Source organism: bacterium, from assembly GCA_026708015.1.
GTDB lineage: Bacteria > Actinomycetota > Acidimicrobiia > Acidimicrobiales > Bin134 > Poriferisocius.
The window spans coordinates 1-41,039 of sequence record JAPOVT010000062.1 but is presented as its reverse complement, the minus strand read 5'-3'; the positions used below and the strand labels follow the sequence as shown (position 1 = coordinate 41,039).

General features: G+C 63.1%; 47 protein-coding genes. 16 read left to right on the top strand and 31 right to left on the bottom strand.

Annotated features, from left to right (window positions below):
• Positions 1 to 694: 694 nt before the first annotated feature.
• Positions 695 to 1,018, bottom strand: coding sequence for a hypothetical protein (locus OXG30_16255; protein MCY4136444.1), 324 nt, complete (start codon positions 1,016 to 1,018; stop codon positions 695 to 697).
• A gap of 125 nt (positions 1,019 to 1,143) precedes the next feature.
• Here OXG30_16255 and OXG30_16250 point away from each other — a divergent pair, with 125 nt between their 5' ends.
• Entirely contained in the window at positions 1,144 to 1,545 is a 402-nt protein-coding gene (locus tag OXG30_16250; GenBank protein MCY4136443.1) for a hypothetical protein, read from the top strand.
• 54 nt (positions 1,546 to 1,599) lie between these two features.
• Here the strand turns inward: OXG30_16250 and OXG30_16245 are convergent, their stop codons facing one another.
• On the bottom strand, positions 1,600 to 2,004 hold the full coding sequence (locus OXG30_16245; protein MCY4136442.1) for a cupin domain-containing protein: 405 nt from the start codon (positions 2,002 to 2,004) through the stop codon (positions 1,600 to 1,602).
• The gene (locus OXG30_16240; protein MCY4136441.1) at positions 2,001 to 2,912 is read right to left on the bottom strand and encodes an enoyl-CoA hydratase; all 912 of its coding nucleotides are present in this window, start codon (positions 2,910 to 2,912) and stop codon (positions 2,001 to 2,003) included. The genes OXG30_16245 and OXG30_16240 overlap by 4 nt, the downstream gene beginning before the upstream one ends.
• Before the next feature lie 71 nt (positions 2,913 to 2,983).
• Here OXG30_16240 and OXG30_16235 point away from each other — a divergent pair, with 71 nt between their 5' ends.
• On the top strand, positions 2,984 to 4,063 hold the full coding sequence (locus tag OXG30_16235) for an alpha/beta hydrolase (protein ID MCY4136440.1): 1,080 nt from the start codon (positions 2,984 to 2,986) through the stop codon (positions 4,061 to 4,063).
• A gap of 23 nt (positions 4,064 to 4,086) precedes the next feature.
• On the opposite strand, the gene OXG30_16230 is transcribed toward OXG30_16235, so the two are convergent.
• Positions 4,087 to 6,216 (bottom strand): heavy metal translocating P-type ATPase, encoded by a 2,130-nt coding sequence (locus tag OXG30_16230; GenBank protein MCY4136439.1) that lies wholly within the window; start codon positions 6,214 to 6,216, stop codon positions 4,087 to 4,089.
• Positions 6,217 to 6,298: 82 nt separating this feature from the next.
• On the opposite strand from OXG30_16230, the gene OXG30_16225 reads away from it, so the two are divergent.
• Positions 6,299 to 6,892 carry a hypothetical protein gene (locus tag OXG30_16225; protein ID MCY4136438.1) on the top strand — a complete coding sequence of 198 codons (594 nt, stop codon included), beginning with the start codon at positions 6,299 to 6,301 and terminating at the stop codon, positions 6,890 to 6,892.
• A 22-nt stretch (positions 6,893 to 6,914) separates the two neighbouring features.
• Here the strand turns inward: OXG30_16225 and mce are convergent, their stop codons facing one another.
• The 3 genes from mce to OXG30_16210 are packed head-to-tail and all read right to left on the bottom strand — an operon-like array spanning position 6,915 to position 9,054.
• Positions 6,915 to 7,316, bottom strand: a complete 402-nt coding sequence (gene mce, locus OXG30_16220; GenBank protein MCY4136437.1) for a methylmalonyl-CoA epimerase — start codon at positions 7,314 to 7,316, stop codon at positions 6,915 to 6,917.
• Between the two features lie 54 nt (positions 7,317 to 7,370).
• Positions 7,371 to 7,778 carry a hypothetical protein gene (locus OXG30_16215; GenBank protein ID MCY4136436.1) on the bottom strand — a complete coding sequence of 136 codons (408 nt, stop codon included), beginning with the start codon at positions 7,776 to 7,778 and terminating at the stop codon, positions 7,371 to 7,373.
• Positions 7,779 to 7,821: 43 nt separating this feature from the next.
• Positions 7,822 to 9,054, bottom strand: coding sequence for an MFS transporter (locus OXG30_16210; GenBank protein ID MCY4136435.1), 1,233 nt, complete (start codon positions 9,052 to 9,054; stop codon positions 7,822 to 7,824).
• Between the two features lie 37 nt (positions 9,055 to 9,091).
• Between OXG30_16210 and OXG30_16205 the strand changes: the two genes are divergently transcribed.
• Positions 9,092 to 9,853, top strand: coding sequence for an enoyl-CoA hydratase-related protein (locus tag OXG30_16205; protein ID MCY4136434.1), 762 nt, complete (start codon positions 9,092 to 9,094; stop codon positions 9,851 to 9,853).
• On the opposite strand, the gene OXG30_16200 is transcribed toward OXG30_16205, so the two are convergent.
• From OXG30_16200 to OXG30_16130, 15 genes are all read right to left on the bottom strand, one after another.
• On the bottom strand, positions 9,850 to 10,416 hold the full coding sequence (locus tag OXG30_16200; protein MCY4136433.1) for a GNAT family protein: 567 nt from the start codon (positions 10,414 to 10,416) through the stop codon (positions 9,850 to 9,852). The two genes, OXG30_16205 and OXG30_16200, sit on opposite strands and share 4 nt — an antisense overlap.
• 170 nt (positions 10,417 to 10,586) lie before the next feature.
• Complete coding sequence (locus tag OXG30_16195; GenBank protein MCY4136432.1) at positions 10,587 to 11,498, bottom strand: alpha/beta hydrolase; 912 nt, start codon at positions 11,496 to 11,498, stop codon at positions 10,587 to 10,589.
• A gap of 52 nt (positions 11,499 to 11,550) precedes the next feature.
• On the bottom strand, positions 11,551 to 13,179 hold the full coding sequence (locus tag OXG30_16190; GenBank protein MCY4136431.1) for a sulfatase-like hydrolase/transferase: 1,629 nt from the start codon (positions 13,177 to 13,179) through the stop codon (positions 11,551 to 11,553).
• Positions 13,180 to 13,308: 129 nt separating this feature from the next.
• Positions 13,309 to 14,223: a Ppx/GppA phosphatase family protein gene (locus OXG30_16185; protein MCY4136430.1), complete on the bottom strand. Its 915-nt coding sequence runs from the start codon at positions 14,221 to 14,223 to the stop codon at positions 13,309 to 13,311.
• Complete coding sequence (locus OXG30_16180; GenBank protein MCY4136429.1) at positions 14,220 to 14,723, bottom strand: DUF501 domain-containing protein; 504 nt, start codon at positions 14,721 to 14,723, stop codon at positions 14,220 to 14,222. The genes OXG30_16185 and OXG30_16180 overlap by 4 nt, the downstream gene beginning before the upstream one ends.
• Positions 14,675 to 15,328 carry an SRPBCC family protein gene (locus tag OXG30_16175; GenBank protein MCY4136428.1) on the bottom strand — a complete coding sequence of 218 codons (654 nt, stop codon included), beginning with the start codon at positions 15,326 to 15,328 and terminating at the stop codon, positions 14,675 to 14,677. Before OXG30_16175 ends, OXG30_16180 begins: the two co-directional genes overlap by 49 nt.
• The gene (locus OXG30_16170) at positions 15,319 to 15,876 is read right to left on the bottom strand and encodes a nucleotidyltransferase family protein (GenBank protein ID MCY4136427.1); all 558 of its coding nucleotides are present in this window, start codon (positions 15,874 to 15,876) and stop codon (positions 15,319 to 15,321) included. The genes OXG30_16175 and OXG30_16170 overlap by 10 nt, the downstream gene beginning before the upstream one ends.
• Positions 15,877 to 15,910: 34 nt before the next feature.
• On the bottom strand, positions 15,911 to 17,227 hold the full coding sequence (locus OXG30_16165; protein ID MCY4136426.1) for a DUF3179 domain-containing (seleno)protein: 1,317 nt from the start codon (positions 17,225 to 17,227) through the stop codon (positions 15,911 to 15,913).
• Positions 17,224 to 18,024, bottom strand: coding sequence for an XdhC/CoxI family protein (locus OXG30_16160; protein ID MCY4136425.1), 801 nt, complete (start codon positions 18,022 to 18,024; stop codon positions 17,224 to 17,226). Before OXG30_16160 ends, OXG30_16165 begins: the two co-directional genes overlap by 4 nt.
• A gap of 2 nt (positions 18,025 to 18,026) precedes the next feature.
• Entirely contained in the window at positions 18,027 to 18,341 is a 315-nt protein-coding gene (locus tag OXG30_16155; protein ID MCY4136424.1) for an XdhC family protein, read from the bottom strand.
• Positions 18,338 to 19,495: a VWA domain-containing protein gene (locus tag OXG30_16150; protein ID MCY4136423.1), complete on the bottom strand. Its 1,158-nt coding sequence runs from the start codon at positions 19,493 to 19,495 to the stop codon at positions 18,338 to 18,340. Before OXG30_16150 ends, OXG30_16155 begins: the two co-directional genes overlap by 4 nt.
• Positions 19,496 to 19,546: 51 nt before the next feature.
• Positions 19,547 to 20,461, bottom strand: a complete 915-nt coding sequence (locus OXG30_16145; protein MCY4136422.1) for a MoxR family ATPase — start codon at positions 20,459 to 20,461, stop codon at positions 19,547 to 19,549.
• Between the two features lie 47 nt (positions 20,462 to 20,508).
• Positions 20,509 to 21,333 carry a xanthine dehydrogenase family protein subunit M gene (locus tag OXG30_16140; GenBank protein MCY4136421.1) on the bottom strand — a complete coding sequence of 275 codons (825 nt, stop codon included), beginning with the start codon at positions 21,331 to 21,333 and terminating at the stop codon, positions 20,509 to 20,511.
• Complete coding sequence (locus OXG30_16135; protein ID MCY4136420.1) at positions 21,330 to 21,791, bottom strand: (2Fe-2S)-binding protein; 462 nt, start codon at positions 21,789 to 21,791, stop codon at positions 21,330 to 21,332. Before OXG30_16135 ends, OXG30_16140 begins: the two co-directional genes overlap by 4 nt.
• 96 nt (positions 21,792 to 21,887) lie before the next feature.
• On the bottom strand, positions 21,888 to 22,319 hold the full coding sequence (locus OXG30_16130) for a zinc ribbon domain-containing protein (protein MCY4136419.1): 432 nt from the start codon (positions 22,317 to 22,319) through the stop codon (positions 21,888 to 21,890).
• Positions 22,320 to 22,414: 95 nt separating this feature from the next.
• Here OXG30_16130 and OXG30_16125 point away from each other — a divergent pair, with 95 nt between their 5' ends.
• The gene (locus OXG30_16125; GenBank protein ID MCY4136418.1) at positions 22,415 to 23,680 is read left to right on the top strand and encodes an MFS transporter; all 1,266 of its coding nucleotides are present in this window, start codon (positions 22,415 to 22,417) and stop codon (positions 23,678 to 23,680) included.
• Here the strand turns inward: OXG30_16125 and OXG30_16120 are convergent.
• Positions 23,658 to 24,827, bottom strand: a complete 1,170-nt coding sequence (locus tag OXG30_16120) for an acetyl-CoA acetyltransferase (protein MCY4136417.1) — start codon at positions 24,825 to 24,827, stop codon at positions 23,658 to 23,660. The two genes, OXG30_16125 and OXG30_16120, sit on opposite strands and share 23 nt — an antisense overlap.
• A 39-nt stretch (positions 24,828 to 24,866) precedes the next feature.
• Between OXG30_16120 and OXG30_16115 the strand changes: the two genes are divergently transcribed.
• Positions 24,867 to 25,661, top strand: a complete 795-nt coding sequence (locus tag OXG30_16115) for a hypothetical protein (GenBank protein MCY4136416.1) — start codon at positions 24,867 to 24,869, stop codon at positions 25,659 to 25,661.
• Between the two features lie 27 nt (positions 25,662 to 25,688).
• Here the strand turns inward: OXG30_16115 and OXG30_16110 are convergent, their stop codons facing one another.
• From OXG30_16110 to rpmB, 4 genes are all read right to left on the bottom strand, one after another.
• Entirely contained in the window at positions 25,689 to 27,131 is a 1,443-nt protein-coding gene (locus tag OXG30_16110; protein MCY4136415.1) for a hypothetical protein, read from the bottom strand.
• 254 nt (positions 27,132 to 27,385) lie between these two features.
• Positions 27,386 to 28,015, bottom strand: a complete 630-nt coding sequence (locus OXG30_16105) for an HDIG domain-containing protein (GenBank protein ID MCY4136414.1) — start codon at positions 28,013 to 28,015, stop codon at positions 27,386 to 27,388.
• Between the two features lie 146 nt (positions 28,016 to 28,161).
• Positions 28,162 to 28,332 (bottom strand): 50S ribosomal protein L33, encoded by a 171-nt coding sequence (gene rpmG, locus OXG30_16100; GenBank protein ID MCY4136413.1) that lies wholly within the window; start codon positions 28,330 to 28,332, stop codon positions 28,162 to 28,164.
• Positions 28,333 to 28,387: 55 nt separating this feature from the next.
• The gene (rpmB, locus tag OXG30_16095; protein MCY4136412.1) at positions 28,388 to 28,624 is read right to left on the bottom strand and encodes a 50S ribosomal protein L28; all 237 of its coding nucleotides are present in this window, start codon (positions 28,622 to 28,624) and stop codon (positions 28,388 to 28,390) included.
• A 107-nt stretch (positions 28,625 to 28,731) separates the two neighbouring features.
• Here rpmB and OXG30_16090 point away from each other — a divergent pair, with 107 nt between their 5' ends.
• The 6 genes from OXG30_16090 (at position 28,732) to OXG30_16065 (ending at position 33,787) form a co-directional block, all read left to right on the top strand.
• On the top strand, positions 28,732 to 29,754 hold the full coding sequence (locus tag OXG30_16090; GenBank protein ID MCY4136411.1) for an LLM class F420-dependent oxidoreductase: 1,023 nt from the start codon (positions 28,732 to 28,734) through the stop codon (positions 29,752 to 29,754).
• A gap of 116 nt (positions 29,755 to 29,870) precedes the next feature.
• Positions 29,871 to 30,419: a hypothetical protein gene (locus tag OXG30_16085; GenBank protein ID MCY4136410.1), complete on the top strand. Its 549-nt coding sequence runs from the start codon at positions 29,871 to 29,873 to the stop codon at positions 30,417 to 30,419.
• Positions 30,403 to 30,897 (top strand): hypothetical protein, encoded by a 495-nt coding sequence (locus tag OXG30_16080; protein MCY4136409.1) that lies wholly within the window; start codon positions 30,403 to 30,405, stop codon positions 30,895 to 30,897. The genes OXG30_16085 and OXG30_16080 overlap by 17 nt, the downstream gene beginning before the upstream one ends.
• The gene (locus tag OXG30_16075; protein ID MCY4136408.1) at positions 30,894 to 31,973 is read left to right on the top strand and encodes an HTTM domain-containing protein; all 1,080 of its coding nucleotides are present in this window, start codon (positions 30,894 to 30,896) and stop codon (positions 31,971 to 31,973) included. Before OXG30_16080 ends, OXG30_16075 begins: the two co-directional genes overlap by 4 nt.
• Positions 31,970 to 33,154 carry a hypothetical protein gene (locus OXG30_16070; protein ID MCY4136407.1) on the top strand — a complete coding sequence of 395 codons (1,185 nt, stop codon included), beginning with the start codon at positions 31,970 to 31,972 and terminating at the stop codon, positions 33,152 to 33,154. The genes OXG30_16075 and OXG30_16070 overlap by 4 nt, the downstream gene beginning before the upstream one ends.
• Before the next feature lie 81 nt (positions 33,155 to 33,235).
• On the top strand, positions 33,236 to 33,787 hold the full coding sequence (locus tag OXG30_16065) for a hypothetical protein (GenBank protein ID MCY4136406.1): 552 nt from the start codon (positions 33,236 to 33,238) through the stop codon (positions 33,785 to 33,787).
• A 21-nt stretch (positions 33,788 to 33,808) separates the two neighbouring features.
• Here the strand turns inward: OXG30_16065 and OXG30_16060 are convergent, their stop codons facing one another.
• Positions 33,809 to 34,396, bottom strand: a complete 588-nt coding sequence (locus OXG30_16060) for a hypothetical protein (GenBank protein MCY4136405.1) — start codon at positions 34,394 to 34,396, stop codon at positions 33,809 to 33,811.
• Between the two features lie 21 nt (positions 34,397 to 34,417).
• Complete coding sequence (locus tag OXG30_16055) at positions 34,418 to 34,885, bottom strand: TIR domain-containing protein (GenBank protein MCY4136404.1); 468 nt, start codon at positions 34,883 to 34,885, stop codon at positions 34,418 to 34,420.
• 72 nt (positions 34,886 to 34,957) lie between these two features.
• Here OXG30_16055 and OXG30_16050 point away from each other — a divergent pair, with 72 nt between their 5' ends.
• From OXG30_16050 to OXG30_16040, 3 genes are read left to right on the top strand one after another with little or no spacing between them, the layout of a single operon-like run.
• A complete protein-coding gene (locus tag OXG30_16050) occupies positions 34,958 to 36,175 on the top strand; it encodes a toll/interleukin-1 receptor domain-containing protein (protein ID MCY4136403.1) in 1,218 nt (405 codons plus the stop codon).
• Positions 36,175 to 37,023, top strand: a complete 849-nt coding sequence (locus tag OXG30_16045; protein MCY4136402.1) for a hypothetical protein — start codon at positions 36,175 to 36,177, stop codon at positions 37,021 to 37,023. Before OXG30_16050 ends, OXG30_16045 begins: the two co-directional genes overlap by 1 nt.
• Before the next feature lie 53 nt (positions 37,024 to 37,076).
• On the top strand, positions 37,077 to 38,135 hold the full coding sequence (locus OXG30_16040; protein MCY4136401.1) for a putative DNA base hypermodification protein: 1,059 nt from the start codon (positions 37,077 to 37,079) through the stop codon (positions 38,133 to 38,135).
• On the opposite strand, the gene OXG30_16035 is transcribed toward OXG30_16040, so the two are convergent.
• Complete coding sequence (locus tag OXG30_16035) at positions 38,097 to 39,008, bottom strand: hypothetical protein (GenBank protein MCY4136400.1); 912 nt, start codon at positions 39,006 to 39,008, stop codon at positions 38,097 to 38,099. The two genes, OXG30_16040 and OXG30_16035, sit on opposite strands and share 39 nt — an antisense overlap.
• A 59-nt stretch (positions 39,009 to 39,067) precedes the next feature.
• Positions 39,068 to 40,744 carry a putative DNA binding domain-containing protein gene (locus tag OXG30_16030; GenBank protein MCY4136399.1) on the bottom strand — a complete coding sequence of 559 codons (1,677 nt, stop codon included), beginning with the start codon at positions 40,742 to 40,744 and terminating at the stop codon, positions 39,068 to 39,070.
• Positions 40,745 to 40,850: 106 nt separating this feature from the next.
• On the opposite strand from OXG30_16030, the gene OXG30_16025 reads away from it, so the two are divergent.
• Positions 40,851 to 41,039, top strand: a 189-nt coding sequence (locus tag OXG30_16025; GenBank protein ID MCY4136398.1) for a hypothetical protein, incomplete at its 3' end; no start/stop codon positions are given.

The following is a 41,039-nucleotide window of genomic DNA, read 5'->3' as shown; positions in this document are numbered from 1 at the left end:
GAATCCACTCGACCCTCGACTACCTGACCCCCACAGAATGGGAGGAACACCACCGGCAACGACTAGACCAAGCCGCATAAACCAAGTGACCGGACAACAGGGGGAACCTCAGCAAGACCGACGCGAACCTTGTTGCCTACGTCGCCACCGGATCTTCTGTCCGCGATGTCGAATTCAGCGACGACCTTGATCTCGTATTTGTTTACCGTAAGTGTCGTCCAGCAATGTCGCGACCTCCGATCTCAATAGACCTTCGTGGATACGATGAAGCCGAAGTCACGCAGAAACTGACAGAAGGCCACGACTACTTGTCGTGGACGGTTCGATTCGGACGGATCCTATTTGAGCGCGATGGCTGGTGGACAAAGCTCAGGGAAGATTGGAACGAGCGCCTTTGCCTTCCGTCAGTAGATGAGGCCTGTGCAAGGGCTGAGAAGGCGAAGTGCCTTTCGATGGAGTTACGCGAGGCTGGGGATGAAGACGCTGCCGACGAATTGCAGCTATCTGCGCTGACGCATCTTGGCCGGGCCGAACTAAGCGAAGCTCGCGTCTTTCCCAAATCGCGGCCAGAAATCCCTGAACAGCTGCGTGCAATCGGTCAGCACTCGCTGGCCGACCAGCTCGCGGCCGCACTAAAGCGCCGTCGAGCAAGACAGTAGACCCAGCACTGACAGGCCAATCTGGGCAATCTGGGCTACAGCTCGAAGACTTTGAGGTCGGGGCGGTCTTCTAGGAGGTAGTCGTTGGTGAGGTCTTCGGTGAGGTGGCGGCCGTAGTAGGCGTCGAGGGCGTCGAGGGAGAGGCCGTCTTCTTGGTAGACGGCCAGCTCCCGTTCCGGCTCGCTGAGGCGGCTCACGATGTCGCCGGAGATGTGGAAGGTGCGCCCGGTCACGTGGCGGGCGGCGTCGGTACACAGCCAAACCACCAGCGGGGCGATCTTGCGGGGGGCCAGCGCTTCGGGGCTGGTGTCGGGGGCCGGAGCCGAGGAAGCACCCCGAGGGGCCATGGTGAGGGCCATGAGGTCGGTCCACCGGGCGGTGCGGATGGCGTACTCGCCGGTTGACGCCCCTTCGGCGCGCGGCCGAATTGCATCGCCCCCCCCCCCCCTAGATTTTGGCCATTAGAAAACTGCTCTGCCTCGTCGTGATCGCCGCTCTCATCAGTACCGTCTCGGCATCATCGTCAAGCGCGCAATCAGTCGAATTCGTCGTCACCGAAGACATCGTTGCTGCCGCTGAGGCCCTACGTCACCACGACCAGCGCCTTGCAGAATGGTCTGAGCCAGGAGTGATCGAGGAAGTGAACTCTTCTTGGGCCTGTCTAGTCGGATCGTACCATCACACCTGCACAACATGGGTTTACACCGACAGCACCCAGTACACCTGCCCAACATCAGGTTGCAACCCTTTCGAGCTGCTTGCCGACGATTCAGAGCCCGACAACACACCTGACCTCCAGGAACTGGTCGACAATCCGCCCACCACACTCGAAGAAGCCCTCCTGCTCATTACCCAGCTCTTGACACTTCTCCTAGCCCAGAATTGACCCGCCGGAAACACCGCTTACGGCACCGCCTGGCCGACAATCAGATGACGTCCTTCAGGACTTTTCGAACGATGATGCCGAGTCGCCAGGGCGCATAACGAAGAACTCCATGCCGTCGGCGCCGCAAGTGAAGGAGTACTTGTGGTTGGCGGCCAGAATGACCGAGTCCTTTGGCCCCAGCTCCATCGACGGGCCGTCGGCGCCGCTGGGCCACACCTCGCACCCGCCCGACACCACAATCAACAGCTCGTTCTGGTCATGGCTGTGGGGCGGGACGTGGTAGCCGGCGGGCATGATGGTGTACTGGCACCAGAAACCCCCCTCGCCTTGAGCCACGCGCTTGCGCCCGGCGCCGAGCTTCTTGGCCTCTTCGATCAGCTCCTTGGGAGCTTCGGTGTTGGCAGACTCGTCCACCCATTCGATGTCGTCGAATTTCAACACCTTGGGCTCCGTGCTCATGGTGCCATCCATTCAGCTGGGCGGACTTTGGGGGCGTCCTTCCAATGGGGCACACCGTGCTCTTCGGTGGCGATCCACCATTCGCCGTTGGTGATGGAGGCCCAGTGGGAATGGTTCAGCTGGTGGAGGGTGAAGCACGCCGACAGGGCGGTATTGAATCCCTGGGCATCCATGGTCTGGTTCACCGCCTCTTTGACCAACAGCGCAGCCATGGTGGGCACTGCGGCGATGCGTTGAGCGAACTCCAGGGTCTGCTCGGAGAGCGTCTCATTGGGGAACACTTTGGACACCATGCCCATGGCGTGGGCCTCGTGGACGTCGATGGAATCGCCGGTGAGCAGCAGTTCCTTGGTCTTGCGAGGGCCGAACTCCCACGGGTGGGCGAAGTACTCCACCCCCATCATCCCCAGACGGGTGCCCACCACATCGGCGAATGAGGCATCCTCGGCCCCTACAATCAAATCGCAAGACCACATGAGCATCAGCCCGGCGGCCAGCACCGGACCCTGCACCTGGGCGATGGTGATCTTGCGGAGGTTGCGCCACCGCTTGGTGTTCTCGAAGAAGTAGTGCCACTCCTGAAGCATCAGCTTCTCCGAGCCCCGGCGCTGCCCGCCGTTGACCTGCCAGGTGGGGTGCTGGTTGGGGCCGGGCATGCGCTCCTCGATGCTCTCCTTGGTGCCCATGTCGTGGCCAGCCGAGAACATCGGTCCGACTCCGCCCAAGATCACCACCCGCACATCGTCATCGGCCTCAGCCACCAGGAAGGCCTCGTTGAGCTCCACCAACATTCCCCGGTTCTGGGCGTTGCGGGCCCCAGGCCGGTTCAGCATGATGCGGGCGATCTTCCCGTCGTCCAGCGTCTCGTAGGTCAGGTACTGGTAGTCCATTTCCCTAGTCTCGCCCATCCACGAATACTGTGCGCTGCCAGACGTGGTTCTAGGCTCGCATCCGCCGTGTCCTCACCTCAGGAGCACCTATGACTGGGCCAACAAGCATCGACTCCCACTACATCGACACCGCCGGGCTGCGGTTCCACTATCTGGCCGCGGGCAACGAAGCGGCACCCCCGGTGGTGCTGCTGCACGGCTTCCCCCAGACATCCCATATGTGGCGCCACCAGATCCCAGTACTGGCCGAGCGCTACCGGGTCTATGCCCCCGACACCCGGGGCTACGGCGGCACCGACAAGCCCCGCGTCCGGGTCACCCGCGATCTGTTGGCCCGCGACATCGTGGACTTCATCGACGCCCTGGGTATTGAGCACTGTTCGCTGGTGGGCCACGACTGGGGCGGGATCATCGCTTTCAAGGCGGCGCTGGAGTATCCCGACCGGTTCACCCGGCTGGGGCTGGTCGACACCTTGTGTACGGTTTGGATTCCGTGGGGCATCCACGGCTACTGGTTCAAGTGCGAGCCCGAGGCCGAGCAGTTCTGGGAGCGCCACGCCGGCGAGTTCATCAACTCGATCTTCGGCGGCGTGGAAGGTAGCTACGGTCCGCCGCCTCATTCCCCGTGGAAAGCCCCGTTGGCCGACAGCGATGCCCAAGACCCCGGCCGGGCCATGGCCGACTGGGATCCGAGCAAGTATTGGACCGCCGATGACGTGGAGCACTACCGGGAGGCATTCGACCAGCCCGGATCGCATTTCCACGCCGTCTCGTATTACCGGGATGCCCTGCCCTTCCACTTCCCCGACGACGACGGCAACCTGGTGTACCGAACGCCAGCCCAAGTGGCTGAAATGTGGAATCACCCCGGCCTGCTGTTCAGCCATCCCGATTTCGGCATCTTCCCGGTGTACGGCCCCGAAGACCTCGGTCGCACCTACCCCCATCCCGCGCTGTATCTGTACTCGGCGTTCTTGATGCCCCAGGCCTTTGAAGACGGATTCCCCGCCGACGACCACATTCCCAGCGGCAACCCCTACGCCGACTCCTTCATCAATCACTTCCCCGACTACCGGGCCCGCCCTGCCGGCACCGGCCACTTCATCCCCGAAGAAGACCCCGAGCGCACCAACGAAGTGCTCTTGGCCTTTTTGGCTGGCGAGATATGACGAAGACCGCGGCCACTCTTGCGCTAGGCGCCCCTGAAGCGGCGTAGGCGCAGGCTGTTGGTGACTACGAACAACGAGGAGCCAACCATGGCTGCGGCAGCGACAATGGGCTCCAGCACCCCGGCGACAGCCAGAGGAATGGCCGCGGTGTTGTAGACGAAGGCCCAGAAATAGTTGCCCCGGATGGTGTTCATGGTCCGGCGGCTCAGAGCGATGGCGTCGGCCACCGCGCTCAGATCGGACGACATGATGGTGATGTCGGCGGCCTCGGCGGCCACATCGGCCCCGGTGCCGATGGCGATGCCGATGTCGGCTTGGCTGAGGGCAGGAGCGTCGTTGATGCCGTCACCCACCATGGTCACCCGGCGGCCCTCGGCTTGGAGGCGGGCAATCTCGGCGGCCTTGCCGTCGGGTCCCACGCCGGCCACCACCCGGTCGATGCCCAGCTCATCGCCCGCGGCCTGGGCCCGGCGGGGATGATCGCCGGTCAAAAGCACGGTGTCGAGTCCCAGGGACTTGAGCGCGGCCACCGCCGGAGGGGCGGTGGCCCGCAGTCGGTCGTCCACGGTGATCACCGCTTCGGCCACCGAATCCCGGCCCACCAGCACCGCCACCCGGCCCATGGCCTCGACCTCGGCAGCGGCTCCGTCCACGACCTCGGGCACTTGATCGAAGAGCGCCCGCTTCCCCACCCGGACCTCGCAGCCGTCCACCGTGGCAACCGCCCCGGTGCCGGGGTGATTCTCAAAGTCGGTCACGGCCTTTCCATTTTCCGCCGCCGAGGCGATGGCCCGACCGATGGGGTGCTCCGATCGGGACTCCACCGCGGCGGCCAAAGCCAGCAACGCGTCGGGGTCGCGGCCGGGGGCGACAATCTCCACCACCTCCATGCGGGCCTCGGTGACTGTTCCCGTCTTGTCGAACACCACGGTGTCGAGCTGTCGGGTGTCCTCCAGTATCTCGCCGCCCTTGACGATGATCCCGAGCTGCGATCCCCGCCCGGTGCCCACCATCACTGCCAATGGCGTGGCCAGCCCCAACGCGCAGGGACAGGCCACGATCAACACCGCCACCGCCGCGGTGAACGCCTCCGATGCCGGCTGTCCGGCGGCCAACCAGCCGATAAGCGTACCCACCGAGATCGCCACCGCAGCGGGCACGAACACCGCCGAGATCCGGTCGGCCAACCGCTGGATGCGGGTGCGGTTGGTCTGGGCCTGCTCCACCAGCCGCATGATCCGGGCCAGCACGGTGTCGGCCCCCACGCTGGTGGCCTCTACCACCAGCGATCCGTTGGAATTGACCGAGGCCCCCAGCACGGCGTCGCCCGGCCCGACCTCTTCGGGGACCGGCTCGCCGGTGACCATGGAGATATCCACCGCCGAAGCACCGTCGACCACTACTCCGTCGGTGGCGATCCTCTCGCCTGGTCGCACTACGAATCTGGTACCCACTTGGAGGCTGGCCACCGGCACGTCGGATCCATCCTCCAACCGGGCCACCGGTGCCACCAGCACGGCCAATGCCCGCAGGGCGTCTCCCGACCGGCGTCGGGCCCGTTCTTCCAGATAGCGGCCGAGCAGGATCAGCACCACGATCACCGCTCCGGTCTCGAAATAGAGGTGGCCGTCGCCGATCTGGGCGGCCAGCACCACCGTCGACCAAATCCACGCTGCGGCGGTGCCCAACGCCACCAACGTGTCCATGGTGGCGGTCCGGTGCTTGAGCTGGGCCCACGCCCGTCGGTGGAACCCCCAGCCCGACCCGAATACCACACCGGCCGCTAACACCGCGGCCAGCCAGTCCGACGCCTGAAAGCCCAGGTCGAAGGCCAAGGCGTCCACCATCGTCAGCAGTGCCACGAGGGCACCAAACCCTGCCGCAAGAATCAGCCGGCGCACCCGGGTGGGCTCCACTGAGTGCCCATCGCTGAAGCCCTCGGGCAAGCGGGCACCGTATCCGGCGGCAATGACCGCGCGTTGCAATTCGGCATCGTCGACGCTGTCACGACAAGCCACCGAAGCCCGGCCTGAGGCGTAGTTCACTCGGGCTTCGACAACACCATCGACCGCGTTCAGGCTGCGCTCAATCTGCGCGACGCAGGCTGAGCAAGTCATGCCGTCTACCAGCAGCGTCGTCCGACGCATCACCATGGGTTCATCGTATGTCCTCTTATGCCGATTTAGGCTGGGACACCGTGATGTATTTGACCACCTGGATTGTCGAAGGCCGGCGATGACCCCCTCCTCGGGTGTTGCCCGACTGGATGCCGGCGTCATCATTCAGCGACTGTCTTGGGGTGTCAAGCTCGCCCTTGCGCTGGCCTTCGTCGTCGCGCTGGCAGTTCCCCTCGACCACCTCGAGGGCAAGGGCATGGCCTTCCGGTTCCCGCTGTTCATGTTGTCGGCCGTGGTCATTCCGGTGGCATGGCGGCGACGCTTCTCCCCCTACCCGGCCACCGCCGACACCCTCATCGTCGCCCCGTTCCTTATCGACACGCTGGCCAACCTCGTCGGAATCTACGACTCCTTCAATGCCACCGACGACGTGCTTCACACCCTCAACTGGCTGCTGCTGGTGGCCGCCTTCCACGCTTGGGGCTATCGTCGAAACTCACAGCGGTCCAATGCCGATGCGTGGCTGCTGGGGGCGGGCATCGGAGCTCTGGCCATCGTCGGTTGGGAAGCCGCAGAATGGATCGTGTCTGAGGCCGGTGCCGGAGGCGGGCTGAACCTCACTTATGACGACACAGTGGGCGACCTCGTGCTGTCCACCTCGGGGGGCATGATCGGTTCGTGGATCGGGGTGCGCTACCTGAGAAACCGATAGCGGGAGCCCTTTGCCGCTCTGGCTATTCCTGAACCAGTTCGATGAGGGTGCCGAAGGCGCCTTTGGGGTGGATGAAGGCGACGGTGGTTCCCCGAGAACCAGGGCGGGGTGCGGAATCGATCGGGGTGGCCCCGGCAGCAACCATGGCCTCCAGCGCGGCGGCGCAGTCGGCCACCCGATAGCCGACGTGGTGGATGCCCTCACCTCGCTTGGCCAGGAACTTGGCGATGGGCGAATCCTCTCGGGTAGCCGTAGTGAGCTGCACATACGAGTCGGCCACCTTGATCAGGGCTTCTTCCACCCCGTCGTTTTCCACGATCTCGCGATGCTCCACCGAGGTGCCAAAAGCCTTCTCGTAGAACGAAATGGCCTGCTCCAAGTCATGGACTGCGATGGCGACATGGTCGATCTCAGTGAGAAGCATGGCCCGGTCAGTCTAGGCAGCCCCTATTGGAAAACTACTGTTGACGCCGGCTGGTCAGGCTGCCCCGCGCTGAGCGGTTTCGCCTTCCAAAGCCTCCCAGAGCTGGTCGCGCAGAACTTCGGCGTCGATGCCGTCCAACTGGTTGGCCGCAACCACGCCCTCGATCATGTCGGCCAGCACTGCTTCCCAGATGCGGTTCCGGACCATGACCGAAACCGTCACTGAGCCGTCGCCATGGCGGACCAGCGTGCGGCGGCGACCAACCTCCCGGGGCGGACTGCGAAAGCTGGGCACAACCAGCTCCTGTCCTCGCACCGCCATCCCCAACTGGCGGGCTGCTTCGGCAAAGGCCAGGCACCGGCCGGTTCTGCTCTCTTGCGGCCGGTTATCGCCGTAAATGACTCGCATTCCCTGGGGCTCTACCTCCTGGCCCTCCTGGCTTTTCTCATTGATTTCTCTCATACACCCAGTATCCCGACAGGAGTGACAGTTTCTGCTTTGAGCCCTAATTCAGATCGAGGACCTTGGTTCGGCCGCTGATCACCCACCACAGAGCGGTGGCGGCCAAGAGAACGCCGGCCCCGCCCACGGCGATGCGGGGCCCGATCACGTCGGCCAGAAAACCCTGAAGCTGGGCGCCAAGGGGCAGCCCGGCCAGCAGGGTGATGAGGTACAGGGCCAACACCTTGGCCCGCAGAGCCTCCTCCACCTGAAGCTGGATAACGGTATTGAGCGTGGCGGCAGTAGCGATGTGCGATGCTCCCAATACAGCCAGAGCCACCACCGCCAACCAGTAGTAGGGCGACACCGCGAATCCCAACAGCGCGATGCCATAAATCGGCCAGCCGAATCCCACGAGATGGCTGCGGGGCACACGGCTTCCCGGGCCGGCCACAAACGGAGTGTTGAGCATCGCTCCCATTCCGGTTGCTGCAGCCAGGATTCCGTATTTGGTCTCGCCCACCTCAAACACGTCATTGGCGAAGATCACCACCAAGTGGATGACCGGCTGGCCGAAGAAGGCAATCACCCCGGCAATCAGTATGGACAGGCGGATACCGGGATTATCGGCGGCGTAGCGCATTGCGGCCGCGGCATCTCTGAATACATTCGGCCTGTCTCCACCCTCCGGAGCCAGTCGGGGTACCTGGATGAAGACCAGAGCCAAGACCGCGGGGACATACGTCAGTGAATTGGTGAAGAAGCACCAGTCGGGACCGCCTATTGCCAGCACGAACCCACCGACCATGGGGCCGACCGCCCGAGAGGCGTTGAACTGGGCCGAGTTCAAGGTCACGGCATTCAAGAGGGCGACGCGAGGCACCAGTTCGCTGACGAACGCCTGCCAAGCCGGAAGCTGGATGCCGTTCACACACCCATTCACCACTCCAAGGGCGATGTAGGCCAGCGGCCGATCGAAGCCTGCGGCCCACATGGCCGAGAATCCCAGTGCGATCAACGCTTGGGCTGAGTTGGTGAACGCCAGCATGATCCGCCGGGGAAATCGATCGGCCAGCGCCCCTCCGACCATTCCCAAAAACACCGTCGGCAGTGTCTGCAACATGGCGGCCAAGCCAACCCAGGTGGCGCTGCCGGTCAGCCGCTGGATCACAAAGCCCAGCGCAATCATCTGCACCCAAACCCCGGAGTTCGAGATGAGGGCCCCAGAGATGAACAGGCGATAATTCCGGTACGACAGCGCTTGCCGGGCGCGTCGAGGAGGCCGGGAATCGGTCACTGCGCCAACTTATTCGCTGTACCCCTATTGTCATGGCATGGCTCTTGTGCTCTGTGAGATCGAAGACGGCGTTGCCACCGTGACCCTCAACCACCCCGAGGTGCGAAATGCGGTCAGCTTGGAGATGAACCGCGAGCTCGACGCCGTGTTCGACGACCTGGAAGCCGACGAGTCGGTGGGGGCGGTGGTCCTCACTGGTGCCCCGCCGGCATTTTCGGCCGGCGCCAACTTAGACGAGCTGCTGGCTGCTGACGATCCCAAGAGGCTGAGCTCCATCTATGCCGGGTTCCTGCGGGTCGCCCACACCCCGCTGCCCACGGTGGCCGCGGTGAACGGCCCTGCGGTTGGAGCTGGCATGAACTTCGCGCTGGCCTGCGATGTGATCCTGGCCGGCCGCTCCGCCATGTTCGAGAGCCGGTTTCTCCAGATCGCCATCCACCCTGGCGGCGGTCACACTTGGCGGCTGCAAAACATCTGCGACCGTCAGACGGCCATGGCCATGGCGGTGTTCGGCGAGTGGCTTGACGGACCGCGGGCTGCGGAGATCGGACTGGCCTGGCGATGTGTGAACGATGATGCGCTGCTGGAGGAAGCCCGGCGCATGGCCCGCCGTCCCGCTCGTGCGCCGCGAGAACTCACCAAGGCCATGAAAGAGACAATCATCGACATGGGCGCAATCACCGACAGCGCGGCTGCGGTGGCTCGGGAAGTCGACCCTCAGGTGTGGTCGATGGCTCAGCCCGAATTCAAAGAGCGGGTGGCCGCCCTCAAGGAGGCCATCAGCAAATCCAGCGGTTAGCTCACCCAGTCGGCCACCAGCTCGGGACCCTGCTCTTGCCACTCCTCTGAGGTGATGGCGTAGCGAACGTGGTCTTCCCAGCAGCCGTTGATTTCCAGGTAGCCCAGGGCGACACCCTCGTCTCGGATGCCAAGCTTCTCCACCACCCGGCGGCTGGCGTGGTTTCGGGGGATGATGTTGATCTGCACCCGGTGCAGCCCCAGAGTCTCAAAGGCGTAGTCGAGCACCACTACTAGGGCTTCGGGGGCATACTCCCGCCCGGCGTGCCGGTGGTCGATCCAATACCCCACATGGCCGCTCTGGAACGGGCCCCGCTGCACCCCCGACAGGTTCATCTCCCCCACCAGCCGTCCCTCGGCGAACACCCCGAATCCGTGGCCGGTATCCATCTGGCGCTCCCGATCGCGGGCGCTGCACCGAGCGCTGAAGGCCAAGCGGTCCTCCACCACATCGGGCTGGGAACTGGGCGGCTTGGGCTCCCAAGGAGTGAGCCATTCCCGGTTCGCCCGACGCACCGCCTGCCATTCGGGAAAATCGCTCTCCTTCAGGGGACGCAGCTCCACCCTGGAACCATGAAGAACCCGCCCCTCCCGACTCCCCCGAAATCGCGACCAAGTCCGCACTCCCGCCAAACCTACTAACTCTCTACCAACAAAGTGGGAGGCATCACGGATGGGTGTGCAGTGGGTGGCCCGGCTCATGACGCCCGCCCACATTCGACATCCCCACTGGCTCAGCTCTCCCAACCATCTAGAAATGCGAGAAGCTCTGCATTGACCACATCTGGTCTCTCCTCTTGGCACAGATGCCCGCATTCAGGAATCTCCACCGTCCGCAGATCGTCGGCCATGGTTGCCCACACCGCGGCAACATCCCACCACTGCCCAACCAGGTCGAAATCGGCACCCCACATGGACAGCACCGGCATAGATATCTTCTTACCAGCGTCTTCGAGATCTTGGGCGACATCGATTGGACCGGCCCGATAGTCGTTAAATGACCCCCGCAGCCCGCCCGGGGCGGAGTAGGCGCGAACGTACTCGGCTACTTCCCAGTCTTCGAACAGGTCCCGGTTGTACGACCACGAGCTCAGCCAATGCCTCAACCAGATCTCTTCTCGGCCGGTCAGCAGCGCCTCTGGAAGGTCCATTTGCTGGTTGAACAAGAAGAACCAGTAGCCCCTCGAGAGCGTTCCCGGTGGCACATGGCAGAGGCCTTCCGCACTGCGCCCGTTCATCGCTTCGAACACGATCCGAGTGGGGATGTTGTCCATGACCACTACCCGGTCGATGTAGCCGGGCTCGTCTTTTGCCCATCTTGTCACCACTCGCGCTCCCCGATCATGGCCGACGGCGGCGACTTTCTTATGGCCAAGCTGACGACAAAGCTCAGAAATGTCGGAGGCCATCTGTCGCTTGTCATAGCCAGTCGCCGGCTTGTCGCTGTCGCCGTAGCCCCGCAGGTCGGGCACGATCAGCGAATAATGTTCAGCCAACGCGGGCAGCTGCTTGCGCCAGGCAAACCAGGTTTCGGGCCATCCGTGCAGAAGCACCACCGGCGGACCTTCGCCTGCGGTGACGTAGTGAAGCGAGATGTCGTTCACCACCGCCCGATGGTGGGTGAATCCGGGTACATCGAGTTTCATGTGCGAATCCTCGGCAGACCTTCAGCTCAGGAAATTTGACGAACTAGCGCACCTACGACCGTGCACACCGCGCCCAATCTGAGTGCGCCAGCATCGAGTCAAGAAGTTGCTCCAGAACAAGCGTGCGAGTGCCCTCATCACGGTTCGATAGATCCGTGAGCTCATCCGGGTCATTCGCTAAGTCAAACAGCTGCTCCTCCCCGGTGCTGTGCCGCGTGTATCGATGGGACCTCGTCACTATCGTTCGAGTGTGCCCCGGGTAACTGCTGGCCCGACCTGCGAATGCCGGCACGTCGTCCTCAATGAGCACAGAGTCTCTGACTTCACCTCCAGATCCCGAGAGCAGGCTGACAAGACTCTGACCCTGGATGCCCTCATAGGGAGCGAGACCGCACATCTCCATGAGCGTTGGACCGAGATCGATGCTGCTCGCAAGAGCCATTGTTCTGCCAGGCGGCAATCCCGGCCCTGCGATAACGAGGGGAACCTGGAGCACGCCGCGGTAGTGCATCAGCCCCTTGAGCAGGAGTCCGTGGTCGCCCATCATGTCCCCGTGGTCGGATGTGAAGACCACAATTGTCGTGTTCGTCTGTCCCAGCTTCTCGACAGTGGCCAGAATCCGCCGAACGCATTCATCGATCAGCTCGATCATCCCATAGGTCGCGGCGACGCACTCCTTGACGAGCTCCCTGCTGGTTGCGCCAGTAAGCCCAACCCACGCCAGCATCTGATCAACCGTCGTGTTTTGCAGTCTTCGCAGAAAATCCGGCGCGCCATCGAGGGGGTCGTCGATGGTCGTGGGCACGGCCATGTCTGCTGGAGAGTGGCGATCAAACCACTCTCCAGGGGGTGTCATGGGATGGTGGGGATCCGGAAATGAGGCCCAGGCCAACCACGGCTCCTGGCGTCTCGCTGACTCCTCAATGAAGTTGATCGTGCGGTCCGCCACGAACGCGGATGAGTGCAACTCCGGAGGATAGGGAGGATCGTAGATCTGCCACCAAAGCTCAGAGCGGCGAGACGCCGGGGCGGTGGAGTCCAGCGGTACGAAGAGGTCCTCCAGGCTCCCGCCGCGGTCAATCGCCCAGTTCATGTGATGGCCGGTCACGCGAGCGCCGTGGTCAATGGACAACTCGACGTTTTCAAAGCCGTAGAAGCTCTCGGGAAACTCGGGGGGCTCATCTAGATAGTGCTCGGCGTGTTCGAGCTCGTCCCAGCCCTGGTTGGCTGAACTAAACACGGCGGGGGCAAGGTCTGCTTCGCCCGAGATTAGTCGGCTCATCCCGTGCTGAAAATGGGACTTGCCGAATAACCCCGTCCTCCAACCACCGGCTCGGAACACTCGCACGAATGTGTTTGCCTGCCATTCGAGGCTGCGGTCATTGAACACGACGCCGTGGGCGCTTGGCATTCGCCCCGTGACAATGGTGGATCGATTCGGCATGCAGATGGGGTTGGAGACCCACGCATTGTCGAAGACCATTCCGCGCTCGGCAATGGAGTCGATGGCGGGTGTTCGGACCGTGCCGTTGCCGGAGAATCCGACGTGATCAGCCCGCTGCTGGTCGGTGATGACGAAGAGGACGTTGGGCACCTCGGTTGCCTGCACGGGGAAGCCTCCTTCTTCGTCTTGTTGGGGTTCGGTTTCCACGAGATTGCCCGAATCCGCCACGCTGGCCATTTGAGACTATCCCAAGAAGGTATGGTGTTGAACTTCCTGTTTGGCGTTGGAGCGCTCAACCCAACACAGCGTGGCGCCGCCTTGGTGTTTGCAGTCCCGCCGGGGGATCACCCCCCTCCCCCCAACGCGCTAGTCCAACAAACTCAACACCATCCCATCGAGGATGTCCGACTCCGACACTAGACACGACTCAAACCCAAAGTGCCGCATGATCTTCACCAGAATGGTCATGCCCCCCACAATCACATCGACCCGGCCAGGCTCCAGGCCCGGGTTGAAGGCCCGATCAGCCCGCGCTTCGGTGGCCAAAGTGCGGAACACGTCCTCGGCCGCGGCCTTGGTCAGCTCGAAGTGGTGGATCTTGTCCCGGTCGTATTCGTGCAGCCCCTGTTCAACCGCCGCGGCGGTGGAGATGGTGCCGGCTAGGCCGACAAGTGTCCGGGCCTGACGGGCGGCGGGCATCTCCCGGTCGACGTCGTCGAGGTGGTCGCCGGTCACTGAAAGACAAGCATGCAGTTCCTCGGGAAGCGGCGGGTCGCCGTGGAGGTATTTCTCTGTGAGGCGAACGCATCCCACGTCCAGCGACATGGCCGCATCGCAAACGGTGGTGCCCACGCTCAGCTCCGTGGAACCCCCTCCCAAGTCAACCACCAGAAACGGCCCTTTCGCCGGATCGAGCTCAGCAGTGGCTCCCCGAAACGAAAGCTGCCCCTCGGCCAGCCCACTCAGCAGTTCGGGACGAGTGCCTACCACAGCCTCGCCAGCGTCGAAGAACTCATCGCGATTGGCAGCGTCCCGAGCCGCCGAGGTAGCGGTGATCCGCACCGCCTCCACTCCGTGGCGATCCATCACCTCCCGGTAGCGTCGCAAACAATCCAAAGTTCGATCGATGGCCCCCGGGGCTAGACGGCCGGTCTCATCCACTCCCTCCCCTAGGCGGGTGATGGTCATGAGCCGGTCCAACGTCTCGGTACCTCCCCGGCTGACCAGCAAGCGGGTGGAGTTCGTGCCGCAGTCGATGGCGGCCAGCACCGGAGGCTTCACGCCAAGTCCTCGGATTCCAGGTGTTCAGCTACCCAGCGACCGACTGGGTCATCGCCCCCGGCCAGATGCCAGGCGTAGTGGGCATGGAGGCACTTCACCCCTTGCCGGGTGCCTCCCACCCCAGCCGAGGGACGGGGACCGGCATAGCTGTCGGGGATGGCGGCGTCCCGCTCGGCGGCGTAGCGGCGGTGGGCATCGGCCAACACGTCGGGATCAACGGCTGCTTCGGCCCGCCGCACTCCCCCAGCCGACTCCAGCCGGCTCACCCGCAGCACATCTTCAGGGCCGACCAACCAGTAGCGGGTGGGCATAGGAGTGCCATCGTCAAGGAAGGGAGCGTTCCTCAGCACCCGGGGAGTGCCGTCATCGGCTCTGACCACTATCTCGTAGGGGCCCCGGGGAGCGCGGCCCAACAGGGCTTCGACGTGCTCGTCGTCGCCTCGGTTCAGGATCAGGCCTTTTTCTTCTTCCTTCTCTTGAAGATCTTCCTGACGACCCACAGCGCGGCAATGAGTCCGGCTATGGGCCCGAACTTCTTGGCCGCAGGCGGGCCAGCGACATCCAGCAGGTCTACTGCTTCGGCCTCGGGACCGGACACGGCTCTAACGCCTGAATCGTCGGCAGAAGCGTCCGATTCGGAGGCGACATCATCTGAAGAGGAGTCTGAAAGCATGGCCTCTAGATTATCGGCAAACTGATCCATGATCTTGGCGCTCACGTCGGGGATGAGGTTGCGGCCGATCTGAGCCACCTTTCCGGTGATCTTGAGGTCGGTGGTGACCCCGACCTTGGTCCGGTCGTCACCCAGTGCTTCCACCGTAGCGGTGATAGTTGCACTGGCGTTTCCCTGTCCCCGGGTCTCGCGGCCCTCGGCCAGAATGACCACCTTCATACCGTCCTGATCACGTTCGGTGAACGTTGCCTTGCCCTTGTACTGGGCGTTGACCGGCCCGACCTTGACCTTGACCACGCCCCGGTACTCTTCACCCTCGACCTCGGTGAGCTGGGCACCCGGCAGACAGGGGGCAATTCGCTCTACATCATTGAATGCAGCCCAAACATCGCTGGCCGAGGCATTCACCTCGATCTCGTTGCTCATTTCCATGCTTGCAGATCCTCCAAAGTGTCAAAATCGACCGGCTCTCCGGGACAGGATACTTCCGCAACCTGCTCGGACCTCATTTGCATGAGCATTCTGGCCCCGACATCCCCGCTGGTGGGCAGCAGCGGCCAGACTGCCGCTCCCAGCTTTACCGGAGGGCTGCGGCGACCCCGATAAACGGCGGTTACCAGGTCGCCCTCCGCCTCCGCCACCGCTCGCCACGACTCGGCACCCACTAGAGGCTGATCGCCCAGACCGATCACCACTGCGTCGTGGCCGTCGTTCTCAGCAGTGAACACCCCGGCCCGCAGCGAGGTGGCCTGGCCCAGTTCCCAGGAGTGGTTCTCTACCAGCACCACGCCTCCCGGGATCAGGTCGCGCAGCTCCACCGCCCCGGTCACGATGTACACCTCGTCGAACCCGGCCTCTAGTGCAGCGTCGAGCGCGTGTTGAACCACAGTCCGCCCCCGAAACGGGGCCCGCAGCTTGTGAGTGTCGCCTCCGAACCGGGTTCCGGCACCAGCGGCCAACAAGACGGCGGCAATGGTCATTGGCGCACCAACTCGATCAGGTTGGGCTCAACCGTCACGGCCCGAAGACCTCGCCATTGGGGTGGAACGCAGCCCAGGCGAACCAGAATTCGTTGGTGTGCACCACCGGCTCTAGCCGGGCGCCGGTCAGCTCGCCGCCGACCGCTTGTCCGAGTACGTTCCAGGTCGATCCCGTGCGGTCATCGGTGAACCGGCCGTCGCCAGCCGGGGCGAATTCCAACGACTCGCCGTCCACCCGCCGGTCAAAGGCCAACGCCGCTCCCACATCCACCCCTTCGGCGGTAACAGGGGAATCCAGCGCATCGGCGGTGCCCGGCGACCAAAGCACCACCACCGGAACCCCGGCCACGGTGTCGTTCACCGCCCCGTTGGTCTGCACCACGCTGAACGGGTAGGCCTTGTCATGGCCGTTCACCGTCACTCCGACAGTGCGCTCTAGGGCGGGGTAGCGGTCGTCGAGAATTGTGGAGTCGAAGAAACCCGGAAAGGGCGCCGACCGAGAGGTGTACTGCACATAGGGATTGCGGCCGTAGCGGCTCGCGGGACTACCGGGCGGGGCCAACACCACCCCATCGGGATAGCCGGTCTTGAAGTCGCCCCACGGCACGATGGCCGACGGGATGACATCCAGGCGACGGCCGGCGTAGGCCCCCACCAAACCCTCGCCGCCGATCTGCTGCCATAGAGACTCGGTGGCATCGTCCCACATCACCAGGTCGCTGTTGCGCAGCAGCCCAGAAGTGCCGAACCGCAACCGCTGGCCATCGACCACCGGATCGAACACCAAAGCGCTGTTGCACAGCGGGCAATAGGTGACCAGCACCGGGCGGCTCTCGATTTCGTCGTTGACGATCTCATGAACGATGAGCATGGCCAGCGGATAAAAGCGGGCGGTATCCCCCATCACCAGCAGCAGGCCGGGCTCGGGATCCGACCAACCAGCCTCCGATGCCGGGGCGAATTCAGGGTTGTCGATGGGCGGTATGCGGTCGCGGATGGGGATCACCTTGATGCCGATCCGCAGCTCGTCGAGGTCGATGGTGCGGGTGGAGAAATCTGTGGCCCAATCTGCCGTCACCCGGGCCAGATCCCCGGTGGGCCCTTCGCCGCCGGTGATCACTTGGGGTGTGGGCAGGGCAGGAATCGGTGCAGGCGTGGCTACGGGACTGGCGGAATCCGCCGATGTGGACGCGGGGGCGGACACCGCGGTGGGTTCGGAAACCTCGGTTGCGTCGACAACCTCGGTGGGTGTCGGCGCTACCGGAGCAGCCGTGGGTTCGGCGGCTGGATCGGAACTGCCACAGGCCGAGAGTGCCAGCACCGCCGCCAACAGCGCGGCGAGGCGTCTCATTCGTCAGCAGTTGGGCGGTGGATGGGGCCTTCGCTGTCGCGCAGCGAGGGAGCGCTATGGCCGGTGCGGTTGGCAATGATCTCGGCGCATACCGAAATGGCGGTCTCTTCAGGGGTGCGAGAGCCGATGTCCAACCCGATGGGGGCCATAAGCCGGTCGATCCCCTTCTGGTCCACACCCACCTCATGCAATCGCTCCAGACGGGTGGCGTGGGTGCGGCGGCTCCCCATGACCCCGATGTAGCCCACATCGGTGGCCACTGCCCGCTGCACGGCGGGCACGTCGAACTTGGGGTCGTGGGTGAGGATGCAAACCGCATCGTGGGGACCGAGCCGGTCGCCGTAGGCGTCGAACACCTCATCGGGCCAGGCCACCATCACCCGGTCGGCCATGGGGAACCGCTTGACGGTGGCGAATACCGAGCGGGCGTCGGCCACGATCACGTTGAACCCCAGCAGCTTGCCGGATCGAGCCAGCGCGGCGGTGAAATCCACCGCACCGAAAACGAGCATGATCGGGGGCGGCGAGAACGACTCGATGAACACCGACACGTCGGTCTCTCGGGCTTGCCCTTCGGCGCCGTAGTGGCGCACGCCGGTGCGGCCGGCGGCCAGTTCCCCCACCGCGTCCCGGCTCACGATCCGGTCCAACTCGGGATGGCCCAGGGTGCCGATGATGTCGCCGTCGGGCTCTACCACCAGCTTGGCCCCGGCGTTGTGGCCCTCGATAACGGTGGCCAGCGCCACCGGGCGCTCGTCGACTATGGCTTCTCGCAGCCGTTCGTAGAGTTCGGACACCGCTACCAGTCCAACGGCTCGATGAACAGGTGGATGGTGCCCCCGCAGGTGAGCCCCACCGCAAACGCCTCGTCATCGCTGTAGCCGAAGCTGACCATGCGCCGCTCACCGCTCTCGAGGATGTCGAGGGCCTCGACTACCACCGCGCCCTCCACGCATCCGCCCGACACCGACCCGATCACGTCGCCGTTGTCGCTGACTGCCATGGCCGCGCCGGGGTCGCGGGGGCCAGAGCCCTCCACGTTGACCACCCGAGCCAGCGCCACCTGCCGGCCTTCGGCCCGCCAAGCGTCCAAATCGGACAGGATTTCCTTCATTCTGCGCCTGCTCCGATCATGAGGCGAGCATCGGCCGGGGCCCCGTCGTCGGCCAGCACATCGGCCAAACGCTCTAGAGAGCGCAACGAGTGGCCTTCGATGAAGTCATCGACGTAGGGCAAGGCCGCGGCCATGCCCTGGGCTAGCGGCTGGTAGCCGGGGGTGGCCTTCAGCGGATTCACCCACACGAGTCTATGGGTCACCCGCTGCAATCGGGCCATCTGCTCGGCCATCACCTCAGGACTGCCCCTATCCCAGCCATCGCTCAATATGACCACGGTGGCACCTCGGGCCATGCCCCGGATGCCCCATAGTTCATTGAATTCGGCCAAGGTGTCGCCCAGGCGAGTGCCGCCCGACCAGTCGCTCACCGCTTCGGTCGCCGCATCCAGCGCCCGGTCGGGGTCGCGCGATGACAGCTCCCGGGTAATGCGGGTGAGTCGGGTGCCGATGGTGAACACCTCCACCCGGCGGCGGCCCACCACCGCGGCGTGGACGAATCGGATGAGGGCCCGGGCGTACGACTCCATCGACCCGGAAATGTCCAGCAGCAGCACTACCCGGCGCAGCCGCTCACCCGGCTCGGTGTACCAGCGACGCACCGGCTCCCCACCGCTGCGAATGGCGGCCCGCACGGTGCGGCGCAATTCGGGGGGGCCGGCGGTGCGGTGAGTGCGGCGCCGGCGGCGTGACCGGCGGGTGCCGCCAATACGGGCCATGGCGGCCATGAGCCGGTGGGCCTCGTCGAGCTCGTCGTCGGTGAAGCGTGCGAAGTCTTTGTCGCTCAGCACCTCATGTCGGCTCCACCGCAGCGTGAGGGAGGGATAGCCGGGGTCTTCGTCGTCCCCGTCTTCTTCGGCTTCGTCGTCGCCGTCGTCGTCCACCACCAGGGTGATGGGCTGGGTCACCTCCATCACTGGGGTGGCCACCAGCTGCTGTCCGCCGTAATAGGCATCGAAGATCTTGTCGTAGAGCCCGATGTCATCGGGCTCGGTAACCAGGGTGGCCCGGCCGGCCCAGTACACCGAACTGCGCTGCTTCACCCCCACCGCGCCGAGCGCCTGGTAGTAGTTCACCGACGATCCCACGGCCACGTCGATGCCCGCGCCCCTCAGCGCATTTACGAAGCCGACCGCGATCTCGTCAGCCTGCACGGGCGATGGCGGGTACGGCGATCAGCGACAGCATGGCCTGAAGGTCGGTACTCATCCGGCCCGGGCGATGGCCTGATCGATCAGACCGGCGATGCCCTGGTCGACCACCCGCTGCTGGTCTTCCCGATACTTGAGCACCGATCCCAGGCTGGCCTGGGTGATTTCAGGCGTCAGCTCGGCGGCACCGAGGCGGCCCAAGGCCAGGCTCCAGTCGATGCTCTCGGCCACGCCGGGCGGCTTGTACAAACCCAGCTCCCGAAAGGCAGCCACCGCCGCGGCCACCTGCCGGGCCAACGGCTCGCTCACCCCAGGCGCTCGCCGGCCGATGATGGCCACCTCCCGGTCGAAGCCGGGATGCTCCACCCAGTGGTATAGGCAGCGCCGCTTGAGGGCATCATGGACGTCGCGGGTGCGGTTGGAGGTGATGATCACCCGGGGCGGAGTGGTCGCCGCAAACCGGCCGATCTCGGGGACGGTCACCGCGTAGTCCGACAGGATCTCCAGCAAGAATGCCTCGAACTCGTCATCGGCCCGGTCGACCTCGTCGATCAACAGCACCGGCGGCGGACCCTCGGTGGCGGCGATGGCCCGCAGCAGGGGGCGCCTGATGAGAAAACGCTCGGAGTACAGTTCGTCTTCCAGGGCGTCGGCCGTCTCCCGGGTGGCACCTCCGGTGGCCTCTGCTGTGCGCAAGTGCAAGAGCTGGCGGGAGTAGTCCCACTCGTACACCGCCTGGGCTACGTCGATGCCCTCATAACACTGGAGGCGGATCAGCTCGCCGCCGGTCCACGCCGCCAGGGCATTAGCCGTCTCGGTCTTGCCCACGCCTGGTTCGCCCTCCAAGAGCAGGGGGCGGTTCAGGGTCATGGCCAAGAACACAGCGGTGGCCAACCCCTCGTCGGCCAGGTAGTCACAGCCCGCCAGCCCGACGGCCACTTCGGCAGCCGTTACGGGCTCAGAACTCATAGCCCACCTCGGCGGCCGAAGAAGGCTGAGGGCCCAAAGGCTGGGCGTTAGCGTCCAGCGGCTTCGAGCGCCCGGCGGGTGAGCACCCGGGCGAGATGCTCGCGGTACTCGGGGCCGGCGTTCAGGTCAGATGGCGGGTTGGTGCCCTCGGCCGCTGCTTCGGCAGCGTCGGAGGCCGACGCGCCTCCGGCTAGGGCGGCTTCCACACCGGCGGCCCGGACAGGGATGCTGTCCATGTTCACCAGGCCCACGCCGGAGTTGCCGTTGTTCACGATGGCCGAAACGCCCACGATGGCCCAGTCTTGGGCCCGGCGGTTGAACTTCTGAAAGCCCCACGTGGCATCGGGCATCTTGGGCACCCGGATCTCAGTGAGCAGTTCGTCGTCGCCCAGAGCGGTCTCCAGGAAACCGGTGAAGAAGTCGTCTATGGCGATCTCCCGCTCGCCGCCCGGTCCCCGGGCCACCAGGGTAGCCCGCATGGCCAGCATCACCGACGGCAGGTCGGACGCGGGATCGCCGTGGGCGATGGAGCCGCCGATGGTGCCGCGGTGGCGCACCTGGGGGTCGCCCACATGGCTGGTGGCCTCGGCCAAAAGCCCGGCTTGCGACTGAACCAGCTCGCTGGTCTCCACGTCGCGGTGGCGGGTGAGGGCGCCGATGGCCAGGTGGTCGCCGGCGTCGTTGATGTAGCTGAGGTCGTCGAGGCGGCCGATGTCCACCAGCACCGCGGGGGTAGACAAGCGCAGCTTCATCAGCGGCAGCAGGGAATGACCCCCGGCCAGCAGCTTGGCCTCGTCGCCGTGCTCGGCCAGCGCGGCCAGCGCTTCGTCGGCCGATCCGGCCCGGATGTAGTCGAATGCCGCAGGAATCATGACGAGGCCTCCGCGCAGTGCAGAACAGCTTTGACGATGTTGTGGTACCCGGTGCAGCGGCAGAGGTTGCCCTCGAGCCCGATGCGGACTTCCCGCTCGGTGGGGTCGGGATTCTCATCCAGCAGCGAGACGGCGGCCATGACCATGCCCGGCGTGCAATAGCCGCACTGGAGGGCGTGGCACTGGCGGAACGACTCCTGCATGGGATGGAGCACGTCGCCGTCGGCCAGGCCCTCGATGGTCAAGAGGTCCTGGCCGTCGGCCTGCACGGCCAGCATGGTGCAGGATTTCACCGACTCGCCGTTCACATGGATGGTGCAGGCGCCGCACGAGGAGGTGTCGCACCCGATGTTGGTGCCGGTGAGGCCAACTACGTCGCGGATGTAGTGAACCAGCAGCGTGCGCGGCTCCACATCGTGGGTGTGGCTGCCCCCGTTTATGGTGACCGTTACTTCCACGGCATCTCCCTAATCGTCTTCCGGGTCCGCGAGAAATCTAGTACAACCACCCCCGCTTAGGTCACCCCGAGCGACAAGCCTTTGCACCCCTGAAGCTCAAGCTGGGCGCCAGGCGAGGAGGGTGAAGGGGCCTTCGTCGTCGATGTGGTCTTCGAAGGCCACTTCGAGGGGCTGGCCATCGGCGGGCTCATCGGCGCCTTGCCAGGTGGCGGGCAGGCACAGGTCGTCTTGTTCGTCTAGTCGGCCCAGCACCACGGTGTAGGGGGAGGCGAACCCCGGCAGGAAAGCGTGGTGGTTCACCACCCAGCTCTCCACCGTGGCCCGGCCCGACAGCGGCGTCCAGGTGTACTCAAAGGAGGCGCAGCGCCCGCACATGGCCCGGGGAGGCCACCGCCACGCTCCGCACCCGTCGCAGCGCTGCAATTCGAAGCAGTGCTGGTTGATCCGCTCCCACCACGGTGCCGAGTCCCGCTCGGGATAGGGCCGGGGCTTGGGGGCCTGGTCGGCCGGGCGGTCGACGGCGGTCATCGCCTTCAGACTGTCACTAGAGTGAGCCGAAGCCAAGCAAGAACTCCGAAAAGGGAACTTCTCATTAGGACGTTGAAGACCCCAGTTGCACTGACATGACGGAAGAGCGAACAGCGGCCTACCAGCGGGCGTCTCGAACGCTGATGGCCTCAGTGGTTCCCACTTCAGCGGCCATGGCATCGGGATTCGCGGCCGCCGCGGTGCTGGCCAAGGAGATCACCGACAGCGAGACGCTGGCCGGGGTGGCCGCCGCCATGATGCAGGTGGGCAGCGTGGCGATGACCGTCCCCTTGGCTCGCCGGATGGCCCGCCTGGGCCGGCGCCGGGGATTGGTAGCGGGGTGGTCGATAGGAACCGTCGGTGCCACCCTCGCCTTCTTGGCCGCGGTGGCCGACTTCTATCCGCTGTTGGTGGTGGGGATCATCGGCATCGGCGCGGGCAACGCCACCAACTTGGCGGCCCGATTCGCCTCGGCCGACCTGGCTCCCGACGACCGCCGAGCCCGGGCAATCGGAATGCTGGTGTGGTCGACGACGTTCGGCGCGGCTCTCGGGCCAACCGTCGCGCTGGGTCCTGCTTCGGCGGTGGCTGAGTTCTTCGGGCTGCCGGAGCTGTCCGGCCCCTATCTGCTGGGAATGCTCCTTTTCGTCATCGGGCTCACGGTCACCCATGTGTGGCTCCGCCCGGACCCACTGGAAGTGCTGGGCACGGTGGGCCAAGCCACGGCTCGGCCAGCACCGCTGCGGGTGGTGGGGCGCCGCATCGCCACTGTTCCCGCCGCCCGGCTGGCAGTGATCGCCATGCTCACCGGGCAGGCGGTGATGGTAGGGGTGATGACCATGACCCCGCTGCACATGGACAACGGCGACCACCATCTTCGGGTGATCGGCTGGGTGATCTCAGTACACGTCATCGGGATGTTCGCCTTCTCGCCCATTGTGGGCTGGCTGGTCGACCGAATCGGCCCTTACCTCATGGTCGGACTGGGTGGGGTGATCCTGTGCATCGGCGCGGAGACCGCGGCGCACAACAGCGCCGAGGACAGCGCTGGGATGTTCGCCGGCCTCCTGCTGGTGGGCTTGGGTTGGAGCTTCGGGCTGATCGCGGGGAGCGCGCTGCTCACCGCCGCGTTTCCAGTAGCCCAACGGGTGGAGATGCAGGGAGGCGCCGACCTATTGATGACCGGCGGCGGGGCGGTCGCCGGTTTGTCCTCAGGCGTGGCCATGGAGCACTTCGGCTTTCACTCGCTAAGCCATTGGGCAGGACTCAGCGCCCTGCTGCTGGTGGCCGCGGCGGGGGCGGCCTGGTATGCCGCACGCCAGGAACAAGAGAAGCCGGTCAGCTATCGCGGCGCAGGATGATGGCCGAGGAGTTGCCGGCCACATAGCCGGGCTGGCCGGTGGACAGGGCCACCTCGGCGTCGGGCACTTGGAAGCTCCCGGCGGTGCCCCGGACCTGGCGGACTGCCTCATGCAGATTGTTGAGGCCGTGGACATAGCCCTCAGACAGAAATCCGCCATGGGTGTTCACCGGAATGCGGCCACCGGGAGCGGTTCCACCCTCGGCGATGAACGCCGCCGCCTCGCCCTTGGGGGCGAACCCGTAGTCCTCCACCTGGACCAGCACCAGGTGGGTGAAGGCGTCATAGAGGGACGCGTACTGAACATCGTCGGGGCCGACCCCGGCCATCTCGTACAACCGACGAGCCATTTTCGCCGCGACGGAGGTGGTCCAGTCGGCCTGCACCCGGTTGCTGTGCATCATGTGGCCGCCGCCCCAAGTCATTCCTGATATCAGCACCGGGGGCTGGCGCAGATCCCGGGCCCGCTCTGCGGTGGTGATCACCACCGCGGCAGCGGCATCGGTCTCCAGGCAGCAGTCGAACAGCCGGAATGGCTCCACGATCCAGCGGGAGGCCAGATAGTCGTCCATGGTCATGGGCGCCCGCATCATGGCCCGCTCGTTGTGGATGGCGTTGGCCCGTTGCTGGACGGCGATACGCCCCAAGTCCTCAGAGGTTGTTCCCCAGCGGCTCATGTGGGAGCGGGCGAACATGGCATACCACTGCGGTGGGGTCACCCAGCCGATGGGGTGCTGGTACTGGGTCTCCACGATGGCCGGCGGCGGTCGGCCGGTGCCGCCCATGCGGTGCTCGGATCGGGCGTTGATGGAGCGCCACACCACGATGTGGCGGGCATGGCCCAGTGCCGCGGCATTGGCGGCTTGGCCCACCACGGAGTGGGAGGTGGAGCCGCCGCCGAACTGGTCGCAGAACCACGACAGGTCGTCCACCCCCAGGCACTGGGCCACGATGGAAGCGGTGATGGAGTCCTGCACCTGGTGGCAGGCCACTCCATCGATGTCCTCCCGGCGGAGCCCGGCGTCGTCGATGGCAGCCATGATCGCTCGCAGCGCCAGCGTAAGGGTGCTCACCCACGAGTTCTTGGACAACTCGGTGATGCCGATTCCCGAGATCGCGGTCTTGTCGCGGAATGGATGGCTGCTCACCATGCCGACACTAGAGCGCAACGGCTATCTTCAGGCGGCGTGAACGACTATCCCATCCACGTTGGCAGCATGCTCTTCACCCTGGTGGACCCCAATCCGGGCCACGAGAAGGAGTACAACCGCTGGTACGAGCGAGACCACTTCTACGCCGGGTGCATGATCGGCCCCTGGATGTTCGCCGGTTCCCGCTGGGTGGCCCCCCGGGCGCTCAAGGACATGCGCTTCACCGACGGCAGCGGCGAAGTGTCGCAGGCCGGCGACGGCTCATTCCTCGCCGTGTACTGGGTGCTCGACGGCCACGACGAGGAGCACTGGAAGTGGGCCGGCGACCAGGTTCACTGGCTGTACACCAACGACCGGGGATTCGCCGAGCGCACCCACCGCCACACCATCTTGGCCGACGTGGGCTGGGCCGCCTACCGCGATGGCGACCCGGTGCCCCTGGAGCTGGCCCTCGATCACGGCTACGCCGGCATCGGAGTGGTGGCCATGGACAGGGCCGACGGGGTGAGCGAGAACGACCTGCACGACTTCCTGAGGGACACCGCCATGCCCGAGATGATGGCCGGATCGCCGGTGGCCATCGGCTCCACTTGGAAGCCCCGCCAGCGCGACGAGATCACCTCCAACTCCCCCATGGACCTGGGCTCGGGCACGGGCACCGAGGCCCGCACCCTCCAGATCTTTTTCTGCGATGAGCAGCCCGATGGCTGTTGGGACTCGTTCGCATCGTACGTGGACGCCGTCAACGGCTCTGGTCTGGCCAACGTCTGCTGGGCCGGCCCGTTCCACAAGACGGTGGTGGGCACCGACACCTACGTCGACCAGCTCTAGCGATCTATTTACAGCCTGGCTCCGGCCCTACTGGAACGAAACGAACAATGGCGTGGGTGTTAGTTCTAGTACTTGATCCGGGGTTGCGATGGTGAAGTCCTCGTCGTAGAAGTTCTTCCAACCCCAATAGAACTGGTTGACATCGGCCCGGCTGGTCAACAGGTTCCAGGTGTTGATCTTGTCTCGAACCGGACCCTGACCATCCATGTGGATCAACACCGCCAGCTCTGGAGGAGTCTCAACCAGATGGCGATTGGTGATCATCTGCAACCGGAACTGGTGGAGTATCAGCAGCTTCTGGGGAAGGGCTTCCTCACGGACAATTCCGGCTAGCCACTTGACAACCTGGTTGATCTCCGCCGCATCGACCGTGCCGATCTGGCGCAAATGAACTTCGCTTGGCTTGAGCCTCCACTCGGGGTCCAGCGCGAGACCGACATGGGGCAGGCGCAGGAACTCTTCGTAGATCTTGGCCTGAGTGAGGTAGTCGGTTCGCCCCGGCTGTAAGTCCAGCACCACGTACATGTCGTTGGCGGCCGCTATCTCGACCCAGGGCCTGATCACCTCCCGGGTGGTCTCAGCCGAATAGTCCCCGTCGTCGCCGGGGCCGGCAGATGCAACGGTGGCGATAATCTCGAAGGTGGGCAGCACCATTGAACCATCGGCGTCGTAGCCCTCGGCGATGGATTGGAGGCGTTCGACGCCTTCATCAGGACCCTGTTCTCCCAGCACTCCGAGACCTGGTCCCGACGGGTGGCCGTACATCGCCACCAAACGGCGGTTGAAGCCGGCACCGAACAGGAGCAGGCCACCACCGGGCAGTTCATGGCCCCGTCGGATCACTTCCAGTTGCCAGATGGCATCGTCGTCGAATTCTGAGAGCGATTCCACCTCGGAGGCGCTGGAGATCATCCGCCGAATCTCGGGGGACAGGGCTCGGAGATCGCCGGACAAGGCGAACACCCCAACGCCGATCTGCTGGCCGAGGGCCGCCAATGGCACGGCCTGTTGGGCATTGTCGACAAGCCACACGCGGCCACTGGACAGCCCTTCAGACGAAAATATCGCCTGCTGGTCGACAGCGATCTGTTCGAAGGCGAAGTCGGCCAGGGCATAGCGAAGCGTCTGTGTCTCGAATCCGGCCGTCACGATGCGCTCTGGAGCAAGACGCCCAAGCTCGCCCATCAATGGGAGATCGAACCACGGACCAACGAGTAGCAGCGGTCCTCGAATCCCGCGGGACATCAGTGTGGCAATCGCCGCGGGATCGTCGGCGAACGCTAGGCCAACCTCGTGGGCGCAGCTATGGATGGCCTGCGATATCTCGATACTGGTCGCCGCCAGAGACGTGTGGGATATCTGAAGATCGTCGGGGATCAGAGGGGAACAATCGCGTTCAGGCTCAGGGGTCGGCGTGGGTTCAGAGATCGGCGTGGGCACCGGGGTCGAAGTGGGCTCAGGGGTTGGCATGGGAGTCGGCGTCGGCGTGGACTCAGGGGTCGGCGTGGGGGATGCTGTGGGGGTAGGGCTCGACTCGGTGGCAGCTGGAGCCTCAGCAGCGCCAGTTGGCTGAGAATCTGGTACGTCCACCGAGCTTTCAGAGCAGGACGCCACCAGCAGCAAGACTGCCAATACAACAACGAATCGACCGGGCAATTGACAACTCCCAATCGGAGGCTAGCCCGACCACCGCCTACTTTTATGTCACCGCCTGACCAGGGGATTTAGCGGTTCTCAGCCCACCAAGCGTCGAGTCGGGCCTCGGTTGCGGGCCGGTCCAGGTCGGGTTCGGACCGCTTCATCTCCAAGAGGAACTTCAGCGCCGCGCCCACCTCGGGGCCGGGGCCGATTCCATAGCGCTCCATCACCTCGTTGCCGTCGATCAAGGGCCGCTCGGCCTCTCGGCGCCCCTCTTCGGCCAGTCGGGCAATCCGGGCTTCGAGATCGTCGACATGGTGCTGGAGATCGGCGGCCTTCTGGCGGTTGCGGGTGGTGCAGTCGGCTCTCACCAGCTCGTTCAAGTAGCCCAGCAGGGGGCCGGCCTCTCGGGCGTAGCGGCGCACCGCGGCATCGCTCCAGCCATCGGCGTATCCCTTGAACCGGCCCGACAGCCGCACCAGCTCGCTCACGTCGTCCACCACCTGTTCGGGGTAGCCCAGCTCGGTGAGCCGCTTGCGGGTCATACGAGCCCCCACCGCCTCGTGGTGGTAGAAGGTGACCGTTCCCCGCTCATAAGAGCGGGTGCGGGGCTTGCCCACGTCGTGGAACAGCGTGGCCAACCGCAAAACCAGATCAGCGCGGGTCTTGGCCACCACCGCGATGGTGTGGGCCAACACGTCTTTGTGGCGGTGGATCGGGTCTTGCTCCAGGCGGAGCGCGGGCAGTTCGGGGACGATCTCGTCGGCGAGGCCGGAGTCAACCAGATGCCACAGCGGCGGGGTAGGGTCCTCGGCCAGCAGCGCGGCTGTCAGGAGCTCCCTGCGCTCGTCGACGGTGGTGGCTACCGCTCCTCCTTGAACACCACATGCTTGCGGGCCACCGGGTCGTACTTCTTGAGCTCGATCCGCTCTCGATCGTTGATCCGGTTCTTGGTGGTCACGTAGGTGTAGCCGGTTCCCGCCGTGGACTTCAGCTTGATGATGGGACGCTTGTCGCTAGCCATGGAAATCAGACTCTCTCTGGATTCGACTCTGGCGATTGGCCGCTTCTTTGGATAGCCATCGCAATCAGAACTTCTCCCCGCGCTGGCGCATCTGGGCCACCACTTTGTCGATGCCGTGCTTGTTGATGGTTTTGAGACCTTTGGCCGACACATTGAGGGTGATCCACCGCTTCTCCGACGGCACCCAGAAGCGGTGCTTGTGGACGTTCGGGTTCCACCGGCGCCGCGTCTTGCGGTGCGAGTGGGACACGTTATTGCCGAACGACGGGCGACGACCGGTCACCTGGCAGACCTTGGACATAGGGAACCATGTTACCGGCCCGGCCACCGCCACCGGCAAGCGGATAGGCGCAGTCGCCCCTGATCTCGACAACGATCTCTGAAGTCGGTCGGGATAGGGTCGCCGCCATGAATCTCGGACTGGTCTGGGGATATTGGAGCCGCGGGATGCCCGAGGGGTTCGTGCCGCTCACCCAAGAGGCAGAGCGGCTGGGCTACGACTCGGTGTGGACGGCGGAGTCGTGGGGCTCCGACGCATTTTCACCCCTGGTGTGGTTGGCCGCCCACACTGAGCGCATCCGCCTGGGCACCGGAATCGTGCAGCTGGCCGCCCGCACCCCCACCGCTACAGCCATGCACGCGGTGACCGCCGACCACCTGTCCAATCAACGGCTCATCCTGGGCTTGGGCGTGTCCGGCCCTCAAGTGGTGGAGGGATGGTACGGCCAGCCCGGCAACCGCCCCCTGGCCCGTACCCGGGAGTATGTGGAGATCCTGCGGCGGGTGTTCGCCCGCGACGGCTACCTGACCTTCGAGGGCGACTACTACAACCACCCCTACCGGGGCGAGGGCGATACTGGCCTGGGCAAGCCGCTCAAAATCATGACCCATCCCCCCCGGGCCGACATCCCCATATTCATCGGCGCTGAGGGTCCCAAGAACATCGCCCAGACCGTGGAGATCGCCGACGGCTGGCTGCCGCTGTACTACTCCCCGTTCCGTCCCGAGGTATACGCCGAGTCGATCGCCGGACGTTCAGATGACTTTGAGATCACCGTTCACACCACGATCAAGGTCACCGGCGACTCCGACGAAGAACTGGCCGAGGCGCTGTTTCCAACCAAGGCCTCGCTGGGCTTCTACATCGGGGGCATGGGGGCCAAGGGCCAGAACTACCACACCAAGCTCATGGCCCGGATGGGGTTCGAGGAGGAGGCCTACCACATCCAAGACCTGTTTTTCGAGGGCCGCCGGGAGGAGGCCATCACCGCGGTGCCCGACCAGTTCGCCGACGAGATCTCTCTGGTGGGGTCGCCGGAGCGGATCCGCGACCGGCTGGCGGCCTGGGAGGAGAGCCCGGTGACTGGCATCAACGTGGGTGCCCGATCCGCCGACGAACTCCGTACCATCGCCGAGGTCATCCTCGGCTAGCCGAAGACTGGAATAATGACCCCATGACTGAGCCGATCACGTTCTACTTCGACCCACTTTGACCATGGTGCTGGCAGACGGCCCGTTGGGTTCGTCAGATTGAAGACGCCGGTGAGGTGAGCGTCACCTGGGGCCTGTTCTCGTTGGCCATCGTCAACTTCGACAAGCCCATGGACGAGTTCGACCCCGACCGAGGGGTGGGGGTGCGCTCGCTGCGTACCGCGGTGAAGGCCCGCGAGGTGGGCGGCAACGACGGCATCGGCGCCTACTACCAGGCCATCGGCCACCGGGCGTTCGATTTGGTGGAGTCGGTGGACGAACTCGACACCATCCGAGCCGCTGCGGTGGATGCCGGCTTCGACGCCAGCTTGGTGGACGACGCCCTGGCCGACGACAGCACCTGGGAGACGTTGAAGTCCGAGCACACCATCTTGCGCGACGAAACCCGCAGCTTCGGGGTCCCCACTATTCGTCTAGATGGCGGACAAGGCCCGGCCCTGTTCGGCCCGGTGATCTCCAACCCGGCGGCGACCACCGAAGAAGCAGTGGAGCTGTGGCGCCATGTGCGGTGGCTCACCGCCTACGACAACTTCGCCGAACTCAAGCGCGACCGCCTACCGCCTGATCTGGAGGCCTACAAGCAGAGGTATGGCAGCGGCGGCTGACGCTGACCTAGAAGCGACCGCGCCGCCCCGACCCCTGTGGCGCCAGCGGGGTGCGCGGTGGTTTGCGGCCGCCATCGTGGTGGTGCAATTGGGGCTGGTGGCCAACGGCTACCGGGACCCGCACAACTACTTCGCCTTCCAGCCGTTCAACGAGTCGAGCACCTATGCGGTGGAACTAGTGCGGGTGCTGCCCGACGGCGAGCGGTTGGACGTTCCCTACGGGCGCTGGGAGGGCTACGACTGGGACGATCTGATCGGCTGGCGGGCATTGCAAGGGCCATGGCGCCAGCGCCACGCCTTTTCCGGGGTGGACGCAGTGGTGGACTACTTGGACCATGCCCTGGACTGGATGGCCGACAACACCCCCAACGACACTGAGACCCTCTATCTCGAGGCCACCGTCACCTACTTCCGCAACGCCCGCGGCCCCTATGTCACGGTGATCCGCAGCCACGACCGGGAGTTGAGCGGCCCATGACGGCCACGGCCCCTGTTTCGACGACCGCCGATTGGCGGGCGAGGTGCCGGCGGTGGCTGGACGAGGTATTCGACCAGCCGGCCAGCGTGCGATCCGTGGCCATCGTGCGCATCGTGTTGGGTCCGTCGGTCATCTGGCACTTGCGTCCGTTTCTAGCCGACGCCCTCGACGGCACCACCTACCTCGACGTTTTCCAGCAGAAGTGGTGGCCGTGGGTACCCAATGCCCCCGCCGGGCTGTACGTGGCGCTGCTGTGGGTCGGCGTGGCCGCTGCGGTGCTGATGACCGTGGGCCTGTGGTCCCGAACCGCCACCTGGGTGACGTTGGCGGTGGTGGCCTACAACTTCTTCTTGTCGGAGACCCACTTCCGCCACAACCGGGCCTTTCTCATCATCCTGTTGGCCGGGGTGGCGCTGTGCGACAACGGTCGGGTGCTGTCGCTGGATGCCCGCCGCCGGCCGCCCCCTGATGATCGAGCGCTTTTATGGCCGGTGTGGCTGCTTCGGTTCGAGGCCGCCGCCATCTACTTCGCCTCGGGGTTCTCCAAGCTGATCGATCTCGACTGGGTGGGCGGACGGGTGATGCACGACCGCATCTTGCGCTACCAAGACGATGCCCGGGAGGTGCTGGGGGACACGCTGAGCGACCCCATCCTCGAAGTGCTGACCGCCCGGGCCTTCCAGTGGGTGCTATCGCCGGTGGCGGTGGCCACCGAGCTGATCATCGCTTTCGGGATTTGGTTCCGCCGCACCCGGCTGGCCGCGGTGTGGGTGGCAGTGGCCTTTCACGTGGGCATCGAGGTGAGCGCCCAAGTGGAGGTGTTCAGCGTGATCGCCATCGGGGCCCTGGCCATCTGGACCACCCCTTCCACACGCGACCGCACCTTGGTTACTCCGAGCCGCTGGGTTTGGTGGTTCGACTGGACGGCCCGGTTCGACATCACCGTGGTGCCGGGGGCATCGTGGCGCATGGTGAATCGCGACGGCACCGTGCTGGAAGGGCGAGAGACCCGCCAGTTCGTGCGGACCCGGCTGCCGGCCACCTTCCTGTTCTCCCGGTTCTGGCGGTACCCATGAGCGCTTTATCGTCACTGCGTCGGCTGCCGTCCAGTAGGGCCACCCGCCGGCTTATCGCCTGGGCGGTGGTGTGGGTGGTTATGGCGGCGCTGCTGCGAGTGACGCTGGCCGCGCCCGAGGTGTGCCCGGTCTATTCCCCCGGCGACGGACAAGCATCTATCGACGCCGGGGCCGACTGGATGGTCCGCACCCAGGAGTCCAGCGGGCGGTATCTGTACGAGTACGACCGCCGAATCGAGTCCGCTAAACCGGGGTACAACCTGGTCCGCCACGCCGGGGGCACCATGTCGCTCTACCAGCTGGCCATCGTGCAGCAGGGCAGCAACCACCAGGTGGTGGAAGCCGCCGACCGGGGCATGAACTACCTGCTGGAGCGGGCGGTGGACACCGGCAACGGAGGCATGGGACCGGCGCTGTCGCCCCGAGGTCCGGTGAAAACGGGAACGGCCGCTCTGACGCTGGTGTCGCTGGCCCATCGGCGCATCCTCACCGATGATTCAAGCTACGACGACGAGATGCGTGCGCTGGGCCGGTTCCTGGTAGGCCAGCAGTTGCCCGACGGCGGAATGCTCAACTTCTGGGACCCCAAAACAGGAGCTCCGACCCCTGAGATCAGGTCTCGCTTCGCCACTGGCGAGGCTGCCTGGGGTTTGGCCCTGCTGCACGAGACCTTCCCCGGCGAGGGTTGGGACACCCCGGTGTGGGCCATCATGGACTATCTCGCCACCGAGCGGGATGAGATGGAGGAGCTATGGCCCCCGCCATGGCCCGACCAGTGGGCGGCCTACACCTTGGGCGAGACGGCCGAGTGGGGCTTGGAAGACCACCACCTGGCTTACGCCGAGCGCTTGGCCGGGCGATTCGGCCAGATGATCCGCTGGGACGCCCAGCGGGAGGGCGTGGCCAAGATATCCCATCTGCCCATGCCCCGCGGCGGCGGCTACGGGACCATCCTGGAGGGGCTGGGCGCCCTGGAGTGGCTGTGGCTCAACGAGCCCCGCCTCGCCGACGCCCCGCTGCGGGATCGGCTGGAGTGCGGCGCGGCCCGCTTGGCCGAAGCCCAAGAAACCGACGGCGCTTGGTACTACGACGATCAAACACGGGTGGACGACCAGCAGCACGCCATCTCCGGCCTGCTGATGGCTGATTACCGATTCGATTTGGGAGGAAACAAGCCATGAAAGCAGAAAGACCATGAGCGGACTCGGATTGTCGTCAACCGATTCGATTGAAAAGTCCATTGACACGAAAGGGAAGTTGGCATGAGCGGACTCGGACCGGTGATGTTGATGGTGCTGGCCGCAGCCAACCCGGCCGCAGGCGCGCTAAGCGTTGCCTGGCGGCCCTCCAACCGGGATCAGTGGCGCCCCCGAGTGGCGCTAGCCGTGGTTGCCGCGGTGGGCGCGCTGTGGGTGATCGCTGCGCTGGCCGATCCCATCCTCGACGGCCTGTCGGTGACCACGGGCACCTGGCGGCTGGCCACGGCGGTGCCCTTCGCCGTTGCCGGACTCCGATGGATGGTGTGGCCCGACCACCCCGTCCACGACGAGCCCCGGGCCGGAACCCAAGTGGCGCTCATCGCCCTGACCGTGCTGTTCACCCCCCAGCTCGTCGCTGTGGTGCTGGCCACCGCCGCCCACGACGGCACCCTCCGCACCATGGCCGGCGTGGTGCTGGCCGCATTGGTCACCGCCGCCCTGCTCTGGTTCCGAGCCGTCCCCACCCCCCTGCTCTCGGTCACCGCCCGCCTCCTCGGCGGCATCGCCATCGTCCTCGCCATCGCCCTCGGCGTCGACGGCACCCAAACCATCTAAGTCCCGCAGACTTGGGTTTGGCTACCAGTCAAGCGGTTTACCTCTTATACCACCGTCTTCGCACAGTTCATCTACCCATTCGATGAAGGCATCCTGCACTTCACTTGGAAAGTTGCGATGGAAATCTCTCATACCGACAAATAGACGACGATTTTCTTCAGTCAGAAACTGCTCTGGTAGGTCAATTGCCTGATTTCCAAAATAGACGAATTTGCGTGAGATAAGAACTCTCGGTGGATTGGTGTCCTTCTTGACGTGACTCCAGTTCGGACTTCCGTCCTCAAGGCTGTGGCGTCCATCCTCCTGAATCCAGCCACTCCCTCCAGACTTGTGATGATAAATGTTGTCACCATAACGCTGCTTTACGCTGCCTGGCCGGAATGGACGCTTCTGCGCAAATCGGAAATCGTTCCAATAGTCATCAAAACACATGGCTTCCTCAACCTGCATGGCATAGACCAATTTACCATCTTGGTTTTTCTGCTTTGAGCCAACACCGGCAATCCAGTCGTCCAACTTTGCAGCCTTGCGCACTTTTGGCTTACAAGTCGCTAACGTGCAGTAGCCGTAAAATGGGTTTGGGGCAAAGCCAATATCGTGGCGCACCACGTATACGAAGAGATCCAAGTGTCAACAATCAATCCGCGTTACCGGTTGATTTCCTCTCGGGGTACCATCTGAATTCTCGCTAATCTGCTCACCATTTAGCGCTCGTATGATCTTGTCTGCATCCCATCCAACCACCGCATCCGCAGAATTCTCAAGTGGTTCAGGCATTTCGCATCCCGCATGGCCGTGTGCCCAAACGCCAATTATCAGCTTGTTGGCCTTCTGTGCATACTCGATTTCCCAGTCGACCCAGTCATGGTTCTTAGTGTCTGGCGTAATAAGTACGATCACCTTTCCGGCCCACTTGATGTTAGGGGCGAGAATTTCTTGCTTGATGTAGTCCGGATTGCTTGCCTGATTCGGCTTGTCGCTCGTAATCGACGCGTCCCGGACTTCGACCCCTCTCCCCTCCAAGAGGGATTTGAGGGCGCTCACAAGGCCATCGTCCTCATGCCGGTGCGCTACAAATACGTTGTGAACCTCACTCATTGGTTTCTCCTGATGCCCATGGCCGTTCGTCGGCCTTGCCATGTTGTATGAAATTTACTGTAATGTGCCTTCATGCCGCCGTCTGTGCTTGACATCTACGTCGTCTGGCACCCTGATGACATCGAAGGCGATGAGATCGCTCGCGAACTGATCGAGCACTTTCATGGTACCCCCTATGTCGGACTAGTTGACGGTTCTGTCGAGGTATACACCAGATCAGCATCTTGGGGACCTGATACCGACGCCCCGCGGCCCGTTCCTCCTGTTGAGCCTGACCCTCACGCCCTTGCCACACCGATGTTCACCGCGTTCGTACTGTTGATAGGAGTCGAGCTTCAGAGGGCCGTCGAAAATCCATCCTCCGGATGGCGGGACTATCTGTCTGATATCGCTGTGGCTAGAGGCCATTCCGACAACGTCTGGGTCTTCCCTGCTCAGATGGAGGATTGGAGGAGAGACGGCCAACTCGGAGACGTGCTTGCTGGCATCCAAGCACTACCTCCCTCCAGTACCAATGACACCGCGGTTCTGTGTCGAGAACTCTCCCAGCAAATCGCTCAGAATATCGGAGGACCTCTAGGTGAGCGGCTCACCGTCTTCATCAGCCACACCAAGAGGCACTCCCAGGGCGAAGTCGCCGACTGGGTTCGCGACCTCATAGACCGCGTGCGCATCAGAATTGCCAGAACCCATCTCCAGGAGTTCTTCGACGAGTCCGACATACAGCCTGGTTCCGACGCCGATGATGAACTTGATCGCAGCGCAGCTTCCAATATCCTGCTAGCCCTTCGAACCGACCTCTACGCAGGACGTGACTGGTGCCAGCGGGAATTCAGGGGGGCCAAGCAGGCCGGTAGGCCGATCGTCACACTGAGCGCTACTCGCCTTGCTGAAGAACGTGGATCTTTCCTTATGGATCATGTCCCTGTCGTGGGCTATCAACACGGTGACGAGGATGAGAAGAACAAGAGCATTGATACTGCTCTTAACCTGCTCGTCGACAGGGCACTCCGCTACTCCCTCTGGGCATGCCAGCAGGATGAGCTGCTCTTGCTTGGCGTCGATTGGGCCCCACCCGAAGCTCCTGAGCCCGCAACCCTGATTCCGTGGTTGCTTGAACATCCGGAGACCGCAGCCGGCTACCAAATCACAATCATGCACCCTGACCCGCCTCTTGGTTCCCGGGAAGAGGAGTTGATCCGAATGTTGCTTACCCTGGTCAACGCAAATGCTACCGTTGAAATCGTGACGCCTCGCACCTACGCGGATCGCGGCGGTAGGGGCCTCTGATGGGGGACCTAACACTTCGGCCATCTAACGCGCTGGACGGCCTCCGGCTAGGCATCTCAGTATCCGAAAGCGCCGATATGCCGACGTTGGGCCTTCATCCCCGTCATGCCGAATTAGCGCTGGCCGAGATTGCACGATCTGTTCTCCTCCTTAGCGGAGGACTCGTATATGGCGGTCGTATCAAGCCACCCGGATATACCCAGTTCCTCCTACATGAAGTCGAACGCTTCGGCGACCGTCCAGAAGCCCTAACCCTCTGCCTAGCCGCCCCTGAGCACGAAAAGCTCACACGTGAGGAACTCAAGAACCTTAACAACATGTTGGCAACTCGTGGAAGAGTCATCCGCCTTACCTCGGATGGTCTCGAAATCGACAAGAAGTCCTTCCCTAAATCTCTGCACGACCGACTCAGCGCTCCTTCAAGCTACAGCGCGATGAGACAATTCCTCTGCGCTATTACCGACGCGCGAGTCATCTTGGGGGGACAACTCGAGAATTTTCAGGACAGTATGCCTGGCATCATCGAAGAAGCGATCAATTCCATCAAAGCAGAGCAACCCCTATATGTCGTAGGAGGATTTGGCGGTGCTGCCGCTCTGGTTGCCAAGACGCTTGAGATTGACAGCCTTGACTGGGCGCCAACAAACTTCCCAATAAGACCAAACGACAAGAGAATAGACAAGTCGATCCACGAATTACGATCAGCCATAGACAGGAGTGATGCATCAATTCGGTGTTGTGGCCTGGATGAACTGGACTTGCGTAGACTCTCCGCAACGCATAGACCTAAAGAAATTGCATCGATAATTGTTAATGGGCTCTCAGCAGTCCACAGCAATGGACACTGATCTTGTGAAAGCCTCACTACCTATAAATGGCACATTCCCTTGGAGGCAAATGAATGACATCCACACTAGTTAATGAACGGCCAAGGACAACATCCGGCTACGACGCATATTGGCGATTCGCTTCCAAACGACAAGAAATCTATTTCCAGAAATTATCTGGAACTCTAGAGGCCAATCCACCAGACGATCCGATCCTAGCCGTCAATCGCTTTACGAATGCCTACCGAGCATCCGATCGCGTGAGTCAATATCTAATCTCCCACGTTCAATACAATCAGGAATGGAATTGGCTAGACACCTTCGCACGCACTCTAGTGTTCAAGATTTTTAACCGAATTGACACTTGGAACTACCTGCTGGAACAAGTTGGAGAACCTGACTCTAATGCCCTATTCGATCGAGCGATTGATACTGCGCTCGAGGAGTTAGCGAATCAGCAACCAATATATTCGGCGGCCTACATCATGCCACCGCCGAGATCTTCACCTGGCCCCAAATACATAAGGCACTTGGACCTTCTCCGAACCATGATTGACGAAGAAGCACACAGACACATTCAAGAAGCCCCTTCTATGGAACAGGGCTACAATATTCTCCTTCGATATGACTCTATTGGTAGCTTTCTAGCCTACCAATTCATCTCTGACCTAAATTACTCAATCCACCTAGATTATTCAGAAGAAGAATTTGTTGTACCTGGACCAGGGGCTATCCGTGGAATTAGGAAGTGCTTTCTTGACACTAGAGACCTTTCTGATGAAGACCTAATTCGATGGACACATGAGAACCAACATGAAGAATTTGAAACACGCGACTTACCTTGGGGCGGCCTCTGGGGTCGTGACCTGCAACTGATTGACATTCAGAACCTATTTTGCGAAGTAGACAAGTACACACGAGTTGCAATGCCAGAACTAAGTGAATTTGCGCCGGGAACGCGCATAAAGCAACGTTATCGACCGGATCCATCCCCTATGACGGCTTGGTTCCCTCCAAAATGGGGCATCAACGAGAATATTGTGCATGCGGCTTTGCCTGAGGACATCGGAACTCAGGAGTCACTATTCTGTGACCTAGACTTCATTGAGGAAGGTCAGCTCACGCTTGTCTAGGTCACACTTCACGAGACCTCCCTTGTTGTCTCTCAATTGAGAAAAAATGGTGAAGGCTTGCCTATAGGCATTCCGCCATGCTGCAACCGGCTGAGTTGACACTTCCAGATCCATTACGGTACGCCTGACGTGTTTAAGCAAATTCCAGTCAATATGCCCGACAGCATAATCGTACGGCTCAAGATAGTTGAAGACAAAGGCTGCGAGTCCTTCTTCTATTGCTTTCGCCCTTGCCCCATCCTCCACACGATCTTTGTCTTCTACATTTCGACGTTGCGCACCCATCAACGCTCGTAGGACAGGAGACCACCCCAAAACGGTAGCATGCGCCAAGTGGATTATATCGTGGTAGCGGTAACCGTCATCTATAGATGAATTATCGTCTAGGTCATCGCCCAGTTGATTTATTCCTTCTTTCCTGTCCCTTTCTTCCTGCGCTCTTCTAGCTAGCTCTCCTTGAGGCTCCATCCTCACAATTGCCATTTGGCCGTTATATTCTTCCACGAACTTTACTTCCATGATTCGCAAAAACTTCTGTTTTGGAAAGTCGTGATCATCATATTCAGGAACCGCTCCAATATCTGAAGACCAAAGCTCTCTTGTCTTCTTCAAATTTTCTTCCATAACTTCATCAAGATCTATGTTGAGTCTGCGAGCCAAAGAAGCCATATACCAAAGAAGGTCCCCCAATTCCTCCTTCATGTTTTCCTCAAGGCCTTGCGAGAGGCCTTTATCCCTCGACCATCTCTTGGCTTCGGAAACCACGGATCCAGCTTCTCCAGCGATTCCAAATAGAGCGATCTTGACAGCTTCCTCTTGGTCATCCATCTGGTCGGTTTCGGCCGAGCGCTGCTTGTATTCGTTGAGATCCATGCCCAACCCTCCGGAGTTGGATTTACCGCCTTTGGGCGGTGTAGTTCAGCCGACAGATATTAGTAGCTGCCCCAGCGGCTAGCGATGATCCTGTTTCTGTCTTCAGGGTCAGTTACAGAAACTGTTGAGGTTGGGGTTCTGAGCCAAAGGGTCTCGTCTTCACCCCTGCGCTCAAAGACTGGGAAGTCTGAAGGGTCGATGCTGATTCGGGCTAGTTTACCACCGTTTACAGTGTGGAACTCCCAGGAGACGAGGGGGAAGACTGCATCTCCAAGACGGCTGCGGATGAGGTTCTGCAGGTGCTGGCCCCACAGGTCTTGGTCACCTCGCTCACCGCGTTGAGAGAAGGTGGCGAAGTCGTCCTCCAGGCCGTGGACTAAGCCGTCGTCGGCCACGCCAACCAAGAGTGTGCCGCCATACTCGGAGTTGGCGAAACCGGCAATGGTCTTGACCACGGCATCTTCGGGGATACCTCCCTTTCGCTGTTCTCGGATGTCCCAGCGGAGGGTGGACTTGTACTCCAAGAACAGCGACTCTCGATCCGGTCCGAGCAGATCCCCAATGGGGCAAGTCCGCTGCCTCGCGACGGCGGCGCGCCTCTGGACGTTGACGGCGAAAATGTCCATGACCTCGGCCTGGAGTTCGCTGCTGTCGAGGTAGGCGTAGATGAGATCGCTGTTGCGATCGATCCGCGACAGCAGTGCATTTTCGTAGCGCGCGGGGAAGATGTGGGTGCGGAATGTGTCCTCATCGTTATTCACTGCCTGGTTTTGGATCTCGGCATCCGACACGAGATCACCAGCTGCGGCCTCGAACACCAGGCGATCCTCTTCGGTCCAGTCAGTACCGAAGCGCTCGTTGAGGCGGGCTATGATCTGGGACAGCCGTTCTTCCTCGGGGTCGCTAAGTGGCCCGGTCCCTGAGTAGATGGTGGTCACCTCACCCTCGCCGTCGGGCAGCGAGATCGAGCCTTCGAACGCGATCTCGTGTCGCAAATGGGTGAGCTCCACCTCCGTGCCCAAGTTGATGCTCTCACCAGGGTTCCGATCCCGAATGAGCGCTGCCAGTGCCCGGCAGAATAGATAGTCACGCTCCAGTTCAGGATTGCGGAACGGCACGACCAGTGACAAGAACCCGTAGACCCGTACAAATCGGGTTAGCGAGTCTCGAAATGCGGCCTGGGCATCATCATCCAAAGCTCTGAACCGGTCGGCGGCAGGCTGAAGGGCGGCGTCAATTTGGGCGTGGTTGCCCTCCCCCAAGAGCAGCGTCGCCGCCCGCTCTATCTCTCCGGCATCGAGGACGCCGAAGCCCTCGAGCTCGCGGCGAGTGTCGAACAACAAATTGGGGTCGGTCGGCGGTGCGACGGTCTTGCCGTGGTACACCGCGAACTCCTCGCCGATCTGATGGGCGTCGTTCACGAAGTCGATCACGAATGTGCCCGACTTGTCGGGATGGATTCGATTGAGACGGGACAGGGTCTGCACCGCAGCCAAACCTGTGAGAGTCTTGTCCACGTACATGGCAGCCAGCTTTGGCTGGTCGAAGCCGGTCTGGAACTTCTCCGCCACAACCATGATCTGCCACTCGTTGGAGTCAAACTGCTCTGCGGTCTGTGACTCTGGGAAACCGTTGGCCTTCGACTCGGTCATCCCTTCGACCTCGCCCGAAAACGCCACCAGCACTCCGAGGCCATAGCCCAGGTTGTTGGCGTAGCCTCGCAGCGCCTCCCACATCCGCACCGCATGAGGCCGCGACGAGCATGGCGTGACCCCCTGAGTTTGGTCTGCCTGTTGTGAGAGTTCGTTGTCCGGTATTGCTGGATGGAGGAGGATCACGAGTATGGCTGGGCGTAGGCACACGCCCGAGCAGGTTGTGCGCAAGCTGCGCGAGGCTGATCGGCTGTTGGGCGAGGGCGCGTCGGTGGGCGATGTGGCCCGGCATCTGGGGGTGTCGGAGGGCACGTTTCATCGGTGTGAGCATCCCCCTTTTGGCCGGTCACCTCGATTAGGAGGTAACCATGTCATTGAT

What these genes read in the sequence shown, in the direction of transcription:
- OXG30_16255 (MCY4136444.1), bottom strand. Translation starts at nt 1,018, where the DNA reads ATGGCCCTCACCATGGCCCCTCGGGGTGCTTCCTCGGCTCCGGCCCCC.
- OXG30_16245 (MCY4136442.1), bottom strand. Translation starts at nt 2,004, where the DNA reads ATGAGCACGGAGCCCAAGGTGTTGAAATTCGACGACATCGAATGGGTG.
- OXG30_16240 (MCY4136441.1), bottom strand. Translation starts at nt 2,912, where the DNA reads ATGGGCGAGACTAGGGAAATGGACTACCAGTACCTGACCTACGAGACG.
- OXG30_16235 (MCY4136440.1), top strand. Translation starts at nt 2,984, where the DNA reads ATGACTGGGCCAACAAGCATCGACTCCCACTACATCGACACCGCCGGG.
- OXG30_16230 (MCY4136439.1), bottom strand. Translation starts at nt 6,216, where the DNA reads ATGGTGATGCGTCGGACGACGCTGCTGGTAGACGGCATGACTTGCTCA.
- OXG30_16225 (MCY4136438.1), top strand. Translation starts at nt 6,299, where the DNA reads ATGACCCCCTCCTCGGGTGTTGCCCGACTGGATGCCGGCGTCATCATT.
- mce (MCY4136437.1), bottom strand. Translation starts at nt 7,316, where the DNA reads ATGCTTCTCACTGAGATCGACCATGTCGCCATCGCAGTCCATGACTTG.
- OXG30_16215 (MCY4136436.1), bottom strand. Translation starts at nt 7,778, where the DNA reads ATGAGAGAAATCAATGAGAAAAGCCAGGAGGGCCAGGAGGTAGAGCCC.
- OXG30_16205 (MCY4136434.1), top strand. Translation starts at nt 9,092, where the DNA reads ATGGCTCTTGTGCTCTGTGAGATCGAAGACGGCGTTGCCACCGTGACC.
- OXG30_16195 (MCY4136432.1), bottom strand. Translation starts at nt 11,498, where the DNA reads ATGAAACTCGATGTACCCGGATTCACCCACCATCGGGCGGTGGTGAAC.
- OXG30_16190 (MCY4136431.1), bottom strand. Translation starts at nt 13,179, where the DNA reads ATGGCCAGCGTGGCGGATTCGGGCAATCTCGTGGAAACCGAACCCCAA.
- OXG30_16175 (MCY4136428.1), bottom strand. Translation starts at nt 15,328, where the DNA reads ATGGAAATGAGCAACGAGATCGAGGTGAATGCCTCGGCCAGCGATGTT.
- OXG30_16170 (MCY4136427.1), bottom strand. Translation starts at nt 15,876, where the DNA reads ATGACCATTGCCGCCGTCTTGTTGGCCGCTGGTGCCGGAACCCGGTTC.
- OXG30_16165 (MCY4136426.1), bottom strand. Translation starts at nt 17,227, where the DNA reads ATGAGACGCCTCGCCGCGCTGTTGGCGGCGGTGCTGGCACTCTCGGCC.
- OXG30_16155 (MCY4136424.1), bottom strand. Translation starts at nt 18,341, where the DNA reads ATGAAGGAAATCCTGTCCGATTTGGACGCTTGGCGGGCCGAAGGCCGG.
- OXG30_16145 (MCY4136422.1), bottom strand. Translation starts at nt 20,461, where the DNA reads ATGAGTTCTGAGCCCGTAACGGCTGCCGAAGTGGCCGTCGGGCTGGCG.
- OXG30_16140 (MCY4136421.1), bottom strand. Translation starts at nt 21,333, where the DNA reads ATGATTCCTGCGGCATTCGACTACATCCGGGCCGGATCGGCCGACGAA.
- OXG30_16130 (MCY4136419.1), bottom strand. Translation starts at nt 22,319, where the DNA reads ATGACCGCCGTCGACCGCCCGGCCGACCAGGCCCCCAAGCCCCGGCCC.
- OXG30_16125 (MCY4136418.1), top strand. Translation starts at nt 22,415, where the DNA reads ATGACGGAAGAGCGAACAGCGGCCTACCAGCGGGCGTCTCGAACGCTG.
- OXG30_16110 (MCY4136415.1), bottom strand. Translation starts at nt 27,131, where the DNA reads ATGCCAACCCCTGAGCCCACTTCGACCCCGGTGCCCACGCCGATCTCT.
- rpmB (MCY4136412.1), bottom strand. Translation starts at nt 28,624, where the DNA reads ATGTCCAAGGTCTGCCAGGTGACCGGTCGTCGCCCGTCGTTCGGCAAT.
- OXG30_16090 (MCY4136411.1), top strand. Translation starts at nt 28,732, where the DNA reads ATGAATCTCGGACTGGTCTGGGGATATTGGAGCCGCGGGATGCCCGAG.
- OXG30_16080 (MCY4136409.1), top strand. Translation starts at nt 30,403, where the DNA reads ATGGCAGCGGCGGCTGACGCTGACCTAGAAGCGACCGCGCCGCCCCGA.
- OXG30_16075 (MCY4136408.1), top strand. Translation starts at nt 30,894, where the DNA reads ATGACGGCCACGGCCCCTGTTTCGACGACCGCCGATTGGCGGGCGAGG.
- OXG30_16070 (MCY4136407.1), top strand. Translation starts at nt 31,970, where the DNA reads ATGAGCGCTTTATCGTCACTGCGTCGGCTGCCGTCCAGTAGGGCCACC.
- OXG30_16065 (MCY4136406.1), top strand. Translation starts at nt 33,236, where the DNA reads ATGAGCGGACTCGGACCGGTGATGTTGATGGTGCTGGCCGCAGCCAAC.
- OXG30_16055 (MCY4136404.1), bottom strand. Translation starts at nt 34,885, where the DNA reads ATGAGTGAGGTTCACAACGTATTTGTAGCGCACCGGCATGAGGACGAT.
- OXG30_16050 (MCY4136403.1), top strand. Translation starts at nt 34,958, where the DNA reads ATGCCGCCGTCTGTGCTTGACATCTACGTCGTCTGGCACCCTGATGAC.
- OXG30_16045 (MCY4136402.1), top strand. Translation starts at nt 36,175, where the DNA reads ATGGGGGACCTAACACTTCGGCCATCTAACGCGCTGGACGGCCTCCGG.
- OXG30_16040 (MCY4136401.1), top strand. Translation starts at nt 37,077, where the DNA reads ATGACATCCACACTAGTTAATGAACGGCCAAGGACAACATCCGGCTAC.
- OXG30_16035 (MCY4136400.1), bottom strand. Translation starts at nt 39,008, where the DNA reads ATGGATCTCAACGAATACAAGCAGCGCTCGGCCGAAACCGACCAGATG.
- OXG30_16030 (MCY4136399.1), bottom strand. Translation starts at nt 40,744, where the DNA reads ATGTGGGAGGCGCTGCGAGGCTACGCCAACAACCTGGGCTATGGCCTC.